This window comes from Pinisolibacter aquiterrae (assembly GCF_019160155.1).
Classification (GTDB): Bacteria; Pseudomonadota; Alphaproteobacteria; order Rhizobiales; family Ancalomicrobiaceae; genus Pinisolibacter; species Pinisolibacter aquiterrae.
The window spans coordinates 279440-337110 of record NZ_JAFNIH010000023.1; the positions used below are offsets into that span (position 1 = coordinate 279440).

At 69.2% G+C, this 57671-nt stretch carries 48 protein-coding genes (2 of these 48 running past the window's edge); 22 read left to right on the forward strand and 26 right to left on the reverse strand.

The window, feature by feature from the left end; all coding sequences use genetic code 11:
* A protein-coding gene (gene dapA, locus J3S89_RS08995) for a 4-hydroxy-tetrahydrodipicolinate synthase (RefSeq protein WP_217927148.1) crosses the window boundary here: on the reverse strand, positions 1-326 show its 5' portion. Its footprint begins 550 nt before the window's first position; the window shows 326 of its 876 coding nt (coding positions 1-326); the start codon lies at positions 324-326; the stop codon falls past the left edge of the window.
* A gap of 343 nt (positions 327-669) precedes the next feature.
* On the opposite strand from dapA, the gene J3S89_RS09000 reads away from it, so the two are divergent.
* Together J3S89_RS09000 and J3S89_RS09005 are read left to right on the forward strand one after the other, a co-directional pair.
* Positions 670-2712 (forward strand): lytic transglycosylase domain-containing protein, encoded by a 2043-nt coding sequence (locus J3S89_RS09000; protein ID WP_217927149.1) that lies wholly within the window; start codon positions 670-672, stop codon positions 2710-2712.
* 98 nt (positions 2713-2810) lie between these two features.
* Positions 2811-3773, forward strand: a complete 963-nt coding sequence (locus tag J3S89_RS09005) for an alpha/beta fold hydrolase (RefSeq protein WP_217927150.1) — start codon at positions 2811-2813, stop codon at positions 3771-3773.
* A gap of 43 nt (positions 3774-3816) precedes the next feature.
* On the opposite strand, the gene J3S89_RS23620 is transcribed toward J3S89_RS09005, so the two are convergent.
* The 4 genes from J3S89_RS23620 to J3S89_RS09025 form a co-directional block, all read right to left on the reverse strand.
* Positions 3817-4581 carry a hypothetical protein gene (locus tag J3S89_RS23620; RefSeq protein WP_420801291.1) on the reverse strand — a complete coding sequence of 255 codons (765 nt, stop codon included), beginning with the start codon at positions 4579-4581 and terminating at the stop codon, positions 3817-3819.
* Between the two features lie 126 nt (positions 4582-4707).
* Complete coding sequence (locus tag J3S89_RS09015; protein WP_217927151.1) at positions 4708-6459, reverse strand: OmpA family protein; 1752 nt, start codon at positions 6457-6459, stop codon at positions 4708-4710.
* A gap of 279 nt (positions 6460-6738) precedes the next feature.
* Complete coding sequence (locus tag J3S89_RS09020) at positions 6739-8088, reverse strand: porin (RefSeq protein WP_217927152.1); 1350 nt, start codon at positions 8086-8088, stop codon at positions 6739-6741.
* Positions 8089-8539: 451 nt separating this feature from the next.
* Positions 8540-9796, reverse strand: coding sequence for a porin (locus J3S89_RS09025; RefSeq protein WP_217927153.1), 1257 nt, complete (start codon positions 9794-9796; stop codon positions 8540-8542).
* A 483-nt stretch (positions 9797-10279) separates the two neighbouring features.
* Between J3S89_RS09025 and mtnA the strand changes: the two genes are divergently transcribed.
* Together mtnA and J3S89_RS09035 are read left to right on the forward strand one after the other, a co-directional pair.
* The gene (mtnA, locus tag J3S89_RS09030; RefSeq protein WP_217927154.1) at positions 10280-11404 is read left to right on the forward strand and encodes an S-methyl-5-thioribose-1-phosphate isomerase; all 1125 of its coding nucleotides are present in this window, start codon (positions 10280-10282) and stop codon (positions 11402-11404) included.
* Positions 11401-12333: a glutaminase gene (locus tag J3S89_RS09035; RefSeq protein WP_217927155.1), complete on the forward strand. Its 933-nt coding sequence runs from the start codon at positions 11401-11403 to the stop codon at positions 12331-12333. The genes mtnA and J3S89_RS09035 overlap by 4 nt, the downstream gene beginning before the upstream one ends.
* 9 nt (positions 12334-12342) lie before the next feature.
* On the opposite strand, the gene galE is transcribed toward J3S89_RS09035, so the two are convergent.
* Both galE and J3S89_RS09045 read right to left on the reverse strand, forming a co-directional pair.
* Positions 12343-13332 (reverse strand): UDP-glucose 4-epimerase GalE, encoded by a 990-nt coding sequence (galE, locus tag J3S89_RS09040; protein ID WP_217927156.1) that lies wholly within the window; start codon positions 13330-13332, stop codon positions 12343-12345.
* A gap of 85 nt (positions 13333-13417) precedes the next feature.
* Positions 13418-13579 (reverse strand): hypothetical protein, encoded by a 162-nt coding sequence (locus J3S89_RS09045; RefSeq protein WP_217927157.1) that lies wholly within the window; start codon positions 13577-13579, stop codon positions 13418-13420.
* Positions 13580-13833: 254 nt separating this feature from the next.
* Here J3S89_RS09045 and J3S89_RS09050 point away from each other — a divergent pair, with 254 nt between their 5' ends.
* On the forward strand, positions 13834-15735 hold the full coding sequence (locus J3S89_RS09050; protein ID WP_217927158.1) for an ABC-F family ATP-binding cassette domain-containing protein: 1902 nt from the start codon (positions 13834-13836) through the stop codon (positions 15733-15735).
* 171 nt (positions 15736-15906) lie between these two features.
* Here the strand turns inward: J3S89_RS09050 and J3S89_RS09055 are convergent, their stop codons facing one another.
* The 4 genes from J3S89_RS09055 to J3S89_RS09070 form a co-directional block, all read right to left on the reverse strand.
* A complete protein-coding gene (locus J3S89_RS09055) occupies positions 15907-16347 on the reverse strand; it encodes a GlcG/HbpS family heme-binding protein (RefSeq protein WP_217927233.1) in 441 nt (146 codons plus the stop codon).
* A 516-nt stretch (positions 16348-16863) separates the two neighbouring features.
* Positions 16864-17952: a glycosyltransferase gene (locus tag J3S89_RS09060; protein WP_217927159.1), complete on the reverse strand. Its 1089-nt coding sequence runs from the start codon at positions 17950-17952 to the stop codon at positions 16864-16866.
* 219 nt (positions 17953-18171) lie between these two features.
* The gene (locus J3S89_RS09065) at positions 18172-18756 is read right to left on the reverse strand and encodes a TetR/AcrR family transcriptional regulator (protein ID WP_217927160.1); all 585 of its coding nucleotides are present in this window, start codon (positions 18754-18756) and stop codon (positions 18172-18174) included.
* Positions 18757-18796: 40 nt separating this feature from the next.
* Positions 18797-20500 carry an AAA family ATPase gene (locus J3S89_RS09070; protein ID WP_217927161.1) on the reverse strand — a complete coding sequence of 568 codons (1704 nt, stop codon included), beginning with the start codon at positions 20498-20500 and terminating at the stop codon, positions 18797-18799.
* A 194-nt stretch (positions 20501-20694) separates the two neighbouring features.
* On the opposite strand from J3S89_RS09070, the gene J3S89_RS09075 reads away from it, so the two are divergent.
* Positions 20695-21705 carry a sodium:calcium antiporter gene (locus J3S89_RS09075; RefSeq protein ID WP_217927162.1) on the forward strand — a complete coding sequence of 337 codons (1011 nt, stop codon included), beginning with the start codon at positions 20695-20697 and terminating at the stop codon, positions 21703-21705.
* Positions 21706-21836: 131 nt separating this feature from the next.
* Here J3S89_RS09075 and J3S89_RS09080 read toward each other — a convergent pair whose 3' ends face one another.
* Together J3S89_RS09080 and J3S89_RS09085 are read right to left on the reverse strand one after the other, a co-directional pair.
* Complete coding sequence (locus tag J3S89_RS09080; RefSeq protein ID WP_217927163.1) at positions 21837-22286, reverse strand: DNA polymerase III subunit chi; 450 nt, start codon at positions 22284-22286, stop codon at positions 21837-21839.
* A gap of 41 nt (positions 22287-22327) precedes the next feature.
* Entirely contained in the window at positions 22328-23827 is a 1500-nt protein-coding gene (locus J3S89_RS09085; protein WP_217927164.1) for a leucyl aminopeptidase, read from the reverse strand.
* Positions 23828-24157: 330 nt separating this feature from the next.
* Here J3S89_RS09085 and J3S89_RS09090 point away from each other — a divergent pair, with 330 nt between their 5' ends.
* The 6 genes from J3S89_RS09090 (at position 24158) to rsmA (ending at position 31983) form a co-directional block, all read left to right on the forward strand.
* Entirely contained in the window at positions 24158-25366 is a 1209-nt protein-coding gene (locus tag J3S89_RS09090) for an LptF/LptG family permease (RefSeq protein ID WP_217927165.1), read from the forward strand.
* A complete protein-coding gene (gene lptG, locus J3S89_RS09095) occupies positions 25363-26454 on the forward strand; it encodes an LPS export ABC transporter permease LptG (protein WP_217927166.1) in 1092 nt (363 codons plus the stop codon). The genes J3S89_RS09090 and lptG overlap by 4 nt, the downstream gene beginning before the upstream one ends.
* 35 nt (positions 26455-26489) lie before the next feature.
* Complete coding sequence (locus J3S89_RS09100; RefSeq protein ID WP_217927167.1) at positions 26490-28976, forward strand: LPS-assembly protein LptD; 2487 nt, start codon at positions 26490-26492, stop codon at positions 28974-28976.
* Between the two features lie 135 nt (positions 28977-29111).
* Positions 29112-30065, forward strand: coding sequence for a SurA N-terminal domain-containing protein (locus tag J3S89_RS09105; protein WP_217927168.1), 954 nt, complete (start codon positions 29112-29114; stop codon positions 30063-30065).
* Positions 30066-30076: 11 nt separating this feature from the next.
* Positions 30077-31114: a 4-hydroxythreonine-4-phosphate dehydrogenase PdxA gene (pdxA, locus tag J3S89_RS09110; protein WP_217927169.1), complete on the forward strand. Its 1038-nt coding sequence runs from the start codon at positions 30077-30079 to the stop codon at positions 31112-31114.
* Positions 31114-31983: a 16S rRNA (adenine(1518)-N(6)/adenine(1519)-N(6))-dimethyltransferase RsmA gene (gene rsmA, locus J3S89_RS09115; RefSeq protein ID WP_217927170.1), complete on the forward strand. Its 870-nt coding sequence runs from the start codon at positions 31114-31116 to the stop codon at positions 31981-31983. Before pdxA ends, rsmA begins: the two co-directional genes overlap by 1 nt.
* A 46-nt stretch (positions 31984-32029) precedes the next feature.
* Here rsmA and gmk read toward each other — a convergent pair whose 3' ends face one another.
* From gmk to fabD, 7 genes are all read right to left on the reverse strand, one after another.
* Positions 32030-32683 (reverse strand): guanylate kinase, encoded by a 654-nt coding sequence (gene gmk / locus J3S89_RS09120; protein WP_420801290.1) that lies wholly within the window; start codon positions 32681-32683, stop codon positions 32030-32032.
* A complete protein-coding gene (locus J3S89_RS09125) occupies positions 32680-33567 on the reverse strand; it encodes a YicC/YloC family endoribonuclease (protein ID WP_217927172.1) in 888 nt (295 codons plus the stop codon). The genes gmk and J3S89_RS09125 overlap by 4 nt, the downstream gene beginning before the upstream one ends.
* Positions 33568-33631: 64 nt before the next feature.
* Complete coding sequence (gene mltG / locus J3S89_RS09130; protein WP_217927173.1) at positions 33632-34897, reverse strand: endolytic transglycosylase MltG; 1266 nt, start codon at positions 34895-34897, stop codon at positions 33632-33634.
* 294 nt (positions 34898-35191) lie between these two features.
* Complete coding sequence (gene fabF, locus J3S89_RS09135; protein WP_217927174.1) at positions 35192-36451, reverse strand: beta-ketoacyl-ACP synthase II; 1260 nt, start codon at positions 36449-36451, stop codon at positions 35192-35194.
* Positions 36452-36863: 412 nt separating this feature from the next.
* Positions 36864-37103, reverse strand: a complete 240-nt coding sequence (locus tag J3S89_RS09140) for an acyl carrier protein (protein ID WP_217927175.1) — start codon at positions 37101-37103, stop codon at positions 36864-36866.
* Positions 37104-37548: 445 nt separating this feature from the next.
* A complete protein-coding gene (gene fabG, locus J3S89_RS09145) occupies positions 37549-38286 on the reverse strand; it encodes a 3-oxoacyl-ACP reductase FabG (RefSeq protein ID WP_217927176.1) in 738 nt (245 codons plus the stop codon).
* Between the two features lie 39 nt (positions 38287-38325).
* Complete coding sequence (gene fabD / locus J3S89_RS09150) at positions 38326-39267, reverse strand: ACP S-malonyltransferase (protein ID WP_217927177.1); 942 nt, start codon at positions 39265-39267, stop codon at positions 38326-38328.
* Between the two features lie 277 nt (positions 39268-39544).
* Here fabD and trhA point away from each other — a divergent pair, with 277 nt between their 5' ends.
* A complete protein-coding gene (gene trhA, locus J3S89_RS09155) occupies positions 39545-40219 on the forward strand; it encodes a PAQR family membrane homeostasis protein TrhA (RefSeq protein ID WP_217927178.1) in 675 nt (224 codons plus the stop codon).
* Between the two features lie 68 nt (positions 40220-40287).
* Here the strand turns inward: trhA and J3S89_RS09160 are convergent, their stop codons facing one another.
* Positions 40288-42483, reverse strand: a complete 2196-nt coding sequence (locus J3S89_RS09160) for a methyl-accepting chemotaxis protein (protein WP_217927179.1) — start codon at positions 42481-42483, stop codon at positions 40288-40290.
* A 587-nt stretch (positions 42484-43070) separates the two neighbouring features.
* On the opposite strand from J3S89_RS09160, the gene rpsF reads away from it, so the two are divergent.
* The 4 genes from rpsF to rplI all read left to right on the forward strand — a co-directional run bounded on the left by rpsF (position 43071) and on the right by rplI (position 45525).
* Positions 43071-43514 carry a 30S ribosomal protein S6 gene (gene rpsF, locus J3S89_RS09165; protein WP_217927180.1) on the forward strand — a complete coding sequence of 148 codons (444 nt, stop codon included), beginning with the start codon at positions 43071-43073 and terminating at the stop codon, positions 43512-43514.
* The gene (rpsR, locus tag J3S89_RS09170) at positions 43514-43759 is read left to right on the forward strand and encodes a 30S ribosomal protein S18 (protein ID WP_217927181.1); all 246 of its coding nucleotides are present in this window, start codon (positions 43514-43516) and stop codon (positions 43757-43759) included. Before rpsF ends, rpsR begins: the two co-directional genes overlap by 1 nt.
* Before the next feature lie 208 nt (positions 43760-43967).
* Positions 43968-44918 carry a DUF2232 domain-containing protein gene (locus J3S89_RS09175; protein ID WP_217927182.1) on the forward strand — a complete coding sequence of 317 codons (951 nt, stop codon included), beginning with the start codon at positions 43968-43970 and terminating at the stop codon, positions 44916-44918.
* Positions 44919-44964: 46 nt separating this feature from the next.
* Entirely contained in the window at positions 44965-45525 is a 561-nt protein-coding gene (rplI, locus tag J3S89_RS09180) for a 50S ribosomal protein L9 (RefSeq protein ID WP_217927183.1), read from the forward strand.
* A gap of 93 nt (positions 45526-45618) precedes the next feature.
* Here rplI and J3S89_RS09185 read toward each other — a convergent pair whose 3' ends face one another.
* The 3 genes from J3S89_RS09185 to J3S89_RS09195 form a co-directional block, all read right to left on the reverse strand.
* On the reverse strand, positions 45619-46770 hold the full coding sequence (locus tag J3S89_RS09185) for a rhodanese-like domain-containing protein (protein WP_217927184.1): 1152 nt from the start codon (positions 46768-46770) through the stop codon (positions 45619-45621).
* 25 nt (positions 46771-46795) lie between these two features.
* A complete protein-coding gene (locus J3S89_RS09190; RefSeq protein WP_217927185.1) occupies positions 46796-48037 on the reverse strand; it encodes a YeeE/YedE thiosulfate transporter family protein in 1242 nt (413 codons plus the stop codon).
* A 70-nt stretch (positions 48038-48107) separates the two neighbouring features.
* Positions 48108-48497, reverse strand: a complete 390-nt coding sequence (locus J3S89_RS09195; protein ID WP_217927186.1) for a hypothetical protein — start codon at positions 48495-48497, stop codon at positions 48108-48110.
* Between the two features lie 596 nt (positions 48498-49093).
* Here J3S89_RS09195 and J3S89_RS09200 point away from each other — a divergent pair.
* Entirely contained in the window at positions 49094-50587 is a 1494-nt protein-coding gene (locus J3S89_RS09200; RefSeq protein WP_217927187.1) for a replicative DNA helicase, read from the forward strand.
* Positions 50588-50597: 10 nt separating this feature from the next.
* Here the strand turns inward: J3S89_RS09200 and J3S89_RS09205 are convergent, their stop codons facing one another.
* A complete protein-coding gene (locus J3S89_RS09205; protein WP_217927188.1) occupies positions 50598-51821 on the reverse strand; it encodes an MFS transporter in 1224 nt (407 codons plus the stop codon).
* 136 nt (positions 51822-51957) lie between these two features.
* On the opposite strand from J3S89_RS09205, the gene alr reads away from it, so the two are divergent.
* Entirely contained in the window at positions 51958-53085 is a 1128-nt protein-coding gene (gene alr, locus J3S89_RS09210; RefSeq protein WP_217927189.1) for an alanine racemase, read from the forward strand.
* Positions 53086-53097: 12 nt separating this feature from the next.
* Here alr and J3S89_RS09215 read toward each other — a convergent pair whose 3' ends face one another.
* Complete coding sequence (locus J3S89_RS09215; RefSeq protein ID WP_217927190.1) at positions 53098-53640, reverse strand: MOSC domain-containing protein; 543 nt, start codon at positions 53638-53640, stop codon at positions 53098-53100.
* 244 nt (positions 53641-53884) lie between these two features.
* Here J3S89_RS09215 and radA point away from each other — a divergent pair, with 244 nt between their 5' ends.
* From radA to purF, 3 genes are all read left to right on the forward strand, one after another.
* Positions 53885-55378 (forward strand): DNA repair protein RadA, encoded by a 1494-nt coding sequence (gene radA / locus J3S89_RS09220; protein ID WP_217927191.1) that lies wholly within the window; start codon positions 53885-53887, stop codon positions 55376-55378.
* Between the two features lie 328 nt (positions 55379-55706).
* Positions 55707-56363: a CvpA family protein gene (locus tag J3S89_RS09225; RefSeq protein WP_217927192.1), complete on the forward strand. Its 657-nt coding sequence runs from the start codon at positions 55707-55709 to the stop codon at positions 56361-56363.
* 76 nt (positions 56364-56439) lie between these two features.
* On the forward strand, positions 56440-57671 hold the 5' portion of the coding sequence (purF, locus tag J3S89_RS09230) for an amidophosphoribosyltransferase (RefSeq protein WP_217927193.1). Its footprint extends 268 nt past the window's final position; the window shows 1232 of its 1500 coding nt (coding positions 1-1232); it begins with the start codon at positions 56440-56442; the stop codon falls past the right edge of the window.

The window sequence follows — 57671 nt, forward strand, 5'->3', positions numbered from 1 at the left end:
GGCTTGTTGTAATAGGGCGCGACCACCAGCACCGCGTCGGCGCCGGCCTTCTCGGCATGGGTGGCGAGATCGATCGCTTCCGCCGTGTTGTTGGAGCCGGCACCGGCGATCACCGTGGCCTTGCCCTTGGCGACCTCGATGGTCAGTTCGACCACGCGCTTGTGCTCGGCATGCGAGAGCGTCGGGCTTTCGCCGGTGGTGCCGCAGGGCACGACGCCGTTCGAACCTTCCGCGATCTGCCAGGCGACGAAGTCCTGCAGGGCTTTCTCGTCCACGGCCCCGTTGGAGAACGGCGTGACGAGTGCTGTAATGGAGCCCTTGAACATCGGGAGACCCTCTCGGAACCTGGAAACGGCGCGCGGAACGGCGCATGATCCGCCGGATCGAACGGGGTGTTCGATGCGCGTCGGCGGGCGGCGACAATAGTCCGAGGCGCGAGCCGGCGCAACTCGCGCACGGCCCGCGATCGCGGCCACGCATGACCCGGATCGAGAGGAAGTCGGTGGCGGGTAATCCTTTGTTCACCGTGTCGGACCTAGGGTCGGAACCGAATTCCCGTCGGACGCGACGGCCCGAGACAGTCGCGGCCGGCCGCGCCGACATGCCGTACGACGCGGGGCCCGGGGACGGCCCCCTCGCCGACGAGCGGACGAAGACGAGGACAAGACGATGATGCTTCCGACCCGACGGATCACCCGAGGATCGACGGCCCGGATCGCCGCCTTCGTCTGCGGCCTGGCGCTGTGGGTCGCGCCGGTCGCGGCCCAGGACCTGACGCGCGCTCTGGCGGCGGCCTCGCGCGGCGACGTCGCCTCGGTCAACGCGATGCGCTCCGGCCTCGACCGGATCGATCAGAAGATCGTCGACTGGTATCTGATCCGCATGGGCTCGGGCCTGCCGAGCCAGGCGATCACCGCCTTCGCCATCGCCAATCAATCCTGGCCGGATCCGGAACTCTTCCGCAAGCGCGCCGAACAGGCGCTCGAGAAGGAAAATCCGTCGGCCGACGACGTGATCTACGCCTTCCAGGGCTCCAAGCCCTATTCCAATCGCGGCCGCATCATGCTGGCGCGCGCGCTCGTCGCCAAGGGGCGCAAATCGGACGCCGCGCAATGGGCGCGGTTCGCCTATCGCGACGACAAGCTCACCGAGGACGAGCAGCGAGTGCTCGAGAACGAGTTCGGCTCGCTCCTCGGCGACGGCGACTACAAGGCGCGCTTCGACATGGCGCTGCTCAAGGGCCATGCCGGCGACGCCATGCAGGCGGCGCGCAAGCTCGGGGGCGGCTACGAGACGCTCGCCAAGGCCGGTCTCGCGGTGGAAAAGAAGCAGGGCAACGCCGGCTCGCTCCTCGACTCGGTGCCGGGCGGTCTGCGCGCCGATCCCGCCTATATCTTCGCCCGCGCCCAATATGCGCGCCGCGCCGAGCGCTGGCAGGAAGCGGCGGAATGGCTGATCAAAGCGCCGAAGGATCCACGTCTCCTCGGCCGTCCCGACGAATGGTGGGAAGAAAAGCGCATCGTCTCGCGCAAGCTGCTCGATCTCGGCGACGCCAAGACCGCCTACAAGGTGGTGCTCGGCCACACCGGCTCGACGCCGGCCAATCAGGCCGAGGCCGATTTCCACGCCGGCTGGTACGCGCTGCGCTTCCTCAAGGATCCGCACGCGGCGATGCGCCATTTCGCGGCCGTGGCCGAGGACAGCGCCAAGCCGGTGACGCGGGCGCGCGCGCTCTATTGGATGGGCCGGGCGGCGGAAGCCGGCGGCGGCTCGTCGTCGGAATATTACCGCAAGGCGGGCGAATTCGGCTTCACCTTCTACGGTCAGATGGCCCGCGCCAAGCTCGGCCAGACCGATCTCGGCATCGACCGCTCCATCTCGGTCACCTCCGCCGATCGCGCGGCGATGGAGCACGACGACCGTTTCGAGGCGCTGCGCCGCTTCGGCAAGATCGGCCGCAAGGATCTCGCCACCACCTTCGCCAAGCACATGGCCGAGACGCTGCGCACCCCCGGCCAGATCGCGACCCTCATCGACATGATGGAGAAGCAGGGCTGGATGAACCTCGCCGTCACGGCCGGCAAGGCCGGCGCCCAGCGCGGCATGGACATGGAGGTGCGCGCCTTCCCGATCGGCGTCTCGCCCAACGTGGACACGTCCGGTCTCGAGAAGGCGCTCGCCTTCGCGATCATCCGTCAGGAGAGCGAGTTCAATCAGTCGATCGTCTCCTCGGCGGGGGCCACCGGCATCTTCCAGGTGATGCCCGACACCGGCCGTGACGCCGCGAAATATCTCAGCATCTCCTATAATCGCGACGCTTGGCGCAACGATCCCGCCTACAACATCCGCCTCGGCTCGGCCTATGTCGCCCGGCTCGTCGACAATTACGACGGCAATTACGTGATGGCGATCGCCGGCTACAACGCCGGGCCCGGCCGCATCCGCGACTGGGTGCGCGAATACGGCGATCCGCGCACCGGCGACGTCGACGTGGTCGACTGGATGGAGCGCATCCCCTTCTCCGAGACGCGCAACTACGTCCAGCGCGTGCTCGAGAACCTCCAGGTCTATCGCTTCCGTCTCGACGGGCAGCGGCTGCAGATCGCCCAGGATCTGGCGCGTGGTGTCGGGGCGCGGTCGTCGTCGACCGGCTCGGTGCCGATGCCGCCGAAGTCGCCGGGCGGGATCGGATCCTGGTTCGGGGCGAACTGAGGTCACCTCTCGGTCTTGCGCGCGCGCGCCGGGCTCGTCACTGTGAGGGTTTCCAGCGTCGGCGCGCCCGCGTCGGCCGAGGTTCTCGGAGTGCGCGCGTGACCGACGACAGTCCCTCCCTCCCGCTCGCCGGCCCGACCGGCGCCGCCTTCGGCCCGACCTCGCGGGACGCCTCCGGCACGCCCTACCGGCCGTTCCGCTTCTTCGCCCGCGACGGCGTGGTGCTCGCCGGGCGCGACTACGCTCCGTCACGGCCGACCGATCGCCGGCCGGTCGTCTGTCTGCCCGGGCTCACCCGCAATTCGCGCGACTTCGAACCGGCCGTCGCGCGGCTCACCGCCGGCACCGGCGGCTCGCCCGCCCGGCGCTGCGTCACGTTCGACTTCCGGGGGCGCGGGGCCTCGGAGCGCTCGCATCCGAGCCTCTACACGCCCCTGCAGGAGCTGGACGACACACGCCTCGGCCTCGCCGCGCTCGGCATCGAGACGATCACCGCCTTCGGCACCTCGCGCGGCGGCATCGTCACCATGCTCGCCGGGCTGGTCGCGCCGGGGCTCGTCGCGACCGCCGTTCTCAACGACATCGGCGCGGTGATCGAACTCGCCGGTCTTCTGCGGATCAAGGGCTACGTCGGCCGGTCCCTGCCGGAGGGGATCGACTGGCCGACGCTGATCACCGTCGTCTCCCAGGCCAATCGCGACGAATTTCCCCGCCTCGACGCGGTCGCATGGGAGCGGCACGCCCGCCGCCTCTTCCGCGACGTCGAGGGGCGCCCGGCGATGGACTACGATCCCGAGATCGCGCGGACCCTCGACGCGGTCACCGCCGAAACGCCGATGCCCGATCTCTGGGCGGCCTTCGACACCTTGACCGAGATCCCGATTCTCTCGGTGCGCGGCGCGCTCTCCGATCTCCTGACCGAGGAGACGGTGGCGGCGATGGCGGCGCGCGCGCCACGCCTCGAGACGCTGATCGTCGCCGATCAGGGCCACGCCCCGCTCTTCGACGACGACCTCTCGCTCGACGGGCTGGTGGCCTTCCTGGATCGGGTCGGGGCCTGATCGAGGCGCTCGCCGCCCGAGGGGCGACGGGCCGGTCGCTCCGTCAGGCGTTGCTGGTCGGCACCTCGCCCGCATCGACGCGGGCGGCGAATTCGGTGGTGCCGCCCGCCGCCAGGATCTTGGCCTGACCGACCCAATCCTCACGCTCGATGCGGCCGACGAAGGCGAGGAACGATCCCGCCCAGGCGATGTTTTCCGGGCTCCAGGCGGCGATCTGGTCGAAGTGCCAGATCCCGAGCGCATTGAGCCGCGCCTCGTTCTGCTTGCCGATGCCCTTGATGCGCTTCAGATCGTCCGCCGTTCCCTCACGCGGCGCGACGAGACCGGCCGGCCGCGCGCCATGGGCATCGGCCTCGCCGGCACGAGCACGATCGGCCTCGGCGAGCGCCGGGGCCTCGGCGACGGGCGCCGGGGCCGGTGCCGGTTCGGCGAGCGGAGCCGGGGGAGCGGGAGCCGGCGCCGGATCGGGGGTCGGCTCGGTCGAGACGGCTGCCGGCGCGGCCTCCACCGGCGGCGACGGCGGGGCCGCCACCGGCGCGGCGGCGCTCGCGACGACGGGCACCGGCGTGGGCGCGGCGACGTGCGGCGCCGTGAGGGCGAGGGTGAGGCGCGCGCGTTCGGCATCGGACATCATCTGCGGCGCCGCCGGCAGGCCGGGCGCGGGCGGAAGCGGCGCGGCCTCGCGCAACCACGGCCGATCGGTCGCCCAATCCGAGCCCCAGGCCTCCGCGAGAAGGCTCCCGAGCGCGGTTCCGAGAAGAGCCGACAGCAACATCAGCACGAAGGTCTCGAGGATCAGCATCACCATGACGGATCTCCCCTCAACCGGCAGAGGAATCGCGGCGGCGCCATCCGACCACGGTCCCCGCGACGAAGGCGAGAAGCATGAAGGGCCACAGCTTGGAAATCAGGTAGATCATCGTGCGTTCCTCGCTCATTCGACTCGGAATTCGATGCGCCGGTTCAATTGCCGGCCCTCCGCGGTGGTGTTCTCGGCGATCGGGTTCGCCTCGCCGAAGCCGGTCGCGGTGAGCCGCTCCGGGGCGATGCCGCCGGCGACGAGATAATCGACGACGGCGCGGGCGCGCGCCTCCGACAGCGCCATGTTGGCGTCGGGTTCGCCCTCGTCGTCGGTGTGGCCCTCGACCGAGACATGCGCGGAGAGGCATTCGAGCGAGGCGACCACCAGCGCGTCGAGGACGCGGATGCTCTCCTCGCGCAGGCTCGCCTTGCCGGTATCGAAGAGGATCTTCTCGCGCGTCTGGACGTTCTCGAGCACGGTCTGACAGGTCGCGGCGTCGACCTGCGGCGGCGGCGGCAGGGCGGTGACGGCGGAGCCCTCGGCGAGAGCGTACCCCTTCGGCAGGAGGCCACGGATCTTGGCGAGGATCTGCGCGCCGAGCGCGGCAGTGGGCGCGGCGCCGGTCACCTTCGCCGACCCGTCGGCGAGATCGAAGCCGAAGTCGGGGAAGCGCGAGAGGCTCGGCACCAGGGCGACGATCGTGTCGAGGAAGCCCGAGGGGGCGCCCGGCGCCACGGTGGGGACGCCCTCGACCGTGGCGAAGTTCGCCTTCAGGGCCGCGAGCAGGCGCTCGGCCGCGCTCGAATCGGGCACGAATCCCTCGACCGTGACCGTCCCGCCCTTCGCGGTGAGGCCGAGGCGATAGGGCACGGGCACCGGCGCCACCAGCCCGTCGGCGACGAGCGGCAGGCCGCCGGGCACACCCGACTTCAGCGTCTTCTCGAGCGCGACATAGGTCGCCCAATCCTTGGGCTTGCCGAGAATCGTGTAGCCGGCCGGATCGACCTTGGCGCCGCCCTCGTTCAGGCCGGCGAGAGAGGCGATGGTGAAATCGATCGCGGCGACTGCACCGTCGCGCGCGCCGGGGGCGAGGCGGGTGCGATCCTCGACGCCGGCCGGGAAGGCCGATTTCGCGGCGGCGAGAACGCGCGCGCGTGCGTCCGCGTCGGGCAGGAAGCCGTCGAGCACCAAGCGGCCGCCGGCGAGCGCGGCGGAGAAGGTCCAGCGCGGCGGGGCCGGGGTCTTCAACGTGTCGGCGGCGATGGTCATGCCGGGCGGGAGCGCGGAGGCGAGCGTCTGCTCGATCGCCTCCCAGGTGGCGAAATCGTTCGGCTCACCATCGATCGTGCAGCGATCGCCGCTGCAGGCGAAGCTGCCGGCCTTCAACTGGGCGACGCGAGCGAGCGCGAAATCGGTGCGCGCGACCCAATCGCTCGGCGCCCCGCGCGCGGTGACGGTCTCGTCGACGATGGTCGCGCCGGGAAGCGCCTTCGCCGCCCGCGCCAGAAGATCCGCCCGCGCCGCATCGCTCGGCACGGCGCCGGTCACCTTGACCGTGGTGCCCACCTTCTCGAAGCCGAAGACATAGGGCGAGGCGAGCGGCAACACCATCGTCTCGTCGGCGACGATGCGGACGCCGAAGACGCGGTCGGCGGAGGCGACGGCGAGAACGCGTTGTTCGGGATCGGGCGCGGTGCCGGTCAGGGTGACGTCACGGCCGTCGATCGTCGCGACCTTGGCCCAGGAGCGGCCTTCGGCGCCGAGGCGCTCGGTGGTGCGGCCACTCACGTCCTCGGCGATCGGGCCGAATGCGACGACGCCCGCGAGTGCCGTCACCCCCACGGCGATCAGGCCGTCGGGAAGAATCCATCCGAACCCGCGCATACGAACCGCTCCCTTCCTGTCCCCGAACGCGACGGCGAGCAAGCCGCGATGCGTTCCCGTTCCATCGAAGAACGTCGGCGGTCTCACCCTTCCCCATCGTTCGGGGGAGAGAGTATCACGGGAACTCGCCGGGGCAACCGAGCGGATGCGCACTCCCCTACCCCATCGCCCTCGTCGCGGACGAGGCGACGGACGCCGGGAAACGCGAAAGAGCGGCACAAAAAGAAGAAACCCGGCGGTTGCCCGCCGGGTTTCTGATTTCGACCGATCTCAGAGAGATCAGAAGGAGCGCTGGACGCGGAGGGTGCCGAGCCAGGCACCGTTGTCCTTGAAGCCGACGGCGTTGACCGCCGACGAGAAGTCGCGCTGGATGTAGTCCGCAGCGACGCCGACGTAGAAGCCGGAGACGGGCTTCCAACGGAGGTCGGCACCGACGATGTACTGGGAGTAGTCGGCGTTCGCGAGGACGCCGGCGTTGTCGACCTTGGCGTAGGACGCGCCGAGGTTGGCTTCCCAGATCTTCGAGAAGTTGTGGTTCAGGCCACCCGAGATCGACCAGGCAGTGGTCTGCTCAGCGGCGGTGCCGGCAGCGTTGCTGTTGGCATCGGCGTTGAAGTTGACGATGTTGGCAGTGGGCGGAGCGCCAGCCGGAGCGCCGAAGGTCAGCGTGTTCACGCCGTTGATGATGGCGTAGCCGACGGCACCCTTGGTGTAGATGCCCTGCAGGAAGGCCTTGTCGCCCGCGCCGATCATCGGCAGGTTGACTTCGACGCCGGCGCCGACGGCGTAGCCCCACTTGTCGGTGGTCACGCCGGAGCCGAGCACACCGTAGTTGGAGTGCAGAGCGCCCATGATCTGGGCCTTACCCCAAGCCTGAGCGATCGCGACGTTGGCGACCAGGTCCGGGTACTTCACGCCCTGATAGTTGTAGGTGAAGGCCGGGGCACCGCCGGCGGCAACGGCGACGCCGTTGTTGCCGTAGGTGGCGACGGCGAAGTCGGTGGTCGACTGATCTTCGATCGCGACGGAGGCGGAGATGCCGTTGCCGAACGAGAAGGTGTAGCCGAGGAGGTTGACGCGATGGTCAGCGGAGTCCGGCTCGATGTTGCCGATGTTGTAGCCGCCTTCGATGAAGTCGAAGAACGACTGGGCGCGACCGGCGGTCAGGCCACCGAACTGCACGAACGCCTGGCGAAGGGTCGCCGGGATGTTGCCGGTGTTGCCCGACGAGTTCGTCAGCCACACTTCGATGTACGAACGCAGGAGACCGAACTCGGTCGCGGTGCGGGCGTCGAAGTTGATGTTGGCGCGAGCGCGGGTGTACACGCCGTTGAGGGCGCGCTGCGACTGGTTGATGCCGCTGACGGTCGCGTAGAGCGGGGCGCCACCGAGGGTGCCGTTGTTGTAGTACACGCCGCCGGCGTTGCCGGTGCGGACTTCGGCGCGGACGTAGCCACCGATCTTGAGGCAGGTCTCGGAGCCCGGGATGTAGAAGTAGCCGGCGCCGTAGGCGTCGCAGATCTTCACGTAGTTCGCCGCGGCCGGAGCCTTCTTGGCGAGGTCGGCAGCCTGAGCGGTGCCGGCGAGACCGACCACAGCGGCGGCCGCAAGAGCGAGCTTGAAGTTCATGAGTTCCCCCTGTCAAAACAGAAACCGGGTGAGATCCTGACCCGACCTCACGGAAGACGATTGAGCGAAGCCCCAATGCGTCACCGGCTGAAGAGGACAATACATCGACTCGCGCCGCTGAGAAGGGCCGGAACGCCTCGGAGGGTCACCGCGCCGGAGCCTGTTGCGCAAAGGTCACAAAACGGCCCACCTCCAGTGGCCAAACGTAAACAAACAGTCAATTTTTCGCCACGAAGCCCCGGTTCGACGGCAAAACCCGGCGGCGCGACGCCGAGAGCCGGAACGAATCCGCGCGGGGGGAACCCGCCCGAACCACGACGCTTCCCGATCGATTCGACGCCCTCCGGCGCCGACGATTCGCGCGCCGGACCACGCCCCACAGGACCCGCGAAAAAGAAAAGAACCCGGCGGTTTCCCGCCGGGTTCCCCGTCACTCCCGAGGGAGATCGGATCAGAAGTTGCGCTGAACGCGAACCATGCCGACGATCGCGTTGACGTCCGCGACGCCGAGAGCGTTGGTGGCGCCCGAGTAGTCGAGGCGGCGATACTCGATCTCCGGACCGATGGCGAGGCCTTCGACCGGCGACCAGACGAGGTTCGCCTGGATGTCGAGCTGGTTGAAGTCGAAGACCGAGGTGGTCGCCGCGTCATGCGCAGCGTAGGACGCCTCGAACGACGAAGTCAGGGTCTTGGTCCAGCCATGGGTCAGGGCGCCGGCGACGCTCCAGGCCGAGGACTGCTCGATCGCGGTGGTCGGGACCCAGAAGTCGAAGGCGTTCGCGCCCACGGTGCCGTTGAACTGACCGTCGGTGTTCCAGTTCGGCGACACGTAGGACGAAGCGCCCTTCGCGTAGACGGCCTGCAGGGTCAGGGTGTCGGAGGCACCGAGCATCGGCAGGTTGACCTTCACACCGGCGCCGACCGCGTAGCCCCACTTGTCGGTGGGAGCGATGGCGGCGTAGTTCTGGTGCAGGGCGCCCATGATCTGAGCCGAACCCCAAGCCTGCGAGATCGCCACGTTGGCGACGAAGTCGGGGTACTTCACGCCGGCGTAGGACGTGTTGTTGACCGCCAGGGCGGTGTTCACGAGCGACATGCGACGGCCGGTGTTGCCGGTCGACGGATCTTCGATCGACACCGAGGCGGAGATGCCGTTGCCGAAGGCGAAGGTGTAGCCCAACAGGTTGATGTTGGCATCGGAGTGAGCCGGCTCGAACCAGGCGCCGTAGGTGTCGCCGGTCCAGAAGTCGAAGAACGACTGGGCGCGACCGGCGGTCAGGCCGCCGAACTGCACGAAGCCCTTGGCGAGCTCGGGCAGGACGTTGCCGTTCGAAGCCGAGTAGTTGGCGATGTTCACTTCGATGTAGGAGCGCAGCAGGCCCATCTCGGTCGCGGTGCGCGCGTCGAACTGCAGCTGCGCCTTGGCGAGCGTGTTGATGGCGTGCTTGTCGCGGCCGGTGGCGCCCGAGTTGCCGATGCCGGCCCACTCACGCGAGGTGGAGAAGGCGTAGACGTCGGCGCGGACGTAGCCACCGATCTTGAGGCAGGTCTCGGAACCCGGGATGTAGAAGAAGCCGGCGCCGTAGGCGTCGCACACCTTCACGTAGTTCGCCGCGGCCGGAGCCTTCTTGGCGAGATCGGCCGCCTGAGCGGCACCGGCGACGCCGACGACGGCGGCAGCGGCGATGAGAGCGGACTTGAAGTTCATGATGAAACCCCCTGGATTGCAGTTTCGACGACGGGCCCTGACCCGGCCCCGGATCGTTCGACCACTCCCGACACGTGTCGAAGATCACTCGATGTCGCCGATCGAGGCCAACATACGCCGTCGCAGCGTCTTGGGAAGCGGCAACATGGCTCGAATGGCCGGACGCGGCATGGTTGTCGGATCGATGTTGCATTGCCGTCACACTCGTTGCCACCGAGCCCCCAAAAATGGCTGTTTTCTTAAGAAATTCTTATCCATGGCCGTCGATTCGCAGCGCAGCGAGGAGGGGCTCGAGGGGGCTTCGGCCCTTCCTTCCGAGCGGATTCCGGCCGATCGGGGGCGCGCCACGCCTGCGGATGGCGCCCGCAACCTTCGATCGCGTCGCCATGAAATGCCATCTGAGCGTCCGCACGGCACCGTCGCCGCGCGTTGCGAAGGACGCTAGGCTCGGCCGACGACACAACCCTGGCATGGAGCGAATCGATGAACCCCGGCCGACGTCCGATCTCTCGCAATTCCGACGGTGTGGTGGAGATCGTCGATCAGACCGAGCTGCCGCATCGCTCGGTGGTGATCCGTCTCCAGGACCTCGAGGACGCGGCCGAGGCGATCGAGACCATGCGGGTGCGCGGCGCGCCGTTGATCGGGGCGACCGCCGCCTACGGCATGGCGCTGGCGACGGCGCGAGCCGCCGACGACGCGGCGCTCGCGGCGGCGCATCGGCGGCTCCTGGCGACGCGGCCGACGGCGATCAATCTCAAATGGGCGCTCGACGCGATGCGCGACCGGCTCCTGCCGCTGCCGACGGAAGCGCGCGCGGCGGCGGCGATGGCGCTCGCCGATCGCATCGCCGAGGACGACGTGGCGATCTGCTCGGCGATCGGCGACCACGGGCTCGAGATCTTCCGGGCGCTCCTCGCGGCCAAGCCGGCGGGCGCGCGGCTCGAGGTGCTCACCCATTGCAACGCCGGGCGCCTCGCCTGCGTCGAATGGGGGACGGCGACGGCGCCGATCTACAAGGCGCACGCCGCCGGACTGCCGATCCACGTCTGGGTCGACGAGACCCGGCCGCGCAATCAGGGCGCCTCGCTCACCGCCTGGGAATTGGCCGAGCGCGGCGTGCCGCACACGGTGATCCCCGACAACACCGGCGGCCATCTGATGCAGCACGGGCTCGTCGACGTGGTCGTGGTCGGCACCGACCGCACCACCGCCGACGGCGACGTCTGCAACAAGATCGGCACCTATCTGAAGGCCCTCGCCGCGCGCGACAACGGGGTGCCGTTCTATGTCGCGCTCCCCTCCCCCACCATCGACTTCACCGTCGCCGACGGGGTCGCCGAGATCCCGATCGAACAGCGCGGGGGCGAGGAGGTCAGCCACATGCGCGGCGTCACCGAGGACGGGCGGATCGAGACGGTGCGGATCGTGCCGGAGGGGGCGGCGGTCGCCAATTACGCCTTCGACGTCACCCCGGCACGGCTCGTCACCGGGCTCATCACCGAGCGCGGCGTGATCGCGGCGACGCGCGAGGCGCTGGCGGCGGCGTTCCCGGAGGCCGCGCGCGCGGCCTCCGGAAAGGCGGGTGGACGGGAGGGCGGGGCGTGAATCTCGATCTCGACGCGCTGGTCGGCGACATCGCCGCGGAGATGAGCGAACGGGAGGAGCGCGGCGCGGTGGCGAGCTACATCCCGCAGCTCGCCCATGTGGATCCGCGCCGATTCGGGATCGCGGTGATGCTCGCCGACGGCACCACCCACGTCGGCGGCGATGCCGACGAGGCCTTCTCGATCCAGTCGATCTCCAAGGTCTTCACCCTGACGCTGGCGCTGGGCAAGGTCGGCGACGCGCTGTGGCGGCGGGTCGGGCGCGAGCCCTCGGGCAATCCGTTCAACTCGATCGTCCAGCTCGAGGCGGAGAAGGGCATCCCGCGCAATCCCTTCATCAACGCCGGGGCGATCGTCGTCACCGACACGCTGCTCGGCGGGCATGCGCCGAAGGAGGCGATCGGCGAGATCCTGCGCTTCGTGCGCCACGTCGCCGACGACGACACGATCTTCATCGACAAGGCGGTGGCCCGCTCGGAGACCGCGACCGGGCATCGCAACGTGGCGCTCGCCAACTACATGCACGCCTTCGGCAATCTCGAGCATGCGCCGGAACTGACGCTCGGGGTCTATTTCCACCAGTGCGCGATCGCCATGTCGTGCCGGCAATTGGCGGCGGCGGGGCGGTTCCTGGCGCTCGACGGGCGCCACCCGACCGCCGGCGGGCGGGTGGTGTCGAGCGAGCGGGCGCGGCGCATCAACGCGCTGATGCTGACCTGCGGCCATTACGACGGGTCGGGCGACTTCGCCTTCCGGGTCGGTCTTCCGGCCAAGAGCGGGGTCGGCGGCGGCATCCTGGCGATCGTGCCCGGCAAGGCATCGATCGCGGTGTGGTCGCCGGGGCTCAACCGGGTCGGCAATTCGATGCTCGGGGCGCTCGCGCTCGAGAGGCTCGCGCGCGCCACCGGCTGGTCGGTCTTCGCGCCGTGAGGCGACGCCTCAGCTGCGGTCCTTGGTGAGAAGGATCTCTTCCCAGGCGATCGCATGGGCGACGATGGCGTCGAGGTCGGTCCATTTCGGCGCCCAGTCGATCTCGCGGTGGATGCGGTCGACGCGCGCGATCAGGGTCGGCGGGTCGCCGGGACGGCGGGGGCCGACCGTCACCGGCAATTTGCGGCCGGTGACGCGCTCCACCGCGGCGATCACCTCCCACACCGAGAAGCCCTTGCCGTAGCCGCAGTTGGCGACGAGGCTCCCGCCCCCGGCGCGGAGCCGGTCGAGCGCGAGGACGTGGACGTCGGCGAGATCGGAGACGTGGATGTAGTCGCGCACGCCCGAGCCGTCGGGGGTCGGGTAGTCCGAGCCGAAGACGGAGATGCCGGGGCGCAGCCCGCACAGGCATTCGGCCGCGACCTTGATGATGTGGGCGGCGCCGCGCGAGGCCTGGCCGGTGCGCAGCGCCGGATCGGCGCCGGCGACGTTGAAGTAGCGCAGGGCCGTGTAGCGGAAATCATGCGCGGCGGCGGTGTCGCGCAGCATGATCTCGGTCATCCATTTCGACGAGCCGTAGGGAGAGACCGGGTCGAGCCGTGCCTCCTCCGGCACCGGCACCACCTCGGGGGCGCCGTAGACGGCGGCGGAGGAGGAGAAGACGAAGGCCTTCACGCCGTGTCGCACGGCGCTCGCGATCAGTTCGCGCGACTTCACCGTGTTGTTGAAATAGTAGCCGAGCGGATCGCCGACGCTTTCCGGCACGCTCAGCGAACCGGCGAAATGGACGATCGAATCGATGGCGCCTCCTGCGAGGAGATCGTCGAGCAGAGCCCGGTCGCCGACGTCGCCGCGCACCAGCCGCGCCGCCTCCGGCAGCGCCCAGGCGAAGCCCGCGGAGAGATCGTCGAGCACCACCACGTCCTCGCCGCGATCGACGAGCGCCCAGACCACATGGCTGCCGATGTAACCGCAGCCGCCCGTCACCAGAACCGTCATGACATCTCCGCCGGATCGAACTTCGCGCGAAGCCTAGCGGAGAAACGTCACCATCCGGTCAACGGGCCCCTCGACGAGGGGCCGGTCACGGCAGATGCGGCGTCGGCAGCCTGGCGGCGATCGAGCCGGTGGTGATCTGATCGAAGCGCAGGCCCTCCGACCGCATCCGCTCGACGGGACGGACCGCGAGCGCGCAGAGCACCACGATCCCCATGATCAGAATGCGCATGTCGAAGGTCGGCTTCATCGGTTCGATCCGTCCACAACAGCTGAGACCCCGACGAAGACGGACGTGTGAGGCGGCCGCGATCATCGAGCGAAAAGAAGGAGATATGGGAAGAGGAACGGCTCGCGTCCCTCGCCTTCCGTTGTGCCCTGCGTTCGTTACCGAATCGTAAAGACTTCGTGACCATCCCGGGGCTAATCGGTTCGCAGGGCGCGGCTTCGGCAAAGGCGGAGACGGCGGTCGACGCCCCTCGCCTTCTCGGCTAGAGAAGGCCCATGCTCGTCGTTCAAGATCTCACCTTCCGCATCGCCGGCCGCACCCTGCTCGAGGAGGCCTCCGTGGTGATCCCCACGGGCGCCAAGGCGGGGTTCGTCGGCCGCAACGGCACCGGCAAGACCACGCTCTTCAAGCTCGTCACCGGCGAATGGGCCGCCGAGAGCGGCTCGATCTCCTTCCCCAAGGCCGCCAAGATCGGCCAGGTGGCGCAGGAGGCGCCGGGCTCGGCGATCTCGCTCCTCGACTTCGTGCTCGCCGCCGACAAGGAGCGCGCGAGCCTGCTCGCCGAGGCCGAGACGGCGACCGATCCGACGCGGATCGGCGAGATCCACACGCGGCTCGCCGACATCGGCGCCCATTCGGCCGAGGCCCGCGCCGCGACCATCCTCTCCGGCCTCGGCTTCAGCCACGAGGCGCAGGCGCGACCGTGCTCGGACTTCTCGGGCGGTTGGCGGATGCGCGTCGCGCTCGCCGCCGTGCTCTTCTCCGAGCCGGACCTGCTGCTCCTCGACGAGCCGACCAACTATCTCGACCTCGAGGGCACGCTGTGGCTCGAGGACTACGTGAGGCGCTATCCGCACACGGTCGTGGTGATCTCCCACGACCGCGACCTCCTCAACGCCGCCGTCGACATGATCGTCCATCTCGATCACGGCAAGCTCGTCGCCTATCGCGGCGGCTACGACGGGTTCGAGCGCCAGCGGCGCGAGAAGATGATTCTGACGCAGAAGATGAAGGAGAAGGTGGACGCCCAGCGCGCCCACATGCAGGCCTTCATCGATCGCTTCAAGGCCAAGGCGACCAAGGCGCGGCAGGCGCAGAGCCGGATGAAGGCGCTCGCCAAGCTCCAGCCGATCGCCGCCATGACCGACGACGCGGCGCTGCCCCTCTCCTTCCCGCAGCCGATCGCCAAACTGTCGCCGCCGATCCTGGCGCTCGACGACGTCTCGGTCGGCTACGATCCGGCAAAGCCGATCCTCCGCAAGATCACGATGCGGATCGACGTCGAGGACCGGATCGCGCTGCTCGGCTCCAACGGCAACGGCAAGTCGACCTTCGCCAAGCTGATCGCCGAGAAGCTCGCGCCCTTCTCCGGCCGGGTGGCGCGGGCGAACAAGCTCTCGATCGCCTATTTCGCCCAGCATCAGCTCGACGAGTTGCGGCCGGCGGAGAGCCCGTTCCAGCACGTCCAGCGGCTGGTGCCGGATCAGCCGGAGGCCAGGACGCGCTCGCGGGTGGCGCAGATGGGCCTGCCGACCAGCCGCATGGACACGCCGGCGCGCGATCTCTCCGGCGGCGAGAAGGCGCGCCTGCTCCTCGGGCTCGCGACCTTCGCCGGGCCCAACCTGATGATCCTCGACGAGCCGACCAACCATCTCGACATCGACAGTCGCGAGGCGCTGGTTCAGGCGATCAACGAATACGAGGGCGCGGTGATCCTGATCAGCCACGACCGCCATCTGGTCGAGGCGACGGCCGACCGGCTGATGGTGGTCGGCGAGGGCACGGTCAAGGAGTTCGACGGCGACCTCGAGGACTATCGCCGGCTGGTGCTGGAGGGTGCCTCCGGCGCGAAGGGCGGCGACAAGGGAAACACCGACGACGGCCGTCTCTCCGCGCTCGACCGGCGTCGGGCGGCGGCGGCGCTGCGCGAGCAGTTGGCGCCGCTCCGCAAGAGGATCAAGGACGCCGAGAGCCGGATCGAGAAGCTCCAGAAGGAGATCGCCCGGCTCGACGGCGATCTAGCCGATCCCGATCTCTTCACCCGCGACGCGGCCAAAGGCACGCGTCTGATGAAGACGCGGTCCGACGCGGAAAGGGCGCTGGCGGAGACCGAGGACCTGTGGCTGACGCTGTCGGCCGAACACGAAGAGGCCGAACGCGCCGCTCTCGACGGGTGATCCCCGCTCCGAGCGGCGCGATCGGCGGACGTGAACGCCGAGGCCCTCTGCGCCGACGCGACCTCGGAGGCCGGCCGCGCCGGGCTGTCTTCAGAGGCCGGCCGCGCCGGGCTGTCTTCAGAGGCCGGCCGCGCCGGGCTGTCTTCAGAGGCCGGCCGCGCCGGGCTGTCTTCAGAGGCCGGCCGCGCCGGCCTGGGCCACCGCCATGTCGTTCTCGACCGAGCTGCCGGAGACGCCGACGGCGCCGATGATGGTGCCGGACTTGTCGCGCAGCAGCTCGCCGCCGCCGAAGATCACCAGACCGCGGTTGGTCACTTCGATGCCGTAGAGGGGCTGGCCGACCTGGGCGAGCGCGCCGAGGTCCTTGGTCGGCATGTTGAAGAGGCGCGCCGTCTTCGCCTTTCCGATCGAGATGTCGACACTGCCGAGGAAGGCGCCTTCCATCCGGGCGAAGGCCTTGAGATTGCCGCCGGCATCGACGACGGCGATGTTCATCAGCGTATCCGTCTGTTTGGCCTTGGCCTTGGCGGCTTCGATGACGCGCGTCGCCTGCTCGAGCGTGATGTCGCCCGGGAGCACCAGCTTGGACGTATCGGCGGCGAAGGCGGACATCGACGTCAGGGCGACGACGGCGAGCGCGGCGAGGGTGGTCTTCTTCATGACAAGCGCTTCCTCTGGGGCGCACGGCGACGTGCGCCCGACGTGACGGGATGCGAACGGGCATCGTCGAGGGAGTCCATGGCTCCCGCGCGAGGCCCGGAACGCGCGACGCGGCGGATCGGCGGCACGGATCCACAGTCACGGACGGCACGCGTCGGCGCCTTCTTCCGTGTTCCCCGTTCGAACAGGCGCACGAATACTCCGCACTCGCGCCGAAGATGCGGCTCTCGCCGCAATTCGTGCCCGTCACGTTTCAGTATTCATGCTTCTTCTTCGATTGCCGTTCTCTGTATAGACGGGCGCACGAAAGCGAATGATGCGTCATCTTGTCGATGGCGGCGAATTCGATCTTTGTGACGAGAACGGACCATGCTTTCGGGATGGCAGTCATGCATGGGAGCAATGGCCGGCGGCGCGAACACTTCTGAAGACGAGAGGTGAGCGCCGAGGTTCATCCGGCGCGCGAGATCACCGCGTCGAAGGGGCGAGAATCCGGTCGACCAGCGCCTCGTAACGCGCCGCGGCGATCGGCACCTCGAAATCGGCGGAGCGCACCATGCGCGGCACCGGATCGCCGGGATCGGCGATCGCCGCGTCGAGCGCGTCGGCATAGCCCTGCTCGTCGTCGGCGAGCGAGACGAGCACGCCGAGGCGTCCGTCGGTGAGGATCTCGCGGGGGCCGTCGCAGGGCGTCGCCACCACCGGCAGGCCGTGGGCCAGGGCCTCGACGACCACGTTGCCGAAGGCCTCGACGTGCGAGGTGAGCGCGAAACAGCGGGCGCGCGCGTACCAGTCCCAGGGCTTGGCGACGTAGCCGGGCAGGAGGACGCGATCGGCGACGCCGAGCGCCTCGGCCTCGGCGAGGATCGCATCGCGCTCCGGACCCTGACCGAGGATCACCAATCGGGCGGTGCGATCGTTCATGCGGGCGAAGGCGCGGACCAGTTCGAGGAAGCCCTTGACCGGCACCAGACGGCCGACGCCGAGGATGATCGGCTCGCGCGCCGCCAGTCCCTCGCGGGTGAGCGACGGGTCGGCGCCCGCGACGGTGACGGGGTTGTAGATCCGCACGCAGCGGTCCGGCAGCGCATGCCAGCGCTCGACGACGTCGCGCTCGAGACCGTCGGAGACGCAGACGGTGGCGGCGGCGGCCCAGGTCAGCGGGCGCGCGAGTTTGAAATGGAGCCAGCCGAACAGGCCGGTCTCGTTCTCGATATAGCCGTGGAAGGAGGTGACGACCCGGCGGAACCGGCCGATCAGGGTGGAGGCGAGCACCGCCTTGATGTCGCTGCCGCCGATCGCGGAGAAGACGAGATCGGGCCGGCGCCGCATCATCTCGCCCATCAGGGCGACGAGCGAGCGGACGTGGCCGACGCCGAGCACGACCAGATCGACCTCGGGGGCGAGAAAGCCCCGGTTCTCGTCGGCGGCGAAGTCGACGACCAGGGTGACCTCGTGGCCGCGCCGAGCGAGCGCCGAGGCGAGAACCGCCCAGACCCGTTCCGCGCCTCCGCCGGACAACGACGTCGTGTAGAACATCAATCGACGTTTCGTCATCCGTCACCGCCTCGTCGAGGCGTCCTCGTCGTTGCTTCGATCTCGCCGCACGGGTGGTCGACGACCGCCCGTCCCAGGGTCGACGCGGGCGCGCTTCCCGTTTCGCCGTGGCCGGGAAACACCTGCACAATGACGCAGGATATGTAAACAATTCCGTCTTTTCCGGGGTATTTCGCAACGAGGGTGGTGAACGCTGAAGTTGCTCCCGCCGCCGATGCTTCAGCGGAGGAAGGTCTCGATCAACCTGCGCGCGAGGTGCTTAGGGTCGCTTGCCGAGACGAAGCCGAGTTTGTCCTTCTGCGCCAGCGCGGCGATGCCGTGCACGGAGGCCCAGAGCACCTCGACCTCGGCGCGCAGGTCGGCCGCGTCGGTCGCCGGGAGCGCCGGCGCGGCGACCGCCTGGACGCGCGCGAGCAGGCGCTCGATACGGTCGAGATGCCACCGCGGCGTCGGCCGGTCGTGGGCCGGCTCGTGTTCGAACACCATGGCGAAGAGGCGGCCGCGCGTGGCGGCGAAATCGACGTAGCGCAGGGCGAGTTCGGTGAGGGCGGCGCCGGGCTCGGCCGGCAGCGGCGCCGCGAACAGCGCGGCGTGCATGTCGTCGACGACCGAGGCGGCGACGTGGAGGACGAGATCGTCGAGGTCGACGAAGAGATTGTAGAGGCTGCCGACGGAGCAGCCGAGTTCGCCGGCGATCCGCCGGGCGGTCAACCCGGCGAGGCCGTCGGCGGCGACGGCGGCGCGGGCGGCGGCGACGGCGCGAGCGCGCATCTCGTCGTGATCATGGGGCATGCGGCGGGGCACGTGGTGGCTCCTTGTTGCCCGCCATCATGGTGAGCGATGTTCACGAAGGCAAGGACGGGACGTCGAGGGCGCGGAAGACGGCGCAGCGGCGGAAGACCGCGAGGCTCGGCTCGACCGACTTCCGCGCGCAGAACTTCGCGACCAGCTTGGCGAGACCCTTGATGTCACGGCCGCTGGTCGCGGGGAACTGGGCGACCAGATCGTCGATCAGGGCGTCGTCGAGCCCCAGACCGAACTGATCGGCCATGACCCGCCAGATCCGGGCGCGATCGGCGGCGTCGGGCGGGTGGTATTTGATGAGCGCGATGCAGCGCGAGACGATCGCCTCGTCGATGTCGTCGACGCGGTTGGTGGTGAGGAACAGGAGCCCGTTGAAATATTCGAGCACCCGCAGGAACACGCCGACCACCGCGTTCATGCGCAGGTCGTCGCGCCGGCGCTTGATGTAGACGTCGGCCTCGTCGATCAGCATCACCGCGCCCCAGCGCTGCGCCCGCGTCAACGCCTCCTTCAACTGCTGTTCCATCTGGGCGACGTCGAGGCCGAGCTGGCCGGAATGCACCCGGTAGAGCGGGCGCCCGACGATCTCGGAATAGACCTCCGCCGTCAGCGTCTTGCCGACGCCCGGCGGGCCGGCGCAGAGCACGGTGGTGCCGCCGGACTTCCCCGCCACCACGTCCTCCATCAGCGTGTCCATCTCGGCGGTGAGGATGTCGACGAGGTCGATCTGCTCTGGCGGTAGGACGAGCTTCTGCTTCAGTTCGGGCTGGTAGAGATAAGGGGCGACGTCGTCGACGTGGACCCAGACGTGGTGATGCAGCTCGAGGTGGAAGAAGAAGATCAGCGGATGCACGGGCAGTTCGGTGAAGGCGCCGGCGGGCACCCGGTCGTGGGCCTCCTTCAGGGCGCGATCGCCGTCGCGATCGAACCAGTCGGCCTTGCCGGAGCGGCGGATCAACTTGTCGAGGAAGAGGCCGGAAGCGTCGAGGCCGAGCGCGCGCTCGCCGATCAGATCCTCGTCGACGACCAGACGGGCGGGTTGGCCGGTCGACGACAGGATGACGATCGCCTTGCGCGCCCAATCGGTGTCGCGCCGGGCGGCGCCCGGGTCCTCGGCCCAGATGCCGACGCCGAGGCCGGTGAACTGCTCGCCGGCGCGGGCGCGCCAATCGAAATAGCGGGTCGACCTCTCGTCGAAATCGGCGAGGAGGGCCGCGTCCTCTTTCAGCCAGCCGAGACGGGCGAGAATCGCGTCGACGGTCGAGCCGTCGAGATCGCGGGTGCGGATCATCAGCGTCTCGACCGCGACGCGGCCGCGTGAATTGGCCTTCAACTCGACGACGATGCGACCGGATTCCTCCTCCCCCGGCGGGGTGTAGTCGAGCCGGGTGACGAGCCACGGCTGGGGCCGGCCGTCGGGCGCCATGCGGAAGAGCCAGCCGCGCGCCGCGCCCTCGACGAGGTGGAGGGCCAGCGCCGGGGCGAGGCGATCGAGATCGTCGGGGCCGAAGCGGGGGCCGTCGGCGCTCGCGACCCGGGCGAGGGCGGCGATCTGGTCGCGGCGACCGCGATCGAGGCGGCCGTCGTCGGTGAGGGCATGGAGCCGGGTGAGTTCGGCCGCGCCGAGCGTGCCGAGCGCGACCTCGACGCGATCGGAGAAGCGCGGCTGGGCGAGAAGGCTCGCCCGATCGGGGAAATCGGCGACCAGAGCTTCGACCAGATCGCGTTCGACGACGAGTTTCATGCGGCGGTTCCCTCGGCGGATCGGCTTGTCGGCATTGCGACACGCGGCCCGCCGTGTCCGGCGCGCCGGGGAGGCCTGAGCAAGTTGCGGGCCGCCGGACGGCGACGACGGATCGCCCCCTCCTTCCGGCGGGTGGCGACCGAGTCGGGATCGTGTCAGGGTCGGGCGAGCCCTCGCTCACCGAGAGAGGCGCGATGACGGCGGTGATCTGGCTGGAATTCTCGTTCTGGGCGGCGATGGTGGCCGTCGCCGGCCATCGATTGTCGCTCAACGGCGACGTGATCGCCGAGAAGACCGGACTGTCGGGCAACTGGATCGGCCTCGCCCTGCTCGCCACCGTGACCTCGCTGCCGGAACTGGTGACCGGCGTCGGGTCGATCACGGCGGCCGGCGCGCCCGACATGGCGGTCGGCGACGCGCTCGGCAGCTGCGTCTTCAATCTGATGATCCTGCTGGTCGCCGATCTCGTCCACCGCCCCGCGCCGAGCTTCGGCTGCGCCTCGCAGGGCCACATTCTGGCGAGTGGCTTCGGCATTCTGGCGCTCGGGCTGGTCGCCTCGGCCCTGGTGCCGCCCGGCCTCCTCGCCTCGCTGCGGCTCGGATGGATCGGCCTGATCTCGCCCGCCTTGATCCTGGTCTATGCGGTGTCGCTCAGGGTGGTCTTCGTCCACGAGCGCCGCGCCGTGCAGACCGGCGTGGAGCGCAGCGTGCGCCGGCACGACGGCATCACCCTGCGCGCCGCGGTGATCCGCTACGCGATCGCCGCCACGGTGGTGATCGTCGCCGGCCTGCGGCTGCCGGTGGTCGCCGAGCGGCTGGCGCAGGCGCACGGGCTCTCCGACGGCTTCGTCGGGACGACGCTGGTGGCGGCGGCGACGTCGATGCCGGAATTCATGGTGACGCTCGCGGCGGTCCGAATCGGCGCGCTCGACATGGCCTTCGCCAATCTCCTCGGCAGCAATCTCTTCAACATGGTGGTGCTGGCGGTCGACGACCTCGTCTTCACGCCCGGCCCGCTCCTCGCCGTCGCCGCGCCCACCCATGCGATGACGGCGCTGTCGGCGATGATGATGAACGGGGTGGTGATCGTCGCGCTTCTCTATCGGCCGCAACGCCGGCTGTTCGGCACCTTCGGCTGGACCAGCCTCGCCCTGCTCGGGCTCTATCTCCTGAACGTCTGGGCGCTGGTCGCCACGGAACGGTGAGGGATCCTGCTCGGCCCAGGAAACTCGGACTCGTCCGAATTTCAGGGGCGTTACGGCCTGACCGGCCGACGCCCGTTCGGGCTTGCCCGCGCATGAAGGTCCGAGCGGGGCGCACCTTCATGCGCTCGGTCTCACCCCTTCTTGGCCCAGCGCCCGCGTTCGTCCTGGATCCAGTAGGTCGGCGTCAGGCCCGCCGCCTTGACCGCCTTCCAATGGGCGCGGGCGTCGAGCACCGCCTCGGTGTCGTTGCCGTCGAAGAGGAAGACCAGACGGTCGTAGTCGGCGAAGTCCGCCGGCGGGGGCGCGCGGTCGACCAGGAAGCGGACGGTGGCGCCGGCGCGGGCATCGGGCTCGGCGGTCAGGCGCACGGCGCGGTCGGTCAGATCCTCGGGGCGGATGCCGTGGGGGAGGAAACTCTCGTCGGAATAGGTCCAGAGATGCCCGTCGAGGGCGTCGCGGCGCTCGACCGTGCCGGTCTGGACCACCGTCTTCCAGCCTCGTTCCAGGCACTTCTCGAGGAGGCCCGGCAGGGCCTGCTCGAGGGTGCGGGTCTGGAGATGGTAGAAGAGGGCCTCGGTCATGGCGTCCTCGAAGGCGAAGGGTGCGTTTCCGCCCCCTCCCCTCACTTCTCGTAGTGATCGGCGACGAGGCGGTCGAGCAGGCGCACGCCCCAGCCCGAGGCCCAGGCCTTGTTGAGGTCCGTCGAGGGCGAGCCCATCGCCGTGCCGGCGACGTCGAGATGCGCCCAGGGCACGTCGCCGACGAAGCGCTTGAGGAACTGCGCCGCCGTCACCGAGCCGGCGTCGCGGCCGCCGGTGTTCTTCATGTCGGCCCAGGTACTGTCGATCAGCTTGTCGTAGTCGGCCGAGAGCGGCATCCGCCACACGGTTTCGCCGGTGACGAGGCCGGCGGTGGTGAGGCGCTCGGCGAGGATGTCGTCGTTGGTGAAGAGGCCGGCGTTGAGCTTGCCGAGCGCCACCAGAATGGCGCCGGTCAGCGTCGCCAGATCGACGATGGCGGCGGGCTTCACCGTCTCCTTGACGTGCCACAGCACGTCGCAGAGCACGAGACGGCCCTCGGCGTCGGTGTTGATGACCTCGATGGTCTGGCCTGAGAGCGAGGTGACGATGTCGCCGGGGCGCTGGGCGCCGGCGTCGGGCATGTTCTCGACGAGGCCGATGGCGCCGACCACGTTGACCTTGGCCTTGCGCGAGGCGAGCGCGTGCATCAGGCCGGTGACGACGGCGGCGCCGCCCATGTCGCCCTTCATGTCCTCCATGCCGGCGGCCGGCTTGATCGAGATGCCGCCACTGTCGAACACCACGCCCTTGCCGACGAAGGCGACCGGCGCCTCGCCCTCGGCGCCGCCGTTCCAGCGCATGATCACCACGCGCGGCGGACGCTTGGACCCTTGCGCGACGCCGAGAAGGGCGTTCCAGCCGGCCTTCTTCAGCTCCTTCTCGCCGAGGATCTCGACCTCGACGCCGAGCTTCTCGAGCTTCTTCGCCTTGGCGGCGAACTCCTCGGTGCCGAGGACGTTGGCGGGCTCGCAGATGAGGTCGCGGGTGAGCGTCACGCCGTCCGAGATCGGCTCGACCCGGGCCTTCCACAGCTTCTTGGCGGCGGAGGAATCGGCGAGCGCGAGGGTGAGATCGAGGGTGACCTTGTCGTCGTCGTCCTTCTTCTTGGTCTTGTAGCCGTCGAAGGCATAGGCGCGCAGGCGCACGCCGAGCGCCACGTCGGCGGCGCGCTCGGCGACGATGCCCTCGCCGTCGGCGCGCTCGAGCAGCAGCGTGGCGGCGGCGACCTTCAGATCGATCAGCTTGCCGGCGACCACGCCGCCGAGCTTCAGCCAATCCTTCTCGGAGAGATCGGCGGGCTTGCCGAGGCCGACCAGGACGACGCGATCGAGATCGCAGCCGGCGGGGGCGACGACGTCGAGGGTGGCGAAGCCCTTGCCCTTGAAGGCGGCCTTGGCGATCGCCCGGCCGAGCGCCCCGCCGCAGGTCGCGTCGAGCGCGGCGGCGGTCGGCGGCAGGGCCAGATCCTCTGCGACGAGGACGACGAGCGTGCCGGTCGCGGGGGCTTCCGGCTTGGCGAAGGCGATCGTGGGTCGGGACATCGACGAGATACTCCGGGAGGGGTCGGCGCGGGGAGCGGAAAGCCCCGAAGGCGCCTCGGTGCGGCAGAAGATGGAACGCCGGAGCCGGTTCGGCAAGCGCCAAGACGGCGCGGCCGGCGTTGCCGTTGCGCCGCACCACGGCGTTAACCATCTTTCCAAGCAATCCATTAGGCATTTCGGAGCTTGATGGATCCTCGGGGACGAAGCACCGTCCGGGGCATGATCGCGGCACCAGTCGGTGCTAAGAAGCTTCCCGGGTGGAGCATGGACGCGCGCGGGTCGGTCGAGAGAGACCGCCCGCACGAGGGGACGGAGGACGAACGGAAGAGCATGCGGCTCATCGAGCGATACATCTTCCGTCGTGCGGCCGGGGCCTTCCTCATGTCGTTGGGGGCGCTGATCGGCGTCGTCTGGGCGACGCAGGCGCTCCGACAGATGAATCTCGTCACCGCCAAGGGCGCGGCGCTGCTCGTCTTCTTCAAGATCACCGCGCTGGCGCTGCCGTTCCTGACGATCGTGGTGGCGCCCTTCGCGCTCCTGATCGCCTGTATCCAGACCCTCAACACCCTCAACGCCGACAGCGAGCTGGTGGTGCTCAACGCCTCCGGCGCGTCGCGCTTCGTGGTGCTGAAGCCGTTGCTGGCGCTGGCGCTGCTGGTCGCCGCGACGATGCTGTTCCTCTCCACCTGGGGCTCGCCGGCGGCGCTCCGGACGCTGCGGGAGAACCTGGCGCGGATCAACGTCGACGTCGTCGCCAACATCGTCCAGCCCGGGCGCTTCATCACCATCGAGAAGAACCTGACCTTCCACATCCGCTCGCGCGCGCCCGACGGCTCGCTCGGCGGCCTCTTCGTGGAAGACGCGCGCGACCCGGCGATCGCCTTCACCTACATCGCCGATCAGGCCTCGATCGTCGAAATGTTCGGCAAGACCCTGCTCGTCATGCGCGACGGCGTGATCCAGCGGCGCACGACCGCCGACGGCAATCTGTCGCTGATCGACTTCCAGTCCTATGCCTTCGACCTCTCGGCGATGACGCCGACCACGACCTCGCCGGTGTTCCGGCCGAGCGAGCGCTCGACGGCGGAACTGTGGAGCCTGGGCGGCAGCCGGCCCGACGAATACGCTCGCAACAACGCCGGACGGCTGCGCTCCGAACTGCACGACCGGCTGACCCAGCCGCTGCTGCCGATCGCCTTCGCCCTCCTCAGCTTCCTGGCGCTGGGCGACGCCCGCACCACCCGCGAGGGACGCGGCATGGCGATCGTCGGCACGATCGCCGCGGTCGGCGTGATGCGCGGCGGGCTCTTCGCCGCGACCAGCGCGGCCGGCACCTCCGACGTCGCCGTCGGCCTCGCCTGGGGGCTGTCGCTCGGGGTGATCGGCTGGGCGCTGATGGTGGTGGCGACCGACCGCAAGGTGGCGCTGCCGGGGGTGGTGGCGCGCGGGCTCGACGCGATCTCCGAACGGGTCGGGGCCGTCGCCCGCCGCCTCGCCGATCGATTGGGCCTCTCCGGCGAACGGGAGGAGACGCCGTGATCGGCCCCACTCTCGGTCGCTACTTCGCGAAACGGACCTTTCTGGCGGTGGCGTCGATCTTCGCGATCGCCTTCCTGATCGTGTTCCTGTTCGACTTCCTCGACATGGTCCGCGCCAACATCGACCGGGCGACCTTTTCGTGGTCGACGGCGCTGGCGGCGTCGCTCTTCCGCATTCCCGCCTTCTCCGAGCAGGTGCTGCCCTTCGCCACGCTGTTCGGGGTGATGGCGGCGCTTCTGGCGCTGTCGCGCAAGCTCGAGCTGGTGGTGGCGCGGGCGGCCGGCATTTCGGTGTGGCAGTTCCTGGCGCCGCCGATCGCCGTGGCGCTGACGGTCGGGATCCTGTCGACGATCGCCTACAATCCGCTCGCCGCCCATCTCAAGGGCCGGTCGGAAGGTCTCCAGACCCAGCTCGCCGGCAACGCGCCGCGCCGCGCCGACGACACCATGCGCGAGGTCTGGCTGCGGCAGAACGGCGAGGACGGCGAATCGATCGTCCATGCCCGGCAGGCCACCGATCGCGGTCTGCACCTCTCCGGCGTCACCATGCACACGTTCGACGAACGCGGGCATTTCCACTCCCGCATCGAGGCGGCGACGGCCGATCACGAGCCCGGCCGGTGGCGACTCGCCGACGCCTGGGTCTTTCGCGCGGGCGAGGCGCCGGAGCATCACGACAACCTTCTGGTCGCGACCCGGCTGAAGGCCGAACAGATCGGCGAGAGCCTCACCGAGCCCGATACCGTGTCGTTCTGGGCGCTGCCCTCCTTCATCGAGACGGCGCGCGCGGCCGGTCTGCCGGCTTTCCAATTCGAACTTCAATATCAATTGCTTCTCGCGCGTCCGCTGCTCCTGGTGGCGATGGTTCTGATCGCCGCGACGGTTTCTCTGCGAGTGTTCCGCTTCGGCAACATCGGCAGCATGATTCTCGGTGGCGTCGCGGCCGGCTTCGTGCTTTATGTCGCCGGAGAGGTGGCCCGAGGGATGGGCGGAGCGGGTATCGTTCCGCCGCTGCTCGCCGCTTGGACGCCGGCCGTGGTCGCCTCCTCGATCGGATTCACGGTTCTGTTGCACCAGGAGGACGGCTAGACATGACCCGCACCGTCCTCGTGCGAAGACCCGAAATGGCTCGCGTGTCCGGCCGGCGCCGCCTCGCGGGGCTCGCCGCCGGCGTCTCCACCGCTCTTCTCGCGCTCTTCCTCGCGGTCCCTGCCGAGGCGGCCAAGGTCAAGTCGACCGGCACCGCCGCGCTCGCCGGCGGTCCGCGAACCACCACGCCGACGCTGCCGGCCGGCGACCACATGGTCGTCGAGGCCGATCAGGTCGTCTACGACGATCGCGATTCCTCGGTGACCGCGACCGGCGCGGTGGCGATCTACTACAAGGGCAACGTGCTGACCGCGCGCAAGGTCACCTATCTGCGCGACACCCAGCGGGTGGTCGCCGAGGGCGACGCGCGGCTGGTCGACAAGGACGGCAACGTCCTGACCGCGACCAAGATGGACGTCACCCAAGGGTTCTCCGAAGGGTTCGTCGAGTCGCTGCGCATCGACACGATCGATCGCTCGCGCTTCGCCGCGGAGAGCGCGACGCGCACCGGCGGCAACATCACGGTGTTCGAGAAGGGCGTCTATTCGGCCTGTCAGACCTGCGTCAACGAGCCGGCGAAACCCCCGTTCTGGCAGATCAAGGCGGCCAAGATCGTCCATGATCAGCAGGAAAAGACCGTCTATTACGAAGACGCCAAGCTCGAGATGCTGGGGACCCCGATCGCCTGGGTGCCGTTCTTCATGCATCCCGACCCCTCCGAGCGGCGCAAGACCGGCTTCCTGCTGCCGCGCGTGATCAACTCCGGCTCGCTCGGCCTCGGCATCCAGGTGCCGTTCTACTGGGCGCCCGTGGCGAACTGGGACGCGACCCTGCAGCCGGTGGCGATGTCGCGCCAGGGCCTGCTCGCCGACGTCGAGGTGCGCCATCGCGTCGAAAGCGGCCTGATCACGGCGCGCGGCTGGGCGATCTCGCAGCTCCATCCGGAAGCCTTCGTGGCGACCAGCGGCGATCGCCGCGTGCGCGGCGGCTTCAACACCACCGGCACCTTCACCCTCGGCGACCAGTGGTCGTGGGGCTGGGACGTGACCGAGGTCACCGATCGCCGCTTCCTCGACCAGTATCACCTCTCCACCTCCGATCAGGATCGCTCGGTCTCGACCGTGTTCCTGAAGGGCGAGGGGCTGAAGTCCTATTTCGAGGCGCGCGCCTACAAGTTCACGGTGCTGAACGACGACAACGGTCTCGACCGGCTCAACAACCCGCTGCTGTTCGGCGCCGGCTCCGGCCTCCAGGACAAGCAGCCGGTCGTCCATCCGGTGATCGACTACGACAAGGTGCTCGAGCAGTCGGTGCTGGGCGGCGAGGTCTCCGGCCATCTCAACGTGACCAGCCTGTCGCGCACCCGGACCGACATCGACACGGCCGGCCGCGTCTACGGCATCGCCGGCACCTTCTCTCGGCTCTCCGGCATGGTCGGATGGCGGCGCCAGTTCATCGATCCGATCGGCCAAGTGTTCACGCCGTCGGCGAGCCTGCGCGGCGACGTCTTCTACACGCACTCCGAGGACCGTTCGCTGGTCGACTTCGTCCAGAACGGCACGCTCGGCCGCGTCACGCCGACGGTGGCGCTCGACTACGCCTATCCCTTCGTGATGGACAGCTCGATCGGCGCCCACACCTTCTCGCCGATGGCCAAGCTGGTGATCCGGCCGAGCGAGCAATGGGTCGGGCGCCTGCCAAACGAGGACGCCCAGAGCGTCGTCTTCGACGACACGACCCTGTTCCGCACCGACAAGTTCTCCGGTTGGGACCGCGCCGAGGGCGGCACCCGCCTCAATCTCGGCGGGCGCTATTCGTTCCACGGGCCGTCGGGGGGATCGCTGTCGGCGCTGTTCGGCCGCTCCTACCTGCTGTCGGGCGTCAATTCCTTCGTCTATCCCGGCTACGACGAGTTGCTGCGGCAGGCCCAACTGGGCAATCCGGTGCCGCTGTCGGCCTTCGGCTCCGGCCTCGAGACCAATGCCTCCGACTGGGTCGGCGGTCTGACCATCGACAGTTCGATGGGCTTCCGGATGGGCGCTCAGGCGCGCTTCGCCGCCGACACGTGGCGGCTCGAGCGCTCCGACATCAAGGCGTCGGGCACCTCCGGGCCGCTGTCGGCCTCGGTCACCTGGGCCTACAAGCGCACGCCGGACGTGGTCTACGACCTGCTCACCCAATATGCGACGACCTACGGGGCGGCGGCGACCGCCGTGCGCGACGCGCTCGAGCGCGAGCGCTCGGAGATCCAGACCGCGACCAATCTGCGTCTGTCGCCGACGTGGCGCCTCTTCGGCGGCGTCCGCTACGACATGATCGACCATTTCGTGTCGGGCACCAACGCCGGCATCGGCTACGACAACGACAGCTTCTCGATCTCCGTCGCCTATGCCGAATCGACCTATTGGTCGCTCGACGGGGGCGTGAACAAGCAGATCCACGATCAGACCGTGTTCCTGCGGTTCGGCCTCAGGACCCTCGGCGACGGCAGCCTGTCGAACTCGCTCGCCTCCAGCAACTGAGGCGAAAGCGGCAGAACATCACGATTCCGCCACTTCGGCCTTGCAGGAAGAGCCCTCGACGCGCGAGAGTCTCGTCTTCGCCGGCGGCCGCGAGGAGACGCGGGCCGCGCCACCAGTTCAGGGATGATTGCCACGATGTCGATGTCACCGCGCCTCACCGCAGCCCTCGCCGTGTTCGCCTGCGCCGTCTGGTTCGGCTTCGCCGCGATCGCTCCGGCATCGGCGGCGTCGAAGATCCGGGTGGTCGTCAACGGCGAGCCGATCACCACCAACGAGATCGCCGAGCGGGCGCGGCTGTTGCGCCTGACCAGCCGGACCAGCGCCGCCTCGGTCGAGCGCGCCGCCACCGAGGAGCTGATCGAGGAAAAGCTGAAGCTCCAGGAGGCCAAACGCGTCGGCATCAAGGCCAGCGACGGGCAGGTCGACGCCGCCTTCGCCTCGATCGCCGGCCGCCTCAAGATCTCGCCGGCGACGCTCGCCCAGGGCCTGTCGCAGCAGGGTATCTCGCCGAAGAACCTCAAGGAGCGTCTGCGCGTCCAGATCATCTGGCAGCAGCTGGTGGTGGGGCGCTTCCAGCGCACCGTGTCGATCTCGGATTCGCAGATCGTCGACGCCCTCGCCAAGAAGACCGACGCCGGCAAGGCGGCGGCGAAGGGCGACGGCAAGACCGTCGAATATTCGCTGAAGCAGGTCGTGCTCGTGATCCCCAAGGCGGGCGGCAGCGAGAGCGCCCGCATGCGCGAGGCGGAGGGCCTGCGCAGCCGCATCACCTCCTGCGATCAGCTGGTCGAGGCGGTGAAGCCGATGAACGAAGCCCTGGTCAAGAACCTCGGCAAGCGCACCGAGGACGAGCTGCCCGAGCAGTTCCGCGGCCTGCTCGGCGGCGTCGAGGTCGGCCGGCTCGCCAAGCCGATGCGCACGCCGATCGGCGTGGAGATGATCGCCGTCTGCGGCAAGCGCGATCTCAGCGGCGACTTCGAGGTCCGCTCCAAGGTCGAGGACGAGCTGCGCACCCAGGAGGGCGAGGTCTTCGCCCGGCGCTACATCAACGATCTGCGCCGCATCGCCGTCATCGACTATCGCCGTTGAGGCCCGCCGCCGTGCCGTCGTCCACGCCCCGCAGCGCCCCCCTCCCCCTCGCGCTGACCTGCGGCGAGCCGGCCGGAATCGGGCCCGACGTGACGCTCGCCGCATGGCTCCGGCGCCACGCCGACGCCCTGCCGCCGTTCTACGCGATCGGCGCGGTCGAGCTCTATCGCCGCCGCGCGACCCGGCTCGGGCTCGAGGTTCCGATCGTCGCCGTCGCTCCGGGCGAGGCGCTGGAGGTCTTCGACCGCGCGCTGCCGGTGGTCGATCTCGGTCTGCCGACGGTCGGCGAACCGGGCCGGCTCGATCCGATCGACGCGGCCGTGGTGATCGCGGCGATCGAACGGGCGGTCGACGACGTCGCGGCCGGACGGGCGCGGGCGATCGTCACCAATCCCTTGCACAAACACGCGCTCTACGCGGTCGGCTTCGCCCATCCCGGCCATACCGAATTCCTCGGCGCCCTCGCCGCCTCGATCGCCCCGCCGCCGGACGGCGTCGCGTGGCGGGCGGTGATGATGCTGGCGGGGCCGGATCTGCGCACCGTGCCGGTCACCGTCCACGTCGCGCTCGCCGAGGCGGCACGGACCCTCGACGCCGAGACGATCGTCGCCACCGGCCGCATCGTCGCCGCCGATCTCCGCCGGCGCTTCGGCCTTCCGGCGCCGCGTCTGGCGATCGCCGGGCTCAATCCCCATGCCGGCGAGGACGGGGCGATGGGCCGCGAGGACATCGAGGTGATCCGCCCGGCGGTCGAGCGCCTGCGCGCCGAGGGCATCGACGCGCGCGGGCCGCTGCCGGCCGACACGATGTTCCATGCCCGGGCGCGCGCGACCTACGACGCGGCACTGTGCATGTATCACGATCAGGCGCTGATCCCGGTCAAGACGATCGCCTTCGACGAGACCGTCAACGTCACGCTGGGGCTTCCCTTCGTGCGGACGTCGCCCGACCACGGCACGGCGCTCGACATCGCCGGTTCGGGCAAGGCGCTGCCGGAGAGCCTGATCGCGGCGATCCGGCTGGCGGCGTCGATGAGCGAGGCGGCGTGATGGCGCAGATCGACGATCTGCCGCCGCTGCGGGACGTCATCGCGCGGCACGAGCTCTCGGCGCTGAAGTCGCTCGGGCAGAACTTCCTGCTCGACCTCAACCTCACCGCCCGCATCGCGCGGGCCGGCGGGCCGCTCGCCGACACGCTGATCGTCGAGGTCGGTCCCGGTCCCGGCGGGCTGACGCGGGCGCTGCTCGCGGAAGGCGCGGGCAAGGTGGTGGCGATCGAGCGCGACCGGCGCTGTCTCGCCGCGCTCGCCGAGATCGCCGCGCATTATCCCGGCCGGCTCGAGGTGATCGAGGGCGACGCGCTCGAGGTCGACATCGGCCGCATCGTCGCCGAACAGGGCGGCGGCAAACAGGCGCGTCTGGTCGCCAATCTGCCCTACAACGTGGCGACGCCGCTGCTCGTCGGCTGGCTGCGCGCCGAGCCGTGGCCGGCGTGGTGGGCGTCGGCGACGTTGATGTTCCAGCGCGAGGTCGCCGAACGGATCGTGGCGACGCCCGACGACGATCACTACGGCCGCCTCGGGGTTCTCGCCGGCTGGCGGACCGAGGCGCGGATCCTGTTCGATCTCGCGCCCTCGGCCTTCACGCCGCCGCCGAAGGTCACCTCCTCGGTGGTGCGGCTGATCCCGCGCGAGACGCCGCTCGCGGTCGATCCGGACGTCTTGGAGCGGGTGGTGGCGGCGGCCTTCGGGCAGCGCCGCAAGATGCTCCGGCAGTCGCTGAAGGGGCTCGGGATCGATCCGGCGACCCTGCTCGCGGCCGCCGGGATCGAGCCGACCCGACGGGCGGAGGAGATCGACGTCGCCGGGTTCGTGCGATTGGCGAATGCGCTCGTCGCGGGGAAGACGAAAGCGCCGTGAGGTGGAGTGTGGCGGATTGCGGCTTCGCCCGATCCGCCCTACGGGGTCACCCCTCCGCCAGCAATCCCTCGACGAAACCTTCCAGCCCGGTCTGGCGGAAGCGCTTCAGGCGTTCGGTGCGCAGGATCGCCTTGACGTCGTCATAGGCGCGCGTGAGGTCCTCGTTGACGATGACGTAATCGAAGCGGCGCCATTCGGCGATCTCGACCTTGGCGTTGTCGAGCCGCTTGGCGATCACCTCTTCGCTGTCCTCGGCGCGGCGATGGAGTCGGGCCGCCAGCTCCTTCATCGACGGCGGCAGGATGAAGATCGCCACCACGTCCTCGGGCAGCTTCTCCTTGACCTGGACCGTGCCCTGCCAATCGATGTCGAAGAGGATGTCGCGACCGGCGCTGAAGGCCTGCTCGACCGCCTCGCGCGGGGTGCCGTAGAAATTGCCGTGCACCTCGGCCCATTCCAGCAGCTCGCCGTGATCGCGCAGCGCCTGGAATCGGTTCCTCGAGATGAAGTGGTAATGGACCCCGTCGATCTCCGAGGAGCGCTTGGCGCGGGTCGTCACCGAGACGGACAGCGCGATCTCGCGATCCTGCTCGATCAGCAACCGCGACAGGGTCGATTTGCCGGCGCCGGAGGGCGAGGCCAGGACGAAGCCGAGGCCACGACGGCCGGCGAAGGACTGCGCGCGCATGGCGGGGCTCACTCGATGTTCTGGATCTGCTCGCGCAGCTGATCGACCACGGCCTTCATGTCGAGGCCGATCGCGGTCAGCTCGCGGTCGTTGGCCTTGGAGCAGAGCGTGTTGGTCTCGCGGTTGAATTCCTGGGTCAGGAAATCGAGCCGGCGGCCGACGGCGCCACCGCCGCCGATCAGGCGGCGCGCCTCGGCGACATGGGTGGTGAGCCGGTCGAGCTCCTCGCGGATGTCGGCGCGGGTGGCCAGCAGCACCGCCTCCTGGGCGAGACGCTGCGGATCGAGCGCCGGCACGGCGCCGAGCAGGGCCTCGACCTGTTCGGCGAGGCGGGCGCGGATCGCCTCGGGCGTGCGCGCGGGATGAGCCTCGGCGGCGGCGGTGAGGCGCTCGATCTCGTCGATCTGGGCGGCGAGCACGCGGCCGATCGCCTCGCCCTCGCGGGCACGCGCGGCGGCGAGGCCCTCGACGGCGGTTTCGAGACCGGCCAGGAGCGCGGCGTCGAGCGCGGCGCGCTGGACCTCGTCGTCCTCGACCTCGGTCGTCTCGAGGACGCCCTTCAGCGCCAGGATGCCGTCGAGGCTCGGCGCGGCGGCGTCGATGCGGTCGGCGATGCGGTTCATCGCCGCGAGCACGGCGTCGAGCACCTGCTCGTTGATGCGCAGCGTCGTCGCGCCGCCCTCGCGGGTCACCGTCAGGGACACCTGGACGTTGCCGCGGGTCAGGCTCTCGCCGATGCGCTTGCGGGCGGCGACCTCGAGGCGGTCGAGGCCGGGCGGCAGGCGCAGGCGCACGTCGAGGCCCTTGCCGTTGACCGAGCGCAGTTCCCAGGTCCATCGCTGGCCGTCGTGGCTGCCGTCGCTGCGGGCGAAGCCGGTCATGCTGTCGAGCGTCATCGATCCCGTCTTTCGGCTGCGGAGAGGGGTCTCCGCCGGAACGAGGTTCCGGCGGGCGCGACCGTCAGTTGCCGTTCTGCCCCGCCGGGGTCGCCGGCGCAAGAGGCGGACGCGCGGCCTCGCTCGCCTTGCGGCCCTGCTCGATCGAGCGCCAGCGCTGAACGTTGCGATTGTGCTCTTCGAGCGTCTCGGAGAAGACGTGGCCGCCGGTGCCGTCGGCGACGAAGAAGAGCTCGTTGGTGCGCGAGGGATTGGCCACCGCCTCCAGCGCCGCGCGGCCGGGATTGCAGATCGGTCCGGGCGGCAGACCCTGGATGCGATAGGTGTTGTAGGGGTTGGGCGAGGCGAGGTCGGACCGCAGGATGGTGCGGCCCTCGAGCCAGGCCTTGCCGCCGTAGAGGCCGTAGAGCACGGTCGGGTCGGTCTCGAGCCGCATGCCCTTGCGCAGGCGATTGATGAAGACGGCGGCGACGCGCGGACGCTCGTCGGCCTTGCCGGTCTCCTTCTCGACGATCGAGGCGAGGATGACCATCTCACGGGGCGAGGCGAGCGGCAGGCCGGGCGAGCGATGGGCCCAGGCGTCGGCGACGCGGCGCTCCATCGCCTTCTTCATCTGGTCGAGGATCTGCTCGCGGGTGGTGCTGCCGCGCGAGTAGCTGTAGGTCTCCGGCAGGATCGAGCCTTCCTCGGGAATGACCGTGATCTTGCCCTGGAGGATCTGATCCTCGAGGAGGCGACGTACGATCTGCTCGCTCGACCAGCCTTCCGGGAAGGTGATGCGGTGCTGGACGGTGCGGCCCTCGGTGAGTTCCTCCATCACCTCGCGCATGGAGAGGCCGGGCGCGAACTCGTATTCGCCCGCCTTCAGCTTCTCCGCCTGTCCGCTCAACTTGGCGGCGAGCGAGAATGTGGTGGCGTCGGTGATGACGCCGCGCTTCTCCAAGAGATCGGCGATGGCGCCGGTGCCGGTGGCATTGGGGACCACCACCACGACCGGCGCGGTCAGCGGTCCCTTGGCGCCGTAGCGCTGCTGGGCGAGCCAGGCGAAGGCGCCGGCGCCGAGCACGATCACGGTGATCACCGAGAAGATGGCGTTGAGGAAGTTGACCGTCGAACTGCGGGCGGCCTTGGAGCGCTTCGGCGGCGGCGGCACCTCGGAGGGCTCGATCGCGGCGCGCGGGCTCTTGGGCAGCGCGCGGCCGGTCTCGGCGCGCGTCTCGGAGGGGGCTTCGGCCCGGGTCTCGGGCGCGGTCTCCGTCACCGCCGGCGTCTCGGAACGCGGCGCGGTCTCGGCTTCACCGGGGGTCGGCTGGTTGGGTTCGGACGTCATGACACCTCGCGGCTCGATTGGTCGAATCGACCCCGTTTCGGCGGCGAGACGACGGCACGAACGTGGCGAAACCACGATCCGGCGCATCTCGATCGCGGTTCCGGTCGATCCTCGTGGTCGGCCTCGAGCGAATCCCGCCCGACGCGTCTCCGTCGACGGGCGCATCTGAGCCCGTTCGCCGCCTCGGGGCAAGTCGCCCGGCGGCGAGTCGGGGGACGGCGGGGGAAAACCCTCCGTCGTCGTCCGCGCATGCGCTTCGCGGCGGCCCGTGAGCGGGCCGTCGTCTCCCTCGCCTCACTCCGGCTTGCGGAAGATCACCGTGGCGTTGGTGCCGCCGAAGCCGAAGGAATTCGACAGGGTGACGTCGATCTTCTTCGCCTTGGGGGTGTGGGGCACGAGATCGATCGCGGTCTCGACCGAGGGATTGTCCAGATTGATGGTCGGCGGGCAGATCTGATCGCGGATCGCCAGGATCGAGAAGATCGCCTCGATCGCCCCGGCGGCGCCGAGCAGGTGGCCGGTCATCGACTTGGTCGAGGACATCGCGACGTCGGCTGCATGATTGCCGAGGAGACGCTCGACCGCGCCGAGCTCGATGCCGTCGGCCATGGTCGAGGTACCGTGGGCGTTGATGTAGTCGATGTCGCCGGGGGTGATACCGGCGCGCTTGATCGCGGCGGTCATGCAGCGGAAGGCGCCGTCGCCGTCCTCGGACGGCGCGGTGATGTGATAGGCGTCGCCGGACATGCCGTAGCCGATCACTTCCGCGTAGATCTTGGCGCCGCGCGCCTTGGCGTGCTCCAGCTCCTCGAGCACCACCACGCCGGCGCCCTCTCCCATCAGGAAGCCGTCGCGGTCCTTGTCGTAGGGGCGCGAGGCGCGGGTCGGGTCGTCGTTGAAGGCCGTCACCAGCGCGCGGCAGGCGGCGAAGCCGGCGATCGACAGGCGGTTGACGGCGCTCTCGGCGCCGCCGGCGACCATCACGTCGGCATCGCCGAAGGCGACCAGGCGGGCGGCGTCGCCGATGGCGTGAGTGCCGGTCGAGCAGGCGGTGACGACGGCGTGATTCGGGCCCTTGAGGCCGTGTTCGATCGAGACGTGACCGCCGGCCAGATTGATCAGGCGGCCGGGAATGAAGAACGGCGAGACGCGGCGCGGGCCACGCTCCTTCAGCGTGATCGAGGCATCGTAGATGCCGCCGACGCCGCCGATGCCCGAGCCGATCATGACGCCGGTGGCGCACTGATCCTCGTGGGTGGCCGGATGCCAATCGGCGTCGTCCAGCGCCTCCTTGGCGGCGGCCATGGCGAAGACGATGAACTCGTCGACCTTCCGCTGCTCCTTGGGGTCCATGTAGAGGTCGGGATTGTAGGTGCCGTCGGTGCCGTCGCCTCGCGGAATACGCGCGGCGATCTTGCAGGCGAGATCGTCGACCTCGAAGTCGGTGATGCGAACCGCCCCACTCTTGCCGGCGAGAATGTTCGACCACGTCGCCTCGACGCCGCAGCCGAGCGGCGTGACCATTCCCAGACCCGTGACGACTACTCGACGCATCGCGCCACCTCGTTCTCTACCCGTCAGACTGCGCTCACGGCCACCCCCTCGTCGCGCGGGCGCGAGGCGGACGACCGACGATTCGGGGACGAGGCGGCGGATCGGCCGGATCGACGTCTCGAGCGCGCATCCGCCCTCGAAGGTGCCGATCACCGGATGCCGACGGTGCCGAAGGCGTCCCGATCCGATCGCCGGAGACGGCCGAAACGGCCGACGCCCCCGACCGTCGCGAACACCGAGGGAGACCTCGGTGCGATCGCGATCGAAGGCATGTTCGACGGTCGGGCTCGGTGCTCGAAACTCGTCGCCCAACGTATGCACGCCGGCCACGAGGGCCGGCGTTCGCTTTCGTCACGAATCCCGATGGGCTCGCTCCCCGTCCTCGGGACGCGGAGACGACCCCGAACCGGCCTCAGGCGGCCACGTTCTTCTCGAGGAACTTGACCGCGTCACCGACGGTCAGGATCGTCTCGGCGGCATCGTCCGGAATCTCGACGCCGAATTCTTCCTCGAACGCCATGACCAGCTCGACCACGTCCAGCGAGTCGGAGCCGAGGTCGTCGATGAAGCTCGCGTTCTCGGTCACCTTCTCGGCGTCGACGCCGAGGTGCTCGATCACGATCTTCTTCACGCGTTCAGCGATGTCGCTCATGTGTTTTTCTTCCCAGAACAGGATAAACCGACCCCGAAAACACCGACGTCGCCGTCGGCGCCCCGATACGAAACTCCAAGACGACGGCGGAACGCCTTCGCGTCCGACGCCGGGCGTCCGACGAGACGACGGAGGCACTCCGCCTCGACCGTCTCCGACACCCTTCTCGCCCTGCGCCGCGACGCCCTTGGGCGCCTCGTTTGATCCGCAGGCCGAACGACGATCCAACCCCCCGGCTCGGGGTCGCGGGCAGTCCCGTCGACCCTCGTGATCGTCGTGTCACCGAGGCGGCGATGCTCTCGCATCCCTGCCGTCCCGGCCTTGCGATCCCGCCTCTCACGGCGGGACCGGGGTGGTTGCTAGCACACTTTCCCAGGCTTGACCAGTGACCCGAAATGTCCGGAAAGTGCGAGGAAAAGCCCGTATTCTCGGGGCTTTTCCTCAATCAGATCATGGCCATGCCGCCGTTGACGTGAAGTGTCTGGCCGGTCACGTAAGATGCCTCGTCACTGGCCAGGAATACCACGGACGCGGCGATCTCCTCGGCCTTGCCGAGGCGTCCGGCCGGCACCGCGGCGAGGATTCCCTCCTTCTGCTTGTCGTTCAGGGCCTCGGTCATCGGCGTGGCGATGAAGCCCGGAGCGACGCAGTTCACGGTGATGTTGCGGCTCGCCACTTCCTGGGCGAGCGACTTCGACATGCCGATCATGCCGGCCTTGGCGGCGGCATAGTTGCCCTGCCCGGGATTGCCGGTGACGCCGACCACCGAGGTGATCGAGACGATGCGTCCGAAGCGGCGTTTCATCATACCCTTCAATACCGCGCGCGAGAGGCGGAAGGTCGAGCCGAGGTTGACCTCGAGCACCTGATCCCACTCCTCGTCCTTCATGCGCATGAAGAGGTTGTCGCGGGTGATGCCGGCGTTGTTGACGAGGACGTCGACCTTGCCGAGCTTCGCCTCGACGGCGGGCACCAGGGCGTCGACCGAGGCGCGGTCGGCGAGATTGCAGACGAAGATCTCGGCGCGGTCGCCGAGTTCGCTCTTCAGCGCCTCGAGCACCGATTCGCGGGTGCCGGAGAGGGCGAGCGTGGCGCCGCGGGCATGAAGCGCCTTGGCGATCGCCGCACCGATGCCGCCGGTCGCGCCGGTGACGAGAGCGACCTTGCCGGTCAGATCGAACATGAGGTGTCTCCTCGCAGTTTCGGGATCCCGCGTCGCGCCTCAGACGAGCGCGACGACCATCTTCTCGACGTCGTCGGGGGTGTTCACGGCGACGCCCTCGACGCCGTCGACGATGCGCTTGACGAGGCCGGTCAGGACCTTGCCGGAACCGATCTCGTAGAGGCGGGTCACGCCGTGGGCGGCCATCGCCTGGACGCTCTCGCGCCAACGCACGGTGCCGGTGACCTGCTCGACCAGACGCCGACGGATCTCGTCGGGGTCGGAGACGGCGGCGGCGAGCACGTTGGAGATCAGCGGCACCACCGGACGGACGATCGTCACGCCGGCCAGTGCCTCGGCCATGGCGTCGGCGGCGGGCTGCATCAGGGCGCAATGGAAGGGGGCGGAGACGTTCAGCATCATGGCGCGCTTGGCGCCTCTGGTCTTGGCGATCTCGACGGCGCGCTGGATCGCCGCCCTGGTGCCGGAGACCACGACCTGACCGTCGGCGTTGTCGTTGGCGGCCTGGCAGATCTCACCCTGCGCGGCTTCCCCGGCGACGGCGACGGCATCGGCGAAGGAGAGGCCGAGCAGCGCGGCCATGGCGCCCTCGCCGACGGGAACCGCGGCCTGCATGGCGCGGCCGCGAATCTTCAGGAGACGCGCGGTGTCGGCGATCGAGAGCGAGCCGGCGGCGGCGAGCGCGGAATATTCGCCGAGCGAATGACCGGCGACGAAGGCGGCGTCGCGCGCCACCGAGACGCCCTTCTCCTCCAGCACGCGCAAGGCGGCGAGCGAGACCGCCATCAGGGCGGGCTGGGCGTTCTCGGTCAGGGTCAGATCGGTCTCGGGACCATCCCACATCAGGGCCGAGAGCTTCTGGCCGAGCGCGTCGTCGACCTCGGCGAAGACGCGAGCGGCGGTCGGATAGGCATCGGCGAGAGCCTTGCCCATGCCGACGGCCTGGGAGCCCTGTCCGGGGAAGGTGAAAGCGATGGTCATGGATCTGTCGCCTCGTGGGAGCGTTCGTCTTCGTGCGGCTTCGCGGGGCATCCGCAGCGGCGAGCCGCGCGGACGTCGCGCGGCCCGACGGCGCGAGAGAACGCTTGTGCGGGCGAGAGTCAAGAGAGAGCGCGGCGCGGCGGTCCCGAAGGCGGTGTCGCGACGATCCGAAGAGGATTCCCCGTGAAAGGCGACCTCTCTGACGCATCGGTCATTCTTCTGCCCTAAGGGATGGTGTAGGATGGCCACCATGACCTCCTCCTGTCCGAGACCTCCGATGTCGCTGCCGGAAAACCATCCTCGCCTCGAAAAGCGGCCCTACAGCGCCGGCGAGCTTCTCGCCGACGGTGTCGTCCACGGCATGGCGATCGTCGCCGGGATCATCGCCTTTCCGGTGCTGTTCAGCCGCCTCGTCGTCCAGGGCACGGCGAGCGAGGGCATCGCGCTGGCGGTCTACGCGGCCGGCTTCTTCCTGATGTTCGGCTTCTCGCTCGCCTACAACATGACACCGCCGTCGCCGCTCAAGTGGCTGCTGCGGCGGTTCGATCATTCCGCCATCTATGTGATGATCGCCGGCACCTACACCGCGCTCCTGTCCCAGCTCGAGGACAGGTTCTGGGCGTGGGTGCTGATCGGCGGCGTGTGGCTCGGGGCGCTCGGCGGCAGCGCGCTGAAGCTGTTTCTGCCGGGCCGGTGGGATGGGCTGTCGATCGCGCTCTATCTGCTGCTCGGCTGGGTCGCGGTGATCGCGATCGGGCCGATGATCGCCTCGCTGCCGACGGCGACGATGATCCTGGTGGCGGTCGGCGGGCTGCTCTATTCGGTCGGCGTCGTCTTCTACAAGTGGCACAGCCTCAAGTTCCAGAACGCGATCTGGCACGGGTTCGTGACCGTCGCCGCCGGATGTCACTGGGCGGGCATCGCCTATGTGATGACCGGACGCGCGGTCTGAACGCGCGAGTCCCGGCCGGCGGGCGCCGACCGGGATTCGGTCCCCGTGTTCCGATAGTTTCGACCGCCTCAGCCGGCCCGGACGGTCGACAGGAAGCCCGTCATCACGGTGCGCAACGTCTCGGACTGCCGCACCAGATCCTCCGTCGAACGCAACACCACCTCGGAAGCCTCGGCGGAGGTGCCGACCGCGCGATCGATCGCGTCGACGTTGGCCGTCACCTGTTGGGTGCCCGAGGCGGCCTGAGTGACGTTGTGGGCGATCTCACGGGTCGCCGCCCCCTGTTGATCGACGGAGGAGGCGATGGCGGCGGCGATGCGGTTCATCTTGTCGATGGTGGCGGTGATGCCGACGATCGCCTCGGCGGAGTCCTGGGTCGAGGTCTGGATCGAGCCGATCTGCGAAGCGATGTCCGACGTCGCCTTGGAGGTCTGATCGGCCAGTTGCTTCACTTCGGCCGCGACCACGGCGAAGCCCCTGCCCGCCTCGCCGGCACGCGCCGCCTCGATCGTGGCGTTGAGCGCGAGAAGATTGGTCTGGCCGGCGATGTTGTTGATGAGATCGACCACCTGACCGATCCTCTGGGCCGAAATCGAGAGTTCGCGCACCTTTATCGCCGTCGCCTCGGCATCCCGCGAGGCGATCGAGGCGACGTGGGCCGATTCGTCGACCTGGCGCTTGATCTCGTTGATCGAGGACGACAATTCCTCCGCCGCCGAGGCGACCGTCTCGACATTGGCGGCGGCCTCGGTGGAGGCGACGGCGGCCTGCGACGACTGCGCCTGGACGTGGGTGGTCGCCCCGGACATGGTCGACGCCGCCTCGCGCAGATGGCCGGAGGCGCTCACCACGCCGGTGACCACGTCGCCCATGGTGCGTTCGAATTCGTCGGCGAGGCGGCTCATGGTCTCGCGGCGCTCGACCTCGCGACGGCCACGCTCGTTCTCCTCGGCGAGGGCCTTGGCACGCGCCTGTTCCTCGACGCCGACGCGGATGCGATCGACCGCGCGCGCGATCTCACCGATCTCGTCGCGCCGGTCGGCGCCGTCGATCGTCGCCAGGGTCTCGCCGGCGGCGAGCCGGTCCAGGGCATGGGTCAGACGGCGGATCGGGTTGGCGATGCCGCGCCCGACCAGGGCCATGGCGATCAGAGCGACGAAGGCGATGCCGGCGGCGACCCAGAGCTGATTGAAGAAGTCGGAGGTGCTCGACTGTTCGATGGTGTCGGAGAGGGCGGTCGCCTCGGTCATGACGACCGTGCGCGGGACCTCGATCATCACCGACCAGGCGTCCCCGGTGCGCCCGAGGGCGACCGGCGAGAACACGGTGAGGACGTCCGTCGCCTTATCGTAGGTGATCTCGGCCTTGCCCCGCTTCAGAACCGCCATGTCGCGTTCGGCATTCGTGTCGACGGCGGCGAGAGCCCCGCCGATCGCGCCGGCATGGGACGACGAGGCGATCACAAGACCTGCGTTGCTGACGATCGAAACCTCCGCCTTCCCGTCATAGATCGACGAATCGACCTTTTCGGCCAGCTTCTGGACGAAGGAGAGATCGAAATCCGCGCCGGCGACGCCGACGAAGCGACCGCCGATCCGGATCGGCACCGACATGGTCGCGAGATGGACCGCCTTGCCCTGCACCACATAGGGCAGCGGCGCCTGAATGTTCTCCCGGCCGGTCTCCTGCGGGTTCAGGAACCAGCCGCCCTTCATCACGCCGTTGGGGTGGAGCTGGCGGCTGTCGTATTCGACCAGGGGCTGGAGGGCGATCTTGCCGCGCTCGTCGCGGGTCCAATACGGCAGGGCGCGGCCGGTGCCGTCCGAGCCGACCTTCGCGACGCCGATGTTCTCGAAGTCGTCGCCGTCGAGCGCGTCCGGCATCCAGGCGCTGTAGGTGCCGTTGAAACCCGGATTGTCCTCGAGCACGCGCAGGAGCAGATCGTTCAATTGGCGGCGGCGAAGCGCGCGCGGCGCTCCGCCCTTCGACTCGTCGGCGGCGATCGTCTCGAGAGCGCGTGCCATGTTGCGGGCGGCGGCGAAGGCGCTGTCGACCTCGGTGCGGATGACACCGGCTTCGGTCGCCGCGAGGCGTTCCAACGATTCCCGGCTGGTGCGGTCGAGGAGATCACTGACGATCGTGTCGACGTGACGCGCGCTGCGTTCGTTCGCCACGAGCCCGTAACCCAGAAGCGCTCCGGTCGCGGTGAGGACACAGGCGGTCGAGAGTGCCACCACCCTGATGCCGATGGAGTGAATGTTCATGAGGACTACCCCCGAGGATTCTGTGCCCCTACCCTAGGATCTCGAAGGTTAACGCTTTTCTTCCCGTTCGTATCCAACGGCGCCTCGGAGGAGTTTTCGGCGTCGATTTCCTACCAACGGAGAAGATTCGAGACATGCATACGGTCACCACCCATCCGAATAACTATATCTACGTAAGTCCCACCGGCTGAATTTCCGTTCCCGCACTTCAATTACGAATTGCATTTTCGTTATTCCAATTCCGGCATAGCCCCTCCCTTCAGGTCGTTCGCCGCGACGATCACGCCCGCCCGGCGAACGCCGGCGGGCCCGAAACGCGTTCACCCCTTGCATTCGGCGCGAAAATCCGTAGAACCCCACCATTCCGTCGGGCACCCGGCCGGGGGCTGAACGGACGGTCGTGACCAATTCCCTTCTCGTGAGGGTCGGTCGCGGCAGGATCTCGCGAGATCCGTCGTCCGGTGTCTCCGCTCTCCGACAGTCGACGTTTCGGGATCTTCCTCGTGAGGCCCCCGGGAGGCTTGGCGCCGGTGTCCAGCGGTTCGGCGGCTCGAAAGAGACGCCGGTGCAACGAGGAAGGACATTCCATGCCGCTCTACGAGCACGTGTTCCTGGCTCGCCAGGACGTGTCGACGCAGGCCGTCGACGGGCTGATCGCCCAGTACAAGACCATCATCGAGGGTCTCGGTGGTCAGGTCACCAAGATCGAGAACTGGGGCCTCAAGTCCCTGGCCTATCGCATCAAGAAGAACCGCAAGGCGCACTACGCGCTGATGAACATCGACGCTCCGGCCGCGGCCCTGGCCGAGGTGGAACGCCAGCAGCGCCTGTCGGAAGACGTGCTGCGCTCGCTCACCATCCGCGTCGACGAGCTCGAGGAAGGCCCGTCCGTCATGCTGCAGAAGCGTGACCGCGACGAGCGTCGCGACGACCGCCGCGGCGATCGTGGGGACCGTGGCGATCGCGGCCCGCGCCGTGACCGTGGCCCCCGCCGCGAAGACGCCGAATTCGGTGACGAGGAGAACGCGTGATGGCCGAAAGCACCCAACAGGCCCGCCGGCCCTTCTTCCGCCGTCGCAAGACCTGCCCCTTCTCCGGCGCCAACGCTCCGAAGATCGACTACAAGGACGTCAAGCTCCTGCAGCGTTTCGTGTCCGAGCGCGGCAAGATCGTCCCGTCCCGCATCACGGCGGTCTCCGCCAAGAAGCAGCGCGAGCTCGCCAAGGCGATCAAGCGCAGCCGTTTCATCGGCCTGCTTCCGTTCGTCATCAAGTGATCGCGGCCCCTTCGCGGGGTCGGATCGGATGATCGAACGAGGCCGTCTCCGGACGGCCCGACGAGATCGGGGGAGCGGACGCCGCTCCCCTTATGCTCCCCTTCAGAGGGGCGGCGACCGTGGCGGGCCGAGACGCGCCACCGGAACGATCGGGTTGGGGCGGTCTCGCCTCTAACCGTTCTCTCGAGAGACGGGACAGCTGGGCGACATGACGAGCAAGGTCTCGGTCCCCTCCATCATGATCGGCATCGGCGCGGGCCTCGTCTCGGCGCTGCTGTTCGCGTCGCTGATCGGCGGCAGCCTTCTGACGCTGCCGCTCTTCGTCGCGGCGCCGCTGCCGTTGATGATCGCCGGCCTCGGCTGGGGATCGCACGCGGCGCTGGTCGGCGGCTTCACCGCCCTTCTCTCCCTTCAGATCGAACTCGGCACGCCCGCCGCCCTGCTCCATCTCGGCTCGGCGGCGCTGCCGGCGCTGATCCTGACCGGGCTGGTGGCGCGGGTCGTCGGCGGCGCGCGGCCGCAGTGGTTCCCGATCGGCCGGATCGCGACCATCGCCGCCGTCGTCATGGCGATCGCCACGCTGGCGGGGGCGCTCGCGATCGGCTTCGACGTCGCCGAGACGACGCGGCAGGTGGTCGCCGCCTTCCACGAGGCGCTCGTCAGCGGCGGCACGCCGGCGACCGATCTGCCGGAGGCGATGGCACTCGAGCCGTTCGTCCGCGCCTCGGTGCGGCTGATGCCGGCGTTCTTCCCGGCGTTCTGGACGCTCGTCCTGGTGCTCGATCTGGTGATCGCCGCCCGGATCGTGCGGCGCACCGGGCGGATGGCGCGGCCGTGGGAGGATCTGGCGATGCTCGAGGTGTCGCCGTGGCTCGGCCTCGTCTTCGCGGCGGGCTTCGCCGGGGCGTTCCTCTCCGGCTCGCTCGGGGTGCTCGCCTCGATCGCCGCCGGAGCCGCCTTCGCGCCGCTGTTCCTGGTCGGCATGGGCGTTCTGACCGTGCTGACCCGGCCGACCGACATGCGCTGGATCCTGCGGGCGACCGCCTACGGTCTGGTGCTGCTCTTCCCGATCGCGGCGCTGGTGATGGCGCTGGTCGGGCTCGCCGACACCCATCTCGGTCTACGCCGGGGCGCGCGCTCCGACACGGATCCGACCTGAACTACGAAATCGATCGAAACACACACGGACAACGAGGAGAAATCCCATGGAAGTCATCCTGCTCGAACGTATCGGCCGCCTCGGCCAGATGGGCGACATCGTCAAGGTCAAGGACGGCTATGCCCGCAACTTCCTGCTGCCGCGCGGCAAGGCGCTGCGCGCCAACAAGACCAACCGCGAGTATTTCGAGACCCAGAAGGTCCAGCTCGAGGCGCGCAACCTCGAGCGCAAGGCCGAGGCTCAGGCGGTCGCCGAGAAGCTCGACGGTCAGTCGTTCATCGTCGTGCGTTCGGCCGGCGAGATGGGCCATCTCTACGGCTCGGTCTCGACCCGCGACATCGCCGATCTGGTGGTCGCCGGCGGCTTCTCCGTCGAGCGCAACCAGGTCGAGCTGAAGGCGCCGATCAAGACCATCGGCCTGCACGCCGTGGCGATCTCGCTGCATCCGGAAGTCGAGGCGACCGTGACGATCAACATCGCCCGTTCGCAGGACGAGGCCGAGCGTCAGGCGCGCGGCGAAGAGGTCATCACCCGCGACAACGAAGACATCTTCGTGCGCGAGGTCGGCCCGATCACCGACGAGGAAGGCTATCACGACGAGGCGTGAGCCTCTCGCGATCCTTCGCGCAGAACAGCAGAGAGCCGGGCGGCGACGCCCGGCTCTTTCGCGTTTCGGGGGCCTAATCCCCCACTCCTCGCGTCACTTCTTGTCGGTGATGGTCGCCGTGCCGTCGCCGGCGAACTTGATCGACGAATCGAGGAAGGCGACGTTCATCTCGGCGGCGAACATCTTGGCGGTGTCGTAGGCCTCGCCGGCGCGGGCGCCGGTGCCGCAGATGAAGACGATCGGCTTGTCCTTCGGGAGCGTCGACAAGCTCTTCTCGAGCTGATTCATCGGCACGTTGACGGCGCCCTTGATGGTGCCCGCGGCATATTCCTTGGGATCACGCACGTCGACGAGGACGATCGAGGCGGCGTCGGCCTTCCAGGCGGCCTCGAAGGAGGCGGCCGTCACCGAGCCCTTCTCCTTGCCGGGGACGAGCGCCGCCGCCTTGGGCGCGGGGGCCGGCGCGGCGGCGGGAGCGGCGGCGGCGGGGCCGGCGCCATAGAGCTTCTCCCATTCGGGATAGCCTTCCGGGTAGGTCATGACGTTGGTGTAGCCGAGCGCCCGGGCCTTGGCGGCGGAGTTGTCGGAGAGGACGCATTCGAGGCCGCCGCAGTAATAGACCAGCAGGGTCGCCTTGTCGGCCGGCAGCTTGTCGACGTGTTTGTCGAACTCGCTGTCGGAGATCGCCAGCGCGCCGGGGATCACGCCCTTGTCGGTGACGCGCTTCGGACGGGCGTCGATCAGGACGAAGGGCTGTTTCTCGTCCATCATCTTCTTGATGTAGGGACCGGAGACGGAGACTTGGCCGCCCTTCGCCTTCCAGTCGGGCATGCCCTCGGCATAGACCTCGATCGCGGTGTAGCCGAGCGCCTTCGCCTTGTGGGCGGAGTTGTGGGACAGCATGCAGTCGAGGCCGCCGCAGTAGAAGATCAGCCGGGTGGCCTTGTCGGCCGGCAGCTTGTCGGTCGACTTCTCGAAGGCGGTATCGGGGATGTTGATCGCGCCGGGGATGTGGCCGGGGTCGTATTGACGGGCGGCCGGGCGGCTGTCGATCAGGGTCACGCCCTTCTTGGGCGGGATGGTGACCTCGGGCCGGACCTTCTCGAAGGTCGTGAGGGTCGCGAACCAGCCCTCCTTGGGCTGGAGCGCGGTCTCGGCCACGGCCGGGGCGAGCGGGACGGCGACGAAGGCGGCGACCGAGCCCAGCATCAAGGCGGCGAGGAGGGTGAGACGTTCGGCGTGCATCGTACTTCTCCCTGAATTCCGAGTGTCACAGGACGGTCAGTTTTTCGGTGGTCTCGTTCCAGCGCACGATCGCGTACCAGAGCGCCAACAGGCCGAAGCCGATCAGCAGCGCCCAGCCCCATCCGCCGACCATGTCGGGCAGGAAGGCCTGGCGGCCGACGCCGGTCATCTCCCAGGTCTCGACGTTGGTCTCGTCGATGGTGGTGAGGCCGAGTTTCTTGAAGAGGGCGGAGGCAATCGAGCCGACCCAGGCGAAGAAGAGCATCGCCACCCAGAGTTTGGCGTGGCCCTCCCCCATCCGCCACAGCGCGCCCGAGGCGCAGCCGCCCGCGAAGACCATGCCGACGCCGAAGATCAGGCCGCCGGCGAGCGAGCCGACCCAGAAGGTCGCGGGGATGGCCACATAGGCGTCGATCACCTTGGCGCGGAAGAGCAGCGCGGCGAGCGGGATGCCGAGCGCCATGGCGAGGATCACCGCCTTGGTCATGGTGCCCTCGGCGGTCATGAAGGGTTCGCGGATCGAGCGGGCGAAGCAGAGGCGCGAGCGGTGCATCACGAAGCCGATGGCGAAACCGGCGACGACGATGATCGCGCGCGAGGCGAGCTGCTTGTCGGGCGAGGCCCACCAGGTCGCGCTCCAGGCGACGACGCCGACGACGATCGCGAGGCCGATCACCGGATAGATCCGCTTCAGCCCGGTCGGGACGACGATCGAGGGCGGCGGGGTGGTGCCCCATTCGATGGTCTCGAGCGTCCACAGGAGCGCCTTCAGCCCGAGCCAGGCGCCGGCGAGGAGGCCGACCCACATCGCCCAGCCGGCCGGGGAGGAATGGACCACGGGATTGAAGAAGCCGCCGGTGGTGCAGCCGCCGGCGAGCGAGGCGCCGATCCCCATCAGCGATCCACCCATCGCCGCCCAGACGTATTCGAGCTTCGGCGGGCGGTTCGGCGCGAATTGTCCCGACATCAGCGCGGCGGTGAAGGCGCCGGCGACGAGGAGGATGTTCATCAGCGACATGCGATGGGTGAGGAGCGTCTCCTTGGCCTCGGCGATGCCGAGGGTCGGCGCGAGGCCGATCGCGGAATTGAGCCGATCGCCCCAGAACTTGACGCCGCCGAAGACGCCCCAGAAGAGGCCGGTCGTCATCAGCGCGACGACGATGAGAACCAGGAGGACGGCGCCGAGATAGGGCGACCATTCCGCCACGAAGATCTCGTGGAGGTCCTTCCGCAGTCCGGGAAAGCGAGCGGGCTTCTCGTTGCTCATGGCACGGGTCTCCGCGCGCCGATCCGCCGGGGATCGTGCCCCGGAGATCCGCGCGTCTCGTCTCTGGGGGTCAATTGCAGGAGGCGGGCTCGTCGCCGTCCTTGGCGCCGCGCATCAGGAAGGCGGCGACGTCGGCCGTCAGCTGCGCGTCGGGGAGATCGGCGAATTTCTCGGCCGCCTTGTTGGTGGCCTTGATCTCGGCGCGATAGGCCTGCGAGAGATACCGAGAGACCGTGTCCTTGCCGGCGGCGTGTCTGTCGGCCTTCAGATAGGCCGCCCATTCGGCCTTGGTGCGCGTCGACGGCGAGATCGAGCCGACCGGCTCGGCGGCATGGCAGGAGGTGCAGACGCTGCGATAATAGATGCGGCCGCGCTTCCAGTCGGCCTCATCCGCGCGAACCGAGGTGGCGGCGAGGAGGACGGCGATCGAAGCGATCGCGACCGGAACGAAACTGGACATCGCGAGACCCCCTGATCGATCGTGCGACCGGGCGCGGCTCGGCGACGATCCTTCGGTTCTCGGTCGATCACCACCCGGTTCGCGGTCCGCCCGGAGGTTCGCGGACCCGCGCCCCGCGTCGGGGCGGTAGATCTGTTATTTCGAATATTCTCATTCTTCGCGTTCTCTAACGATCGTACGAGATGACGGTTTGCCGCTCGCAAAGGCCCGGATCGGAGGTTTACCGAGGATAGCGACGGTGGCGGCGGAGCTCTTCCCGCCCCGGCTCTCAATACCTTGATACCGCATGTCTATTTTGCCACTTCGTTTCCCGCCCGCGTCGATCGGTCCCTCGGCGCGGGCGCGACGGGGCGGCGATGGACTGGAAAGAAACTTTCCAACCGGGCGTGACACGGGTGGTCGATCGCCGGCCGCGGGAGCCCGCCGAGCGGCGGGAGCCGAGGCGAGGGACTCGCATCTCTGCATCCTGCAACGGTCAAGGCGGAGAATCCCTCAGACCGACTCAATCTTGTGGACGAGGCGGTATGAAGCGGTGGATGCTTTGCCCGGTCGGCCGGGGCGGTTAAGACATCCTCAACCGAGGAAGACGCCGCCCCATGAAAGCTCCGATCCGTCGCGTCGACGACGCCTCCGTCCCCGCGCTCGCCCGCACCGCGCCGCACAACGTCGAGGCCGAACGCCAGCTGCTGGGCGCGATCCTGGTCAACAACGAGACCTATTACCGGGTCTCCGACTTCCTCGAGCCGGCCCATTTCTTCCTCGAGCCCCACAAGGTGATCTTCGAGCGCACCGCCTTGATGATCCGCGCCGGCAAGACCGCCTCGCCGATCACGCTCAAGACCTTCTTCCCCGGCGATCAGCAGATCGCCGACATGAGCCCGACGCAATATCTGCTGCGGCTCGCCTCCGACGCCACGACCATCATCAACGCCGAGGACTACGGCCGGCAGATCCAGGAACTCGCGACCCGGCGCAATCTGATCCGGATCGGCGAGGACATGGTCAACATCGCCTTCGACGCGCCGGTCGACATGCCGCCGCGCGCCCAGATCGAGGACGCCGAGCGGCGGCTCTTCGAACTGGCGGAGGCCGGGCGTTACGACGGCGGCTTCGTCACCTTCTCCGACGCGCTGCGCGGCTCGATCGAGATGGCGGCGGCGGCCTTCCAGCGTCAGGGCAAGCTCTCGGGCATCTCGACCGGCATCTCCTCGCTCGATCAGCGCCTCGGCGGCCTGCAGCGCTCGGACCTCGTGATCCTCGCGGGACGTCCGGCGATGGGCAAGACCTCGCTCGCCACCAACATCGCCTTCAACATCGCAGCCGCCTATCGCGCCGAGGAGCGCCCCGACGGGACGCTCGAGACCGTCGACGGCGGCATCGTCGGCTTCTTCTCGCTGGAAATGAGTTCCGAGCAGCTCGCCACGCGTATCCTGTCGGAACAGGCCGAGATCCCCTCGAACAAGATCCGTCGCGGCGACATCTCCGACGCCGAGTTCGAAAAACTGGTCGGCGCCTCGCAGATGATGCAGTCGGTGCCGCTCTACGTCGACCAGACCGGCGGCATCTCGATCGCCCAGCTCGCCGCGCGCGCCCGGCGCCTGAAGCGGCAGAAGGGGCTCGACATCCTGATCGTCGACTATCTTCAGCTCCTCACCGGCTCGTCCAAGAAGGGCGACAACCGCGTCCAGGAGATCACCGAGATCACCACCGGCCTCAAGGCGCTGGCCAAGGAGCTGAACACGCCGATCGTGGCGCTCTCCCAGCTCTCGCGTCAGGTGGAGAACCGCGAGGACAAGCGGCCGCAGCTCGCCGACCTTCGCGAATCCGGCTCGATCGAGCAGGACGCCGACGTGGTCATGTTCGTCTATCGCGAGGAATATTACCTCAAGAACCAGGAGCCGCAGGAGAAGGGCACCGACACCTGGTTCAAGTGGGAAGAGAAGTTCAACCGGATGAAGGGCATCGCCGAGGTGATCGTCGGCAAGCAGCGTCACGGACCGACCGGGTCGGTGGAACTGCACTTCGCCGGCGAATACACCCGCTTCTCCGACCTCATCCGCGACGATCACCTGCCCGAACGGCACGAGTGATCGTCACGTCTCAGACGGCGGCGCGGGAGAGCCGTGCCGCCAGCAGCGTCTGACCGACCAGCAGCACCGCGACGAAGCCCGTCACGCCGCCCCAGCCGAGATCCGTCCAGAAGAGGCCGCCGAGCGAGCCCATCACCGAGGATCCGAGGTAGTAGGCGAGGAGGTAGAGCGAGGAGGCGTGCGCCTTGTCGCCCTTGGCGCGAGCCCCGACCCAGCCGCCGGCGACGGTGTGGGCGGCGAAGAAGCCGGCGGTCAGTGCCGCGATGCCGACGACGATCGCGGTCAGCGCGCCGGCGAGCGTCAGGGCGAGGCCGAGGGCGGAGAGCGCGACGCCGCCGATCAGCACCGGCGCGCGGCCGAAGCGGTCGGCGAGGGAGCCCGCGACCGGCGAGGCGACGATGCCGGCGAGATAGACCACGAAGATCGCGCCGACCGCCGCCTGTCCGAGATCGAAGGGCGGGGCCATCAGGCGGAAGCCGATGTAGTTGTAGACGGTCACGAAGCCGCCCATCGCCAGGAAGGCGACCGCGAAGAGGGCGCGCATCGAGGGATCGCCGAGGTGGCGTCCCCAGGCGGCGAGATGGGGGGCGAGGCCGCGCGAGGGTCGGGGCGTGAAATTGCGCGAGGCCGGCAGCAGGGCGAGGAAGCCGAGAGCGGCGGCGAGGCCGAGACCGCCGACGACGGCGAGCGCGATGCGCCAATCGGAATGTTCGGCGACGAGGCCGGTGACGACGCGGCCGGCCATGCCGCCGGCGGCATTGCCGCCGATGTAGAGGCCCATCGCGGCGCCGAGGCCGGCGGGCTCGATCTCCTCCGCCAGATAGGCCATGGCGACGGCGGGGGCGCCGCCGAGCGCCAAGCCCTCCAGCGCGCGCAGCACCAGGACCAGAGGCCAGGACGGCGCCAACGCCACGCCGATCTCGAGGACGGCGGCGATGGTGAGAGACGCGAACATCAGCGGTTTGCGGCCGAGGCTCTCCGACAGGGCGCCGGCGACGAGAATCGCCAGGGCGAGCGACCCGGTCGACAGCGACAGCGCCAGCGAGCTCTCGGCGGCGGAGACCGAAAAGGCGCGCGCGAGATCGGGCAGCAGCGGCTGGACGCAATAGAGCTGCGAGAAGATCGCATAGCCGGAGAGGAACAACGCGACGTTGATGCGCCACCAATCGAGCGATCCGCGCCGGGTCCAGCGGGGTTCGGGCGCGACATCGGGCCGTTGCGGCGAGGTGGACATGGGGCGGGCGACCTTCGCGGAGGGAGAGAGGAACGAATCACGGCACGGGCCCGACGGCAAGGGTTGCGCACGCGGATCTCGCACTCGCGCCCCCTGCCTTGACAGCGCCCCTTTCCCGACGCTCCCTCGGATCATCATGACCGAAACGCTCTCCCCTCCCCGCCCGACTCGTCTCACGATCTCGACCGAGGCCATCGTCGCCAATCGGCGCGCCGTCGCGGCCAAATGCGCGGCGAGCGTCGAGGTCGCCGGCGTGGTCAAGGCCGACGGCTACGGCACCGGCGGCCCCCAAGCGGCCGTCGCCATGGCCGCCGACGGCGCCCGCACCTTCTTCGTCGCCCATGTCGGCGAGGGGATCGACGTGCGCGCCGCGCTCACCGCGGCCGGCTGGACCCAGGCGCGGATCTTCGTGCTCAACGGCCTCCTCCCCGGCACCGAGGAGACGCTCGCCGCGCATGGTCTGGCGCCGGTGCTGGGCTCGCTGCCGGAGATCGAGGACTGGGCCGCCTTCGGTCGCGATCAGGATCTGCCGCTGCCCTGCGCCATTCACGTCGACACCGGCATGAACCGGCACGGGCTCTCGCTCGAGGAGGCCCGCGCGCTGGCGGCGCGGCCGGATCTCGTCGCCGCCTCGGGCGCCGATCTGGTGATGAGCCACCTCGCCTGCGCCGACGAGCCGAAACATCCGCTGAATGCCCTCCAGCTCGCCCGGTTCAAGTCGATCCGGGGGCTCTTTCCGGACATCTCCGCCTCGCTCGCCAATTCCGCCGGCGTCTTCCTCGGCCCCGAATACCATTTCGATCTGGTGCGGCCGGGCATCGCGCTCTACGGCGGGGCGATCGTCTCCGGCCAGCCCTCGCCGATGCGGCCGGTGGTCGGGCTCGAGGCGACGATCCTTCAGGTGCGCGACGTGCCGCACGGCGAGAGCGTCGGCTACGGCGCGCGCCAGACCGTGCGCCGGACGAGCCGTCTGGCGGTACTCTCGGTCGGTTACGCCGACGGGTTCCACCGCACCGCCTCCGGCGCCGACAGCGCCCCCGGGGGCTCCGGCCACCTCGCCGGCCACCGCGTGCCGATCGTCGGGCGGATCTCGATGGATCTGCTGATGGTCGACGTCACCGACGTGCCGGGTGCGGCGCGCGGCGATCGGGTCGAGCTGATCGGCCCGCACGTCTCACTCCAGGAGGTGGCCAAGGCGATGGGCACCATCGACTACGAGGTCCTGACCTCGCTCGGCCGACGCTACCAGCGCGTCCGCGTCTGACGCGATCCGCCGTCAGACCCGTTCGAGCGGATGCCAGGGCGGCGGCGGGCGATCGACGACGATCGCATCGCCCGGGCGGACCATGCCGTCGGCGCGCACCACGCCCATCACGCCGGCCTTGCGCCGCAGCGTGCCGTCGCGCGCGCGCTCGACGACGGCGGCGAGCAGGCCGGGACGGAAGGCCTCGATCTGGCCGCAGGGGTTGCGCAGTCCGGTGATCTCGACGACCGCCTCGGCGCCGAGGCGGAGCCGCGTGCCGCGCGGCAGGGCGAGGAGATCGACGCCGCGCGTCAGCACGTTCTCGCCGAGATCGCCGGGGCGGAGGGCGAAGCCGCGTTCGGCGAGTTCGTCGAAGAGTTCGCTCTGGATCAGGTGAACCTGGCGCAGGTTGGGCCGGGTCGGATCGACCGCGACGCGCGAACGATGTTTCACCGTGACGCCGCAATGGGCATCGCCCTCGACGCCGAGGCCGGCGAGAAGGCGGATCTCCGCGAGGACCGGCTTCGAAAAGCGATGCGCGCCGTCGCGACCGACCGAAATCACCGTCGCCGTCATCTCTCGTTCCCTCCGTTCCGCGCCAGGCTCGGATGCGCTCTCTCGGGCGGTTTCGTGACGGAGGAATGACGAGGCGTCGTGGATCCTGGGGACGACGGGCGCGGATCTGTCGAAAACTTCGCGGCCCACGCGAACGGACACGGAACGACGTCTGACATGTCACCTCGACGTGGCCGCGCCTCACCCCTGTACAAAACAGGAACGTTCTGACAGGATGACGCGTCCGCGAGAGAGATCCCGATCCATGGCCAAACGCACCTCCCGATTCGTCTGCCAGAACTGCGGTTCCGTCTCCGCCCGCTGGGCGGGGCGTTGCGACGGCTGCGGCGAATGGAACACGATCGTCGAGGAGCTCGACGGCGGCGGCGGGGTCGGCGGGGCACCGGCGGGGAGTTCCGTCTCGGCCCGGCGCGGCCGAGTGGTGCCTCTGGTGGCGCTCTCGGGCGAGGCCAAGGAGGCGCCGCGAATCGCCTCCGGCATCGGCGAATTGGACCGGGTCACCGGCGGCGGCTTCGTGCGCGGCTCGGCGCTCCTGGTCGGCGGCGATCCCGGCATCGGCAAATCGACGCTCCTGATCCAGGCGGCGGCGCGTCTGGCGAGCGCCGGGCATCGGGTGGTCTACGTCTCCGGCGAGGAGGCGATCGGGCAGGTACGGCTCAGGGCAGAGCGGCTCGGGCTCTCCGCCGCGCCGGTCGCGCTCGCCGCCGAGACCTCGGTCGAAGACATTCTCGCCACGCTCCAGGCCGGGCCGACGCCGGCGCTGGTGGTGATCGATTCGATCCAGACGCTGTGGACGGAGCTCGCCGATTCGGCGCCGGGCACGGTCACTCAGGTGCGCACCTCGGCGCAGGCGCTGATCCGCTGGGCCAAGGCCTCGGGCGCGACGGTGGTGCTGGTCGGCCACGTCACCAAGGACGGCCAGATCGCGGGCCCCCGCGTGGTCGAGCACATGGTCGACGCGGTGCTCTATTTCGAGGGCGACGGGGCGCGGCAGTTCCGGGTGCTGCGCTCGGTCAAGAATCGCTTCGGGGCGACCGACGAGATCGGCGTCTTCGAAATGTCGGGGGCGGGCCTGCGCGAGGTCGCCAACCCGTCCGAGCTCTTTCTCGGCGAGCGTGACGGCCGTTCGCCCGGTACCGCCGTCTTCGCCGGCATGGAGGGGACGCGGCCGCTCCTGATCGAAGTGCAGGCGCTGGTGGCGCCGACCTCGCTCGGCACGGCGCGGCGCGCGGTCGTCGGCTGGGACGGCAATCGGCTGTCGATGATCCTGGCGGTGCTCGAGGCGCGCTGCGGCGTGCGGCTCGGGTCGCACGACGTCTATCTCAACGTCGCCGGGGGCCTGCGGATCCAGGAGCCGGCGGCGGACCTCGCGGTGGCGGCGGCGCTCGTCTCCTCGCTCGCCGGGGTCGCGCTGCCGGCGGAAGGGGTCTATTTCGGCGAGATCGGGCTCTCCGGCTCGGTCCGGCCGGTGGCACGCCACGACGCGCGGCTCCGTGAGGCGGAGCGGCTCGGCTTCCGCGCGGCGGTCACGCCGAAGAACGCCGGCGGCGAGGCGGCGGGACGCGACGAGCGCAAGGGGCGCGAAGTGCCGTCGATCGGGCTCGAGGTCGGCGAGATCGAGTCGCTCTCCGATCTCGTCGCGCGGATCGCGGCCGGCTCGGGCGGGCGCATCCTGCAGCGGGAGAGCGAGACGCGCGAGGAGGCGCCACGGCGCTCGGCGGGCGGCTGGGCGCGCTGAGAGGCGCTCGCGAAGAGGACACGGTCGCGATGCCGCACGGCGGCGGTGCCGCGGCGCGGCATCGCGTCGGCGTTTTGGACTGGACCGGCGGCGCCGGCTCGCGTATCGAAACACCGACGTTTCCGGCGGGTCCCGCGTGGGCCCGGCGGACGGCGTTTCGGGCCGGCCCGGAGGGGCTCGTCCCCCGGCGGGGACGGACGGCGCCTTCTACCACCCGCGCGATCGCGCCGCGATCATCGTGGGGGACGATTGCACGATCGCGGAGCGATCGCCTTGTGAGGACGGTTGCGCGGTCGCGGGGCGATCGCTGCGAGCGAGGTCTGGAGCGATGGATTTCATCACACTTCTCGACGGGATCGTCGTCGTCGTCGTGCTGGTGTCGGCGCTGTTGGCGATGTATCGCGGCTTCCTGCGCGAGGTTCTCTCGATCGCCTCCTGGGCCGCCGCCGCCGTCGTCGCGGTGATGTTCCACAAGCAGATGCTGCCGACCGTCAAGGTCTACGTGCCCAACGATCAGGTGGCGATGATCGTCACCATCGCCGGCCTGTTCCTGATCACGCTGCTGCTGGTCAGCTGGATCACCATGAAGATCTCGGACTTCGTGCTGGATTCGGCCTTCGGCGCGCTCGATCGCTCGTTCGGCTTCCTGTTCGGGGCGGCGCGCGGCCTCCTGCTCCTGGTCGTCGCCATGCAGTTCTTCAACGGCTTCGTCCCGGTCCAGCAGCAGCCCCATTGGGTCGCCGCGGCCAAATCGAAGCCGATCCTCGACGCGCTCGGCACCAAGCTGCTGGCGTTGTTGCCCGAAAACGCCGAGGAGGCGATCCTCAAGCGGCTGAAGTCCAAGGCGACGGACGACGGAACCCCGCAGGAGCCGGGCGACGCCACCAAGCCGACCTCGCAGAAGGGCGCCGAAGCCCCCATCTATCGCAACGGCGAGAAGAAACAGCTCGAGCAGATGATCGGCACCACCGGCAAGGCGCCGTGAGGCCGAGACGCGACCGCCGCCGCGCCCGGGTCCCGGGGGCCGAGGCGGCGGGCGTTCGATGACGAAAGGTTCGACCATGAGCGCAGGTGAGAGCGAGACCGGAACGGCCGGGCTTCGCGACGGCTGGACGATCGACGACATGCGCGACGATCACTTCAACGACGAGTGCGGCGTCTTCGGCGTCTACGGCCATCCGGAAGCGGCGGCCCTGACGGCGCTCGGCCTGCACGCGCTCCAGCATCGCGGCCAGGAGGCCGCCGGCATCGTCACCTACGACGGCCAGCAGTTCCACGTCGAGCGCCACATCGGTCTCGTCGGCGACAATTTCGCCAAGCCGGCGGTGATGGCGCGCCTCAAGGGCAACAGCGCCATCGGCCACACTCGCTATTCGACCACCGGCGGGCAGGTGCTGCGCAACGTGCAGCCGATGTTCGCCGAGTTCCACGGCGGCGGCTTCGCGGTGGCGCACAACGGCAATCTCACCAATGCCCTGACGCTGCAGCGCCAGTTGCAGCTGCGCGGCTCGATCTTCCAGTCGACCTCGGACACGGAGACGGTGATCCACCTCGCCGCGACCTCGTCGAAGGGGCCGCTGGTCGACCGTTTCATCGACGCGCTGCGTCAGATCGAGGGCGCCTATGCCTTCGTGACCCTGTCGGAGAAGAAGCTGATCGGCGTGCGCGATCCGCAGGGCGTGCGCCCGCTGGTGCTCGGCGACGTCGACGGCTGTTACGTGCTCGCCTCTGAGAGCTGCGCCCTCGACATCATCGGCGGCCGGGTGATCCGTGAGATCGAGCCGGGCGAGATGGTGGTGATCACCGACGAGGGGCTGGAATCGTTCCGCCCCTTCGCCCCCGGCAACTCGCGCTTCTGCATCTTCGAATACGTCTATTTCGCCCGTCCCGATTCGGTGTTCGGCGGCACCAGCGTCTACACGGTGCGCAAGCGGATCGGCCAGGAGCTGGCGAAGGAATCGCCGGTCGAGGCGGACGTCGTCATCCCCGTGCCCGATTCCGGCAATCCGGCGGCGATGGGCTTCGCCGAGGCCGCGGGCCTGCCGTTCGATCTCGGCATCATCCGCAATCACTACGTCGGCCGCACCTTCATTCAGCCGACCGACGCGATCCGCCACATGGGCGTCAAGCTCAAGCACAATCCCAACCGATCGGTGATCGAGGGCAAGCGCGTCATCCTGGTCGACGATTCGATCGTGCGCGGCACCACCTCGCAGAAGATCGTGCAGATGGTGCGCGATGCCGGCGCCCGCGAGGTGCACATGCGCATCGCCTCGCCGCCGACCGTCGATCC

Coding starts and splice junctions, on each gene's coding strand:
- J3S89_RS09085 (WP_217927164.1), bottom strand. CDS start 23,827: ATGTCCCGACCCACGATCGCCTTCGCCAAGCCGGAAGCCCCCGCGACC.
- J3S89_RS09215 (WP_217927190.1), bottom strand. CDS start 53,640: ATGACGGCGACGGTGATTTCGGTCGGTCGCGACGGCGCGCATCGCTTT.
- fabG (WP_217927176.1), bottom strand. CDS start 38,286: ATGTTCGATCTGACCGGCAAGGTCGCTCTCGTCACCGGCGCGACCGGC.
- mltG (WP_217927173.1), bottom strand. CDS start 34,897: ATGACGTCCGAACCCAACCAGCCGACCCCCGGTGAAGCCGAGACCGCG.
- J3S89_RS09015 (WP_217927151.1), bottom strand. CDS start 6,459: ATGCGCGGGTTCGGATGGATTCTTCCCGACGGCCTGATCGCCGTGGGG.
- J3S89_RS09045 (WP_217927157.1), bottom strand. CDS start 13,579: ATGAAGCCGACCTTCGACATGCGCATTCTGATCATGGGGATCGTGGTG.
- J3S89_RS09225 (WP_217927192.1), top strand. CDS start 55,707: ATGGATTTCATCACACTTCTCGACGGGATCGTCGTCGTCGTCGTGCTG.
- J3S89_RS09075 (WP_217927162.1), top strand. CDS start 20,695: ATGACGGCGGTGATCTGGCTGGAATTCTCGTTCTGGGCGGCGATGGTG.
- J3S89_RS09070 (WP_217927161.1), bottom strand. CDS start 20,500: ATGAAACTCGTCGTCGAACGCGATCTGGTCGAAGCTCTGGTCGCCGAT.
- J3S89_RS09000 (WP_217927149.1), top strand. CDS start 670: ATGATGCTTCCGACCCGACGGATCACCCGAGGATCGACGGCCCGGATC.
- J3S89_RS09050 (WP_217927158.1), top strand. CDS start 13,834: ATGCTCGTCGTTCAAGATCTCACCTTCCGCATCGCCGGCCGCACCCTG.
- J3S89_RS09140 (WP_217927175.1), bottom strand. CDS start 37,103: ATGAGCGACATCGCTGAACGCGTGAAGAAGATCGTGATCGAGCACCTC.
- J3S89_RS09185 (WP_217927184.1), bottom strand. CDS start 46,770: ATGCACGCCGAACGTCTCACCCTCCTCGCCGCCTTGATGCTGGGCTCG.
- alr (WP_217927189.1), top strand. CDS start 51,958: ATGACCGAAACGCTCTCCCCTCCCCGCCCGACTCGTCTCACGATCTCG.
- J3S89_RS09190 (WP_217927185.1), bottom strand. CDS start 48,037: ATGAGCAACGAGAAGCCCGCTCGCTTTCCCGGACTGCGGAAGGACCTC.
- rsmA (WP_217927170.1), top strand. CDS start 31,114: ATGGCGCAGATCGACGATCTGCCGCCGCTGCGGGACGTCATCGCGCGG.
- J3S89_RS09060 (WP_217927159.1), bottom strand. CDS start 17,952: ATGACGAAACGTCGATTGATGTTCTACACGACGTCGTTGTCCGGCGGA.
- fabD (WP_217927177.1), bottom strand. CDS start 39,267: ATGACCATCGCTTTCACCTTCCCCGGACAGGGCTCCCAGGCCGTCGGC.
- radA (WP_217927191.1), top strand. CDS start 53,885: ATGGCCAAACGCACCTCCCGATTCGTCTGCCAGAACTGCGGTTCCGTC.
- J3S89_RS09125 (WP_217927172.1), bottom strand. CDS start 33,567: ATGACGCTCGACAGCATGACCGGCTTCGCCCGCAGCGACGGCAGCCAC.
- J3S89_RS09205 (WP_217927188.1), bottom strand. CDS start 51,821: ATGTCCACCTCGCCGCAACGGCCCGATGTCGCGCCCGAACCCCGCTGG.
- fabF (WP_217927174.1), bottom strand. CDS start 36,451: ATGCGTCGAGTAGTCGTCACGGGTCTGGGAATGGTCACGCCGCTCGGC.
- rplI (WP_217927183.1), top strand. CDS start 44,965: ATGGAAGTCATCCTGCTCGAACGTATCGGCCGCCTCGGCCAGATGGGC.
- J3S89_RS09200 (WP_217927187.1), top strand. CDS start 49,094: ATGAAAGCTCCGATCCGTCGCGTCGACGACGCCTCCGTCCCCGCGCTC.
- J3S89_RS09160 (WP_217927179.1), bottom strand. CDS start 42,483: ATGAACATTCACTCCATCGGCATCAGGGTGGTGGCACTCTCGACCGCC.
- J3S89_RS09090 (WP_217927165.1), top strand. CDS start 24,158: ATGCGGCTCATCGAGCGATACATCTTCCGTCGTGCGGCCGGGGCCTTC.
- J3S89_RS09105 (WP_217927168.1), top strand. CDS start 29,112: ATGTCGATGTCACCGCGCCTCACCGCAGCCCTCGCCGTGTTCGCCTGC.
- mtnA (WP_217927154.1), top strand. CDS start 10,280: ATGAACCCCGGCCGACGTCCGATCTCTCGCAATTCCGACGGTGTGGTG.
- J3S89_RS09055 (WP_217927233.1), bottom strand. CDS start 16,347: ATGTCCGCCTTCGCCGCCGATACGTCCAAGCTGGTGCTCCCGGGCGAC.
- galE (WP_217927156.1), bottom strand. CDS start 13,332: ATGACGGTTCTGGTGACGGGCGGCTGCGGTTACATCGGCAGCCATGTG.
- rpsF (WP_217927180.1), top strand. CDS start 43,071: ATGCCGCTCTACGAGCACGTGTTCCTGGCTCGCCAGGACGTGTCGACG.
- J3S89_RS09100 (WP_217927167.1), top strand. CDS start 26,490: ATGGCTCGCGTGTCCGGCCGGCGCCGCCTCGCGGGGCTCGCCGCCGGC.
- rpsR (WP_217927181.1), top strand. CDS start 43,514: ATGGCCGAAAGCACCCAACAGGCCCGCCGGCCCTTCTTCCGCCGTCGC.
- J3S89_RS09025 (WP_217927153.1), bottom strand. CDS start 9,796: ATGAACTTCAAGTCCGCTCTCATCGCCGCTGCCGCCGTCGTCGGCGTC.
- J3S89_RS09020 (WP_217927152.1), bottom strand. CDS start 8,088: ATGAACTTCAAGCTCGCTCTTGCGGCCGCCGCTGTGGTCGGTCTCGCC.
- trhA (WP_217927178.1), top strand. CDS start 39,545: ATGTCGCTGCCGGAAAACCATCCTCGCCTCGAAAAGCGGCCCTACAGC.
- J3S89_RS23620 (WP_420801291.1), bottom strand. CDS start 4,581: ATGGTGATGCTGATCCTCGAGACCTTCGTGCTGATGTTGCTGTCGGCT.
- J3S89_RS09080 (WP_217927163.1), bottom strand. CDS start 22,286: ATGACCGAGGCCCTCTTCTACCATCTCCAGACCCGCACCCTCGAGCAG.
- J3S89_RS09195 (WP_217927186.1), bottom strand. CDS start 48,497: ATGTCCAGTTTCGTTCCGGTCGCGATCGCTTCGATCGCCGTCCTCCTC.
- J3S89_RS09175 (WP_217927182.1), top strand. CDS start 43,968: ATGACGAGCAAGGTCTCGGTCCCCTCCATCATGATCGGCATCGGCGCG.